Source organism: Haliea salexigens DSM 19537 (assembly GCF_000423125.1).
In the GTDB taxonomy this organism is placed as follows: domain Bacteria; phylum Pseudomonadota; class Gammaproteobacteria; order Pseudomonadales; family Halieaceae; genus Haliea; species Haliea salexigens.
Genome location: NZ_AUHJ01000004.1, coordinates 56,517 through 113,607, shown reverse-complemented (window position 1 = coordinate 113,607; position 57,091 = coordinate 56,517). Strand labels below are relative to the sequence as shown.

Genomic DNA, 57,091 nt, shown 5'->3' with positions numbered 1-57,091 from the left:
CTGCTGGGTATGTACGCCACAGTGCTGCACGCGGTGAGAAACCTCGAATTGTCTGTGATGCTGGTGTTTGCCGTTGGCGCCGCCCTTGGCCTGATGTGCTTTTCGCGTGTATTGCACTGGTTACTGCGCCGCTACCACGCGGCAACCATGGCGCTGTTGACCGGTTTTCTGTTTGGTTCGCTGCTTGTGGTGTGGCCGTGGAAACACCCGCTGGATTGGGTTCTGGGCAGCGACGGGGTGCCCCGGCCAGCGCAGCAGGTACCGGTGTTGCCGTGGAACTTTGCCAACGAGCCCTGGCTGGCTACGTGCCTGTTGCTCATGATTGTCGGCTTCGCCCTGGTGTGGTTGATAGAGAGGCGCTGGGGTGGGCGTTGACAGTTTTCCGGTGCTAAATCTCCCCGTGTCGCGTTTTTTGCGAGGGTCGGCTTTACTTTTGTTGGGCGGTATTTTGCTCCTGACGGGTTGTGGCAGTGGCGGCCGGGCACCTATTGAGGATCGGCATTCCCCCGCTGCGGTCGGCGGCGTCGCCTCGGAGCGTTATGTTGTGCGCCGCGGTGATACGCTCTACGCCATCGCCTTTCGCTTCGGCATGGATTTCCGCAGCGTTGCCGCCGCCAACGGCATTGCCTCCCCCTACACGATATATCCCGGCCAGAACCTGATTATTCGCTCTGGCAGCCAGCAGGTGGCCTACAGTCCACCGCGGTCTGCGCCTGATACCAGCACTACTCGCCCGGCCCCGGTCGCGGCGCCCGCGACGCGCGCGGTTCCTGCCCCTGCGCCTGTCACACCGTCACCTGCAGCTCCGGCAAGCGGCGCGCCGGCTGCGCCGCGCAGCGCCGATCCTGCTCCCCCGTTAGCGGCGGCACGTACGCCGCCGGCAGCGCGACTGGTACCGGTCAGCGCATGGCGTTGGCCCTCGGATGGCCCGGTCACTCGCCGCTACTCGGCAACGGTGCACAAGGGCATCGATATCGGTGGCCGCAAGGGCGACCCGGTGGTGGCGGTAGCCGCCGGGGACGTGGTTTACGCCGGCACTGGGATCGTGGGCTTCGGCGAGTTGTTGATTATCAAACACGACGACGTCTACCTCAGTGCCTATGGCCACAATGACCGTTTGCTGGTCGCCGAGGGAGCGCGTGTAGCTGCAGGGCAGCAGATAGCGGAGAAGGGCAGTACCGGAACGGATGTCGTGAAACTGCACTTCGAGATCCGCAAGGAAGGCAAGCCCATCGATCCGTTGCAGCTCCTGCCGCGCCGCTAAACAGCCAACCCCGGTGTCTTGTAATGAATTGTAAGCATGGGGTAACCTGATCGACCCGCGACAAAACTCTCACCTGGCGGCAGGTGAGACAGAGGTGTGGCATGGAAGTCGAGATAACAAAAACAGGCCAGCGAGCTGTTACCCACTCAGTCCGCGAGGCGGACGAACCGACTTACGCAGTGGATGCGGAAGCGGCAGTCACTGATCCCCGCGAAGCACTGGACGCAGACGACACCGGTGACGATTCCGCTGATGGCGATGACACTGCCGCGTTCGATCGCGCGCGAGCAGCCCGTAGCGGCGAAAAGTCATTGGACGCCACCCAGCTCTACCTGAACGAGATCGGCTTTTCGCCCCTGCTCACTGCCGATGAAGAAAAACACTTTGCGCGCCTGGCGTTAAAGGGCGATGAAGCCGCGCGCTGCCGGATGATCGAGAGCAACCTGCGCCTGGTGGTCAAGATTTCACGCCGCTACATCAATCGCGGGCTCACGCTGCTGGATTTGATTGAAGAAGGTAACCTGGGCCTTATTCGAGCGGTAGAGAAGTTCGACCCCGAACGCGGCTTCCGTTTCTCAACCTACGCGACCTGGTGGATTCGGCAGACGATTGAACGCGGAATCATGAACCAGACACGGACCATTCGGCTGCCTATCCACGTGGTCAAGGAACTCAACGTCTACCTGCGTGCGGCGCGGGAACTCACCCAGAAACTCGACCATGAGCCCACCGCAGAGGAGATCGCGCAGATGCTTGATCGCCCCGCGGGTGACGTCAAGCGCATGTTGGGGCTAAATGAGCGCGTTACCTCCATCGACGTGCCAGTGAGTGCGGACTCGGATCGGGCAGTGCTGGAGACCATCGCGGACTCCAGCGAGAGTGACCCTTCACAGCTGCTGCAGGAGGACGATATCCGTGACAGTATCAGCCAGTGGCTGGACCAGCTATCGGAAAAACAGCGCGAAGTGGTCACGCGACGCTTTGGCCTGCGCGGCCACGAGAGCAGTACGTTGGAGGAAGTGGGGCGGGAAATTGGCTTGACGCGGGAGCGGGTCAGGCAGATTCAGGTGGAAGCCTTGCGTCGACTGCGCCAGATTATGGAAACCCAGGGCCTGAGCAGCGACGCGTTGTTCCGCTGAGTTGTTCCGCTGAGCGCCTAGCGCTCCAGCAGCGCCAGTTTGTTCGGCTTGTTGGCCCATTCCTCGGCGTCCGCAGGGGGGGCTTTCATTTCTGTGATGTTCGGCCAGATCTCCGCCAGTTCAGCATTGAGCTCAAGGAATACCTGTTGGTCTTCGGGCAGCTCATCTTCCGAGTAGATTGCATCTACCGGGCATTCCGGCTCGCACAGGGCGCAGTCAATGCATTCGTCAGGGTGAATGACGAGGAAATTGGGCCCTTCGTAAAAACAATCGACCGGGCACACCTCCACGCAGTCTGTGTGCTTGCACTTGATACACTGTTCGCCAACAACAAAAGTCATGCCAGTAATGCCTCGTTTGCCAGGGGTGCCTCTGCCCGGCGGGCACCCGTTTGGGGCGCAAGTTTACCCGCTGCGCGGGGAGTTTTAAAGGGTTCCGCGCAATTCATAGATCAGCTGTAGCGCCTCGCGCGGGCTCAGTGCATCGGGGTCTACCGCTTCCAGTCGGGTGAGGGCCGGATGGGGTTCTGCATTGGCAAACAGCTCGGCCTGGGCGGGCGCTGGCAGCGGCTCTGGACGTCCGGGGCCCCGTTCCAGCGCCTGTAGTTTCTCGCGCGCCGCGCGTAGTACGCTGTCGGGAATGCCCGCCAATTTTGCCACCTGCAAACCGAAACTGCGATTCGCCGGCCCCTCCTGAATATTGTGCAGGAACACCACGTGGTCTTCGTGTTCGGTGGCGTCCAGATGCACGTTGGCCATGCTCGGGCACTGCTCCGGCAGTGCGGTGAGTTCAAAGTAATGGGTGGCAAACAGCGTAAAGGCCCGCACGCTGCGCGCCAGTTGCACTGCGGCGGCCCAGGCCAGGCTGAGTCCATCGAAGGTGCTGGTGCCGCGGCCCACCTCGTCCATCAGCACGAGACTGCGCTCGGTCGCATTGTGCAGAATGTTTGCCGTTTCGGTCATCTCTACCATGAAGGTCGAGCGCCCGCTGGCGAGGTCGTCCGACGAGCCGATGCGGGTAAAGATACGGTCCATGGGCGACAGTCGCACGCGATTGGCGGGGACAAAACTGCCGACGTGTGCCAGCAGCGCAATCAGCGCGTTCTGGCGCATATAGGTTGATTTGCCCCCCATGTTCGGGCCAGTAATCAGCAGCATCCGTCGATGGTCGTTGAGCAGAGTGTCGTTGGCGATAAAAGGGTCGTCCAGTACCTGCTCCACCACCAGGTGGCGCCCGGCCTCTACCTCGAACACCTGTTCTTCGGTAAATTCGGGCTGGCACAGGCGCAAGCACTCGGCGCGCTCAGCCAGGGTGGCGAGCACATCCAGTTCGGCCACGGCGGCGGCGCTGTCCTGCAGCGCTGCCAGCTGTTCGTTGAGCGTCTCGATCAGCGCTTCATAGAGCGCCTTTTCCCGCGCCAGTGCCCGGCTGCGCGCTGAGAGTGCCTTGTCCTCGAAGGCCTTGAGCTCCGGTGTAATGAAGCGTTCGGCGTTTTTCAGGGTCTGGCGGCGCTGGTAGGTGTCCGGTGCGCGCGCGGACTGGGCACGGCTGATTTCAATAAAATAGCCGTGCACGCGGTTGTAGCCAACCTTCAGGGTGCTGATACCCGTGGCGGTGCGCTCCCGGGCCTCGATTTCCAGCAGATAGTCGCCCGCGTTGCTGCTGATCCGTCGCAGTTCATCCAGCTCTTCATCGTAGCCCGTGGCAATCACACCGCCTTCGCGGATGACCACGGGCGGGTTCTCGCACACGGCTTGCTGCAGCAGTTGGCACAGGTCGGGGTATTCCCCCGCCTGAGTGGAGAGTGTGCCCAGCCGCTCTGCCTTGCACGCGGCCAGCGCTTCGCGCAGCGCTGGCAGAGCCGCCAGGGAACTGCGCAGGCGCGTCAGGTCGCGGGGCCGTGCCGAACGCAGTGCCACCCGACTGAGTATGCGCTCCATATCGCCGATCGGTTTCAGGGCGGCGCGCACCGGCTCATGCTGGTAGTCCGTGCAGAGTGCTGCAACGGCCGCCTGCCGCTGCCCCAACACGGCGGTATCGGTGAGCGGGCGATGCAGCCAGCGGCGCAGCAGCCGGCTGCCCATTGCGGTCACGCACTGGTCCATCACCGAGAACAGTGTGTGGGTATCGCCGCCGGCAAGGTTGCGGTCGATTTCGAGGTTGCGGCGGGTGGCAGCATCCAGAATCACACTCTCGGCGCGGTTTTCGTGCGCGATGCTGCGTATATGCGGCAGGTTGCTGCGCTGGGTATCCTTGACGTATTGCAGCAGGCAGCCGGCCGCGCCCACGGCCAGGCCCAGCCCGTCGCAGCCGAAACCCTGCAGGTCGTGTGTCTGGAACTGCAGGTTCAGGGCGCGGCGCGCGCTGTCCTGCTCGAACTCCCAGGCCGGTTGCGCGCGTGCCCCGCGGCGGGCGCTGAGCAGGGGCAGGCCGATGCTGTCTTGATACAGCACTTCTGCCGGATTGAGTCGCTGCAACTCACTGGCCAATGCTTCATCCCCGTCAACTTCCAGTACGCGGAAGCGCCCGCTGGCCAGATCCAGCCAGGCGAGGCCGAATTGGTTGCGATGTTGGGCCACTGCCAGCAGCAGGTTGTCGCTGCGCTCCTCGAGCAGGGCTTCGTCACTCAACGTGCCCGGCGTCACCACCCGCACCACCTGGCGGTCCACGGGGCCCTTGCTGGTTGCCGGGTCGCCGATTTGCTCGCAGATGGCCACGGATACGCCGCCCTTGACCAGCCGCGCCAGGTAGCCCTCGGCGGCGTGATAGGGCACGCCTGCCATGGGAATCGGCTCACCGCCCGACTTGCCGCGCGCGGTCAGGGTGATATCGAGCAGTTCTGCTGCGCGCTTGGCGTCATCGAAAAACAGCTCGTAGAAATCGCCCATGCGATAGAACACCAGATCTCGCGGATGCTGCGCCTTGATTTTCAGGTACTGCTGCATCATTGGCGTGTGCGCTGGAGCTGTGTCGCTGGTCATCGTGTGCGTGGCGCCTGTTCGTTGAATGGATGGCTTGGAGGCACCCGAATACTGCCCCTTTATTCCTGCTTGGCGTTCAGTGCACTACAGAGCGCGGGCGCTGGCGGGTAGCTCCGTCTTCAGAAAAGAGGTAGTCCAGACGCAGGCATTCTTCCGCCAGCTGCAGCATCGCCTGCATGGTCATGGCCACGAAGTGGTTGAACTGGGTCTCAGTGATGCCGGCGTTGCCGGGGAAGATGGCGGCTGCCACCAGCTGTGGCGTGGCATCGTCCACGATATCCAGAAACAGCTTGAGCAGCGGGTATTCCATGTTCAGACGACCGAGATCTGCCGTGAGTGCCAGCAGCGCCATGGGGCGGATTTCCAGCTCGGTGGTAAACAGCAAGCCGAAGCTCTCCGGAATGAGCCGGCTATCGAGCACCCCTTCCTGTGAGCGGATTTCACTGATGTGCAGGTTGTCGCAGTGTTCGCACAGGTAGTTCTGTACCGCGCCGGCGTTCAGCCAGCGCTCAAGCAGTGCGCGGTCCGGAGTAACAGGAGCGGACATGGGTAATCCAGTGGCTAGTGTGAAGCGCCGATTTTACGTCATGCCCGGACTATCCTCCACCGGCTTCTGTGCTATAACGACGCCATGGGCACCGATATCCACACAGTGCAGTTTGACGCCGACGATTATCGCCGCTTCAGCCAACAGCTGGAAGCGAATCTGCAGCGCCTGGAAGCACGGCTGGCCACGCCCGGTTTCGGTGCCGGGCCGGCATCTTTGGGTGCCGAACTGGAGCTCTATGTCGTGGACCCTTCCGGTCGTCCGGCGCATCTCAATCAGGAGCTGCAGGCGGCCGCGGATGATGAGCAGCTGACGCTGGAGCTCAACCGCTACAACCTGGAGTACAACCTGACGCCGGTTGCCGTTGCGGCCAACCCTTTTCTGAGCCTTGAAGAGGAGATCTGCCGCAAACTTGGCACGTTGCGGGCACTGGCGGCGCAACAGGACGCGCAGGTCGTGCCCATCGGCATCCTGCCTACACTGCGGCGGGAAGACTTCGGGCCGGCCTGTATGACGCCCAAGCGGCGCTTCGCCGCGCTGGTGGCACAGCTTATCGCCCGGCGTGGGCGGCACTTCACGGTCAATATCAACGGCCTGCACCCCTTGCAGCTCGCGATGGACGACATCACCCTGGAGGGGGCCAATACGTCTTTCCAGGTGCATTACCGGGTGGCTCCCGAGCGGTTCGCTGATGTGTTCAATGCGATTCAGGCAGTCACACCGCTGGCCCTCGCGGTGGCGGGCAATTCGCCGACACTGTTCGGGCACAGCCTGTGGCAGGAAACCCGCATCCCGCTGTTCAAGCAATCCATCGACACCCGTCTGCCGGACCGTTACAGCTGGAAAGAGCCCGCGCGGGTGAACTTCGGCCAAGGCTGGGTGCGGCGCGATGCACTGGAACTGTTTGCCGAAGCGGTGCGTCTGTATCAGCCGCTGCTGCCGGTCTGTGCAGAAGAGGTGGATGGCCCGGCGGCGGATGAGTTGCGCGCCCTGCAGCTCCACCAGAGCACGGTGTGGTTGTGGAATCGCCCGGTCTACGATGCAGCCGCCGGCGGTCATCTGCGCATCGAAATGCGTGCCCTGCCGGCGGGGCCGACCGCGGCCGACATGGTCGCCAACGCAGCATTCCTGATTGGCATGGCGGAGGGCCTGCAACCGCGCTTGCAGCACTGGCTACCCGCGCTGCCTTTTCCGATTGCGGAACACAATTTCTACCGCGCCGCGCAGGAGGGGCTGTCTGCACGACTGGTCTGGCCGCGCCCGCAACAGACTGTGTGTGAGGAGCAGCCCGCAGCCGCTCTGGTCGCCGCCATGTTGCCGGTGGCACGACGCGGGCTGGAAGCTATCGGCATTGCCGCGACCGAGTCTGACCGTTACCTCGGTATCATCGAACAGCGCCTGGCCAGCGGGCAGACCGGCGCGCGCTGGCAGTTGTCGCGCCTGGGGCAGGCACAGCCCGGGGCACAACGCCCCGATTTCGACCAGCTGCGTGACATGCTCGAAGCCTACCGCCTGCGCAGCGAAAGCAATACGCCCGTGGCGGAGTGGACACCGTGAGGCGGGTGCGGTTTCTGCGCAATCCACTGGCCACTGAAGTTGGCGCCAGCATCGAGGACTTTCTGCAGTTTCTCGGCGGGCCCGCAAGCATCTTTCTCGATGGCGTCGATACCAGCCGCACCCGGGCCCTGGTGACCCTGTTGCACGGCAATGAACCCTCCGGATTGATGGCGCTGTTCCGCTGGCTCAAATCGGGTCGGCAGCCCGCGGTTAATTGTGTGTGTATTGTTGGTGCGGTGGAGGCAGCCTCGCGCGCGCCGTTATTCACGCAGCGCATGCTGCCCGGTGCGCGCGATCTGAATCGCTGCTTCAAGCCGCCCTTCGACGGTGCCGAAGGCCTGCTGGCAGAGGAAATACTGGAAATACTCCGGGTACATCACCCCGAGGCGGTTGTCGACATGCACAATACCTCCGGCAGTGGCCCCGCCTTTGGTGTGTGCACGCACCTCGATCGCGAGCACGACGCGCTGGTCGCACTGTTTACTGAACGCATGATCGTAACGCGGTTGAATCTCGGTGCCTTGATGGAGATCAGTGAGCACAGTTATCCCACTGTCACCGTCGAAGTGGGCGGACGGCTTGATGATAGCGCGCACGACCTGGCCTGGTCTGGCCTGTGTCGCTACTTTGAGAGTGAACGGGTACTGGCCGGTGACGCACCGGTATGGGATCTGGAGGTGCTCTGCGACCCCGTGCGTCTGCATCTGAATCCCGGCGTGCCACTGGCCTATGGCGAGGCCCCGGACCCTGTGGCGGCGGTGACCCTGCGGCAGGATCTCGAGCACTTCAATTTCGCCAAGGTGGGCCCGGAGGAACACCTGGGCTGGGTGCATGGTGAGTTGCGCAGCCTGTTCTGGGCGCAGGACGCCGGGGGGCGTTGTGTGCTTTCCCGGCTGCTACGGATCGAAGAGGGCCGCCTGTATCCTGCCACGCGCATGACGCTGTTCATGATCACCACCAACGCGACGATTGCGCGCAATGATTGCCTGTTTTACACGGCGCCGGTGTAACGCGCACTGTCGCACCCGCGTACCTGTAGCCTTAACAGACACATCCAGCAACGACGGCCGGATTTGGTGGTTCAGAAGGCTTGCAATTCCTGCGTAATACACTGAGTATATATACAGTACTTGGGTCGAAGCGGTCGGCCCTCATCAACTCCCGCCGTACAGGCACTCAATGACAGGAGCCGTCGATTATGGACGCCAACAAGCAGAAAGCACTGGATGCAGCCCTCAGCCAAATCGAACGCCAGTTCGGCAAGGGCACGGTGATGCGTATGGGCGACAACGAGCGCGTGGCTATCCCCGCTATCTCCACCGGCTCCCTCGGCCTGGATATCGCGCTCGGCATTGGTGGTCTGCCGAAAGGGCGTATTTGTGAAATCTACGGCCCGGAATCCTCGGGTAAAACCACGCTCACCCTGCAGGTGATTGCCGAATCACAGAAAGCGGGTGGCACGGCTGCATTCATCGATGCGGAGCATGCGCTGGATCCCAACTACGCCGAGAAGCTTGGGGTGCGCGTGGACGACCTTATCCTGTCGCAGCCGGATACCGGCGAACAGGCGCTGGAGGTCGCCGAGATGCTGGTGCGGTCCGGAGCCGTCGATGTACTGGTGATCGACTCGGTGGCGGCACTGACGCCCAAGGCGGAGATCGAAGGCGAAATGGGCGATTCCCACGTCGGTTTGCAGGCGCGCCTGCTGAGTCAGGCCATGCGCAAACTCACCGGAGCCATCAAGCACAGCAATTGCCTGGTGATCTTCATCAACCAGATTCGCATGAAAATCGGCGTCATGTTCGGCAACCCGGAAACCACGACTGGCGGCAACGCGCTGAAATTCTATTCGTCGGTGCGCCTGGATATCCGCCGTATCGGCGCAGTGAAGGAGGGTGATGAGGTGGTCGGCAACGAGACCCGCGTCAAGGTGGTGAAGAACAAGGTGTCTCCCCCCTTCAAACAGGCCGAGTTCCAGATCATGTACGGCAAGGGTATTTATCACATGGGCGAGGTAATCGACTGGGGGGTAAAACTCAACCTGGTCGACAAGTCCGGCGCCTGGTATGCCTATAAGGGTGACAAGATCGGCCAGGGTAAAGCCAACGCGGCACGGTTCCTTGAAGAAAACATGGCCATTGCGAACGAAATCGAGGCTGAAATTCGCCGCCAGACCATGGCCGCGGCAACACCGCCGCCCAAGAATGCCGCCGCGGCTGTTGAAGCCGATGAGCCTGACGACGCCTAGTCCCCCCTTCGCCCGGGCTCAACGCGCCCGGGCCTCTTTTCAGGTGTCGGGTTCCACTCACCCCCACTCTCGCGTGCCCGACGCCTCTTTTATTCTGCATCACTTCCTGGGTGGCACACGGTATCATGGCGCCCATGTCTGATCGTTCAAATTCACCGCCAACGGTAAACGAGGTACGTGTCGCCGCGATGGACCTTCTGGCGCGACGTGAGCACGCACGCGGTGAGCTGCAAACCAAGCTACAGCGTCGCTTTGCCGACGCCGAGCTGGTAGCGGGTGTGCTGGATGACCTGGCGGCCGAAAACCTGCAGAGTGACGCACGCTATGCCGAGAGTCTGCTACGGCAGCGCCTGGATCGCGGGTACGGGCCCCTGCGTATTCAACAGGAGATGCGCGAGCGCGGCGTGGACCCCGTGCGAGTCGCCGCTGCGCTGGAAGCGGTTGCGCCCAATTGGCGGGAGGCTGCGGAGCAGGTGTACGCGCGCAAGTTTGACCCTGTACCCGAAAGCCCAGCTGAACCGCTAGACAATCCTGTATCGTGGCAGGCCCGCCGCGCAGAGCAACAGCAGCGGCTCAAGGAAAAAGCCCGGCGCATGCGCTTCATGCAGTATCGCGGGTTCCTGCCGGAGCATTTTCGGCACCTGCTTGAGGACTGATTACCCACATGCGCCCCACGACTGACGCTGAGCCCGGCCAGGTACTCGACTGGTCAATTCTACCGCGGCTCTGGCCGTATCTACGCGACCATCGGCGTCGCATCGCACTGGCGATGCTGTGTTTGCTGTTGGCCAAAGGTGCCATGCTGGTCATCCCCTTCATCATGAAACACATGGTGGATGGACTGAACCTCGAATCCGGGGTGCAGCTTGCCGCGCAGGTTGCCATTGGCCTGGTAGCGGCTTACGGCCTCGCACGTTTCTCCAGCGTTCTCTTTGCGGAATTGCGTGACACGCTGTTCGGGCGGGTCACTGAGCGCGCCATGCGTTCTCTGGGTTTGACGGTGTTTCGCCACGTCCACCAGCTGGACCTCAGTTTTCACCTGGAGCGACGCACTGGCGGGCTCGCTCGGGACATCGAGCGCGGCACCAGCGGTGTCAGTTTTCTGCTGCGCTTTATGGTTTTCAATATTGTACCCACCCTGTTTGAGATTGCCGTCGTGGTCAGTGTGTTCCTGTTCAATTACGGGGCCAGTTATGCTGTGGTGACGTTGGTGTCGGTGATCGCCTATGGCTGGTTTTCCTTTGGCGCAACGGAGTGGCGCACGCGCTTTGTACGCGAGATGAACGAAGCCGACTCAGCATCCAATACCCGAGCGGTCGACAGCTTACTCAATTTCGAAACCGTGAAGTATTTCGGCAACGAACGCTTCGAGGCAGAACGCTACGATGAGGATCTGGCGCGTTGGGAGCAGGCGCGCAGGCGCAACCGGCTGTCTCTGTTCGGGCTCAACGGTGGCCAGGCGCTGATCATCGCACTGGCGCAAACCAGTATCATTGGCCTGGCGGTCCTTCAGGTGCGCGATGGGCAGCTCTCCCTCGGTGATTTCGTGTTAATCAGCCAGTACATGATCCAGCTGTTTTTGCCGCTGGGTTTTCTCGGTTTTGTCTACCGGGAGATGAAAGGCGCCATGGCCAACATCGAGCGTCTGTTCGGCCTGCTGGACGTGCGCCCGGCGCTGGCGGACCGGCCAGGCGCCCCCGAGCTTGTGGTCCGAGGCGGGGGCATCCGCTTTGAGCAGGTGGCATTCCGCTACCAGGCCACACGCAGCATTCTCGACGTCGTCAACTTTGAGGTTCCAGCGGGCAAAAAGGTGGCTGTGGTGGGTGCCAGCGGGGCGGGTAAGTCCACCCTGGTGAAGCTGCTGTTTCGTTTCTACGACCCGAGTGCCGGGCGTATCCTGATCGACGGGCAGGACATCGCCGGGGTAACCCGCGAATCGCTGCGCAAGGCCATAGGCATTGTGCCGCAGGATACTGTGTTGTTTAACGATACCCTGCTTGAGAACCTGCGTTACGGAAAACCCGATGCGAGTGACGCAGAGGTTGCCGAGGCAGTCCGCATGGCCCATCTCGACGCCTTTATTGCGCAGCTGCCCGACGGCTGGGAAACCCGCGTGGGTGAACGAGGACTCAAGCTCTCTGGCGGTGAAAAGCAGCGTGTGTCGATTGCGCGCACCATTCTCAAGCGGCCACCGATTCTGGTGTTCGATGAGGCCACTTCCAGCCTGGACAGTCGCTCAGAGCAGGCGATTCTGACAGCCCTGCGGGAGATAGCCCTGCACCATACCAGCCTGGTGATTGCCCACCGGCTCTCCACGGTAGTGGACGCCGACAGTATTCTGGTGCTGGACCAGGGCAGGATTGTAGAGCAGGGCAGTCACCGTGAGTTGCTCGCCAGCGGCGGACGTTACGCCGCGCTCTGGGCGGCGCAACAGGAACAGCAGGCTGCTCAGTAGGTGTAGCTGGACTGCAACCCCAGAGGCAGGCCCAGCGCCCAGTAGCCCAGCAGAAACAGGGTCCACAGAATAATGAAGGTGATGGAGTAGGGTAGCATCAGCGCGGTGACAGTGCCGATGCCTGCGCTGCGTATGTAGCGTTGGCAATACACCACGACCAGGGGAAAATAGGGCATCAGCGGTGTGATGATGTTGGTGGTCGAGTCCCCTATGCGGTAGGCGGCCTGGGTGAGGTCGGGAGAGGCACCGAGCTTCATCAGCATGGGTACCAGAATGGGCGCCAGCAGCGCCCATTTGGCCGAGGCCGAACCGACGAAAAGGTTGAGAAAACCCGTTAGCAGGACGATCCCGGAAATGGTCAGGGCTCCGGGCAGGCCCAGCGCCTGCAGCCCTTGCGCCCCTTTCACCGCCAGCAGTATGCCCAGGTTCGAGGCACCGAATGCATAGATGAACTGCGCAATGAAGAACATGATGACCAGGTAATAGCCCATGGTCTGCATGGTTTTTGTCATACCCTCGATAACGTCCCGGCTGCTCGTCACCGTGCCGGCGCTGATCCCATAAACGATGGCCGGCAGCAGGAAGAGCAGAAAGATCAACGGCACGATGGAGGCCATGAGCGGCGCACCGTTCTCGGTCAAGTAGCCGCCGGGCCCGCGCCAGGCCGAATCTTCGGGCACTGCACTCAAAAACAGCAGGACCACAGCGGCGAGCATGCTCCACAGGGCGAGTCGCAGCGCGCGGCGCTCCGTCGCACTGAGCGGCTGCATGCCGGTTTCGTCGGCGACGTGAGTGTCGATGGGTGTGTGGTGGAGACGCGGTTCAACAAAGCGGTCTGTCACCAGCCACCCGACCAGCACAATAAGCAGCGAGGATGCGGAGGTGAAAAAGTAGTTGTTCAGCGGGTTGAGTATGACGGCCGGGTCGATGATCTGTGCTGCCGATTGTGAGATACCCTGCAACATCGGGTCGACCGAAGAGGGCACGAAGTTGGCGGAGTATCCTCCGGATACGCCGGCGAATGCCGCCGCAATGCCGGCCAGGGGGTGGCGCCCGGCGGCGTGGAAAATGATACCGCCCAGCGGTATGACCAGCACATAGCCGGCGTCTGCGGCGGTGTGGCTGACGATGCCCACAACAATGACCATGGGCGTCAGCAGCCAGCGCGCGGTGACGCCGAGCATGGCGCGCAAGGTGGAGTTGATGAAGCCGGTGTGTTCCGCGACACCAATGCCCAGCATCGCCACGAGCACAACACTAATAGGGTGAAAGTGGGCAAAGGTGGTGACCATGTCCGAGAGGAACTGGGTCATGGCGGTGGCGGAGAACTGGTTTACCACGCGCAGCGCTTCGCCACTGCGCGGATCAACCAGGTCGTATTCGAAACGGGAAAACAGCAGCGACAGTGCCCAGGTAAGAAACAGCAGGGCAATGAACAGGACCGCAGGATCGGGCAAACGGTTGCCCACGCGCTCGATACCGGCGAGCAGCCGCTGGGTGCGTGTGGCGGGGTGAGCGGGCTGGTTCATGCGCGTGGCGACTCCGGAAAACTGCAGTGTAATTCGCTCGCCAGCTGGACACAAACCACCTGCCCGCCGCCCGGGCGCCCGCGCTCAGTCCAGCGGGTAGGGAGGACGCTGGCCGCTACAGAGGACGTCGGTGACCTGTTCGGTATCCATGTATTCGGTCAGCTTTATGAGCAGGCCCTTGTCGAATTCGAACAGGAAGTGGTAATCATTGCTGTAGGTCTGGCCGGAGGTGTGCTCGCCCTCGCTGCTGGCCTCGACAGCCACCTTTTCACCTTCCGCCACCATGCCGCGAATGGTGAAACGCAGGCCCTGCGGGAATACATCGACAATGCTGGCAATGGCCGCCGTGAGATCGGCGTACTCTGTGGTGCCGGATATCAGGGTGGCGCCCATGGTCTCCACGCTGCCGGTTTTGGCGTAGGCGGCAACGACCGCATCGACATTGCCTGCGCTGAGGTCGTTGAGAAACTGGCGTACACGGGCTTTATTGTCGGTCTCTGTTGTCATGCTCTGCTCTCGTCGGCGCGGCGCCGGTTGGCGCTCATGCACCTATCATAGTACTGACGACAACAGGTGCCAGAGCGCCGGTTCAGCATTTCAAGCCAATGCCTGTGTGCGCCGCAAGGCGGGAGTTTCTGGTTCAACTATTCACGAGATACGCGAGCTTCCCCAACCACGCTCGCGTTTCAGGTGTGGCCAACTCAGCGATTGCGTCCCAGGCGTTCATGGGCGTTTACCCACTCGTTCTGCCGGGTCTCCTTATCGACACGCGTTGCGGCACCCAGCGACAACTCACCCGCCACGACGAGCCCGGCGGCAATTTCCGCCAGCTTGAGGGCCTTGCCCTGGCCGTGGCAATCCATGATCTCCAGGCATTCGCGCTGGGTGGGCAGGTTGGTACCGCCCCCGTAGGTGGCGAGAATCAGGGCCGGGAGGGTAATGGAAAAGAAATAGTCGCCTTCCCGGGTCACCCGCGTATACACGCTGCACTGGTTGGATTCGCCGATGTTGGCGATGTCCTGCCCCGTTGCCAGATACAGCGCGGCGAGGCCGTTGGCCGGGTGCGCGGCATTGTTGGAGGAGTGCGTGAGGAATGAGGCTACGGTGGTGATGCCCCAACCGTAGTGCATGGCTTCGGGTGTGATACGCAGGTGCGCCTGCAATACATCGCGGGGAATCGTGATCTCGGCAGTCACCCGGCGTCCGCGGCCCTTGAGGGAGTTGACCGATGACGTGCGCTTTTCCGTATCGAAGTTGCCAGAGAGCAGGTAATGCCGCATCTGCGGGAAGCGCTCACGGATCCATTCACAGGCGACAAAGGTCGCCTTGCTGGTCATGTTCTGGCCTGCGGCATCCCCGGTTGTGTAGTCAAAACGCGTGAATACCATATTGTGGGCAATGTAGTGCTCGATCTCGTTCAGTTTGCCCACGGAGGTCGTGCTTTCGGCAACCGCCTTGATCTCGGTGAAGTTCTCGTCCAGCCAGAGGTTGAAGTCGCGTGCGTCGCGCGCATCGCGGAACACGAAGCAGGGCGCCCGCTGCATGGCCTCGCCGCAGACGGTGGTTTTGACTCCGCCGCTTTCCCGAATGACTTTCATCCCCCGGTTATAGCTGGCGAGCATGGTGCCCTCGACGGTCGCCATGGGGACGTAAAACTCGCCCTGGGCGTGCTCCCCATCAATCAAAAGCGGACCGGCCAGCCCAATCGGCACCTGTGCTACGCCAAACAGGTTCTCGATGTTGCCGGACATGGCCTCCGGGTCGAAAGAAAACTGGCGTGTGTGATGCAGGCGGGCTGGCGTCTGTTCTTCAATAAAGGCCTGTCGTTCGGCGATGATGTCAGCGCTGTAGTCGTTCTCGGTGGAGCGCGGGATCTTGCTGTTGCTCATGGCGGTGTCCTCGGTAAAGCCGCCAGAGTAGAAAAAAGGGGATGACGGCGCAAGCAACGGCTGCGCCCCTGTTCTGCCCTCTGGCCGATCAGCCCGTGCGGCGTTGCAGGTGTTCGTCGATGACCTGCAGGAAATCCTTGCCGTATTTCTCGCGCTTGCGCTCACCGACACCGCTCAATGCGCCGAAAGCGGCCACGGTGCGCGGCAGTTCGGCACACATTTCCTGCAGGGTGCGGTCGTGGAAAATGATATAGGGCGGAATGCCCTGCGTTTCTGCAAGAGCGCGCCGGCACTCGCGCAATGCTTCCCAGAGCTCGGTGTCAATGTCGTCCGGTAGCCGCTGGCGCGTCTGCTGGCGGGTGGCGGGCCGAGCGAGGTCGCGGCGTAATTCCAGCGTTTCCTCCCCGCGCAGCAGGGGCCGGCAGTGATCTTCCAGGCGCAGCGCACCGAAATGATCCAGGTCAGCGCGCAGGTAGCCACGCGCGACCAGTTGCCTGAACACCGAGCGCCACTGGTGGTTGTCCAGTGCCTTGCCGATGCCGAAGGTGGGCAGCGTGTGGTGGTCGTACTGGAAAATACGGTCGTTCTCGGCGCCGCGCAGCACGTCGATGAGGTGGTTGACGCCAAAGCGCTGGCCGGTGCGGTAGACGGCGCTCAGCGCCATGCGTGCCGCTTCGGTGCCGTCCCAGGTGGGTACCGGTTCCAGGCAGGTATCGCAGTTGCCGCAGGCCTGCGGCAGTGTGTCGCCAAAGTAGCGCAGCAACGCCTGGCGCCGACAGGTGGTGATTTCACACAACCCGAGCATCGCATTCAGGCGCTGCTGCTCGGCGCGTTTGTGTTCCTCGCTGCCCTCGGACTGCCCCATCATCTGGCGTAGTTTCAACACGTCCTGCAGCCCGTATACCATCCACGCATCCGCGGGCAGCCCGTCACGGCCCGCACGGCCCGTCTCCTGGTAGTAAGCTTCTATGGTCTTGGGCAGGTCAAGGTGGGCAACGAAACGCACGTCGGGTTTGTCGATGCCCATGCCAAAGGCGATGGTGGCGACCATGATCACGCCGTCCTCGCGCAGGAAGCGCGCCTGATGGTTGCTGCGCAGGGCCGCCGGCAGGCCTGCGTGGTAGGGCAGTGCCGTGTAACCCGCCTGCTGTAACGCGAGGGCGGTCTCCTCCACCTTGTTGCGGGACAGGCAGTACACAATACCGGCATTCCGCGGGTGCTCAGATTTCAGGAAGCGCAGCAGTTGCTGCTTGGGGCTCTGCTTGAGTGCAATGCGATAGCGGATATTGGGGCGGTCGAAGCCGGCGATGTAATGTTCTGCGCCGGCAAGGTCCAGACGGGCGATGATTTCCTCTCGCGTGCGCGCGTCGGCGGTGGCAGTGAGCGCGATGCGTGGCACCTGTGGAAAGCGCTCGTGCAGCAGGCTGAGCTGCAGGTAATCGGCGCGGAAATCATGACCCCACTGGGACACGCAGTGTGCTTCATCAATGGCGAACAGGGCGACACGGGCCTGCTCCAACAGTCGCAGCATGCGCCCTTGCACCAGGCGTTCAGGGGCGATGTACAGCATGTCCAGCTCGCCGCGCAACAGCGCTGATTCAACCGCGGCGGCCTCCTCCGGAGCCAGTGTGGAGTTGAGGTATGCGGCGCGCACACCCAGTTCACGCAGTGCGTTGACCTGGTCCTGCATGAGCGCGATGAGGGGTGAGATGACGATGCCGCAGCCCTCGCGCACCAGGGAGGGTACCTGGTAACACAGCGACTTGCCGCCGCCCGTGGGCATGAGCACCAGCGCATCGCCTCCGTCCACCACCTGCTGCACAATGCGCTCCTGCAGGGGGCGGAAAGCGGGGTAGCCGAATACGGACTGTAGAACAGAGAGGGAAGCGGTCATAGCGGCGCAGTATACCGCAAGTGAACCCGCAGGCCGGTGATCCGATCAGCCCAACAGGGCCTGCCGCAGTTCCTCACGCAAATCCCGCGGGTCGATGATGCGGTCGAAAGCCATGCTGTCGGCGCCTGCCCAGGCGCCAGTCTGCCGTTCCTGAAGCGCGGCGGCATCTGTGGCGCTGGCCCCGGTCGCCGCCGCGGCACCGAGTGCCGGTACGCCGCCTAGACTGACGCCGGGGAGGGCGAGGCTGACCGTTTGCCGGTCCCAGGGGTTCATGCCCATCACCGAGCTGCCAAAACCGAACGCCTTGCGCAACGTGACCACCACCTTGCGCCCGCGATAGTGCCGCTGGGCGCGGAACATGTTGCCCGCCGCGCGCAGGACGCCTGAGCGCTCTGCCGCCGGGCCGGGCATGACCCCAGGATTGTCCACCAGTGCCACCAGTGGCAGGTGGAAGCGGTGGGCCAGCTCAATAAAGTGGCAGGCTTTCTCCGCTGCCTGCCGGGTGATGGCGCCGGCCTCAACCGCCGGCTGGTTAGCCACTATCAGACAGCGCTGGCCCCCGATGCGGGCGAAGGCCGTGATGAGTGTGCGGCCATAGTCGGCTTGCACCTCCAGCAGGCTGCCGTTGTCCACCACCTCACCCAGAACGTGGCGCATGTCGTAAGGGCGTGACACGTCTGGCGGGATGATGTCCAGCAGTGCCTCGTTGCGGTGTGCAGGCCTGGTATTCGCGTCTGTGTCGGCAGGCGTGTTGTCGCAGACATAGGCGAGAAACCGGCGCGCACTCTCGAAGCACTGGGGCTCGGTGTCACAGCACAGGTGCGCTATGCCGCTCTCCCGGGTGTGTACCTGTGCGGAGCCGAGTTCTGCTGCCGTTGTGTCAATGCCCATGGCGGCCTTGACCAGGGGTGGGCCGGCACTGAACAGGGCGCTGTCGCGGTGCATGATGATGATATCGGCGAACATCGCGGCCAGGGCGCCGTGCCCGGCCGACATGCCGAGCACCAGCGCAACCACCGGTACGCGGCCTTGAATATCGGCCAGCAGCTGCAGGTCGCCGGGCGCGTGTGGGTAGCGCTCAGCCTGGTTGCTGGCACGCTCTCCTGCGCCGTCGAGCAGCAGTAGCAGCGGGCGTCTTGTTTCCAGGGCCAGGCGCACCAGCCGCGCGCGCTTGGCGGCGTTGGGATGCCCAATCGAGCCTCCCTGCACGGTGAAGTCCTCTACCAGCAGCACAACGCTGCGACCGTCCAGGCGCGCTACACCCCCCACCAGCCCGTCGGCCGCGACAGCGGGATGCCCCTGCGGGTGATGGCCGCCGGCGAGCAGGCCGTATTCGCGGAAAGAGTCCTCGTCCACCAGTGCCGCGATGCGTTCGCGTGCCGTGAGTCGACCGCGTGCATGCTGGCGTGCAATGCGCTCGTCGCCGCCCATGGCGGCGGCGGTTGCGCCGCGCTCCTGGAGCGCGGAAAGGAGGGGTGCCCAGTCCTGCCGGTGTGTGCTCATGCCCTGTTACCGTCGTTGTTCGCTGCTCGCGCAAACATACGCAAGCGAGGACGCCCTCGCAATGGCAGGTCGACCGGCCCGGTTCTCAGGGCAGTGCAGGCTTCCGGCTAAGTGTGGCTCGCGGCCGCGGGCGCCGGCAGGTTGAAAGCGCTCCAGTCCGGTTCTGCCATGCAGTCGACGAAACGCTGGAAATTCCACGGCCAGCTGGACGGAATGCCCTGCGCGTCCAGATACCAGCTCACACAGCCTCCGCGGTACCACACGGTTTGCTTGGCCGCTTCCACGCGTTCTTCTTCGAATGTTTCCATGGCATGCATGCTGGGCTCGATGGCATCGCACTCGCCGGCGTCGAGGCGCGCAATCAGGCGCTCGATATAGCCCCACTGGTGTTCGGCGATGTCGATCAACGAGAAGTTGCCCACCGGGCCGTTGGGGCCGTTCAGCATGAACAGGTTGGGGAACCCTGGCATGGTGACAGCGAGGTAGGCCTTGGGCCGCTCCTGCCAGAATTCACTGAGCTGCACGCCATCGCGGCCGGTGATGGACATGGGCCGCATGAAGGCATCGGCGTGGAAGCCGGTGGCGTAGACGATGACATCCAGTTCGTGCAGCTCGCCATCCACGGTGCGTATGCCATTGGCTTCGATCGCCCGGATACCATTGCTCACCAGGCGGGCCTGCGGATGTTGTATGGCCTGGTAATAGTCGGGTGAGAAGATCAGCCGTTTGCACAGAGGCAGATGATCAGGGCGCAGCCGCTCGCGCAGTACCGGGTCGGTGACCGATTGCTCCAGATTGTCACGGCAGGCCTGTGCCATGGCCTGTGAGGCCTCCGATTCAATATCGGTAATGGATTGCGTGTAAGCCTCCACGGCCGCCATGTATTCGTCGACGTTCATGGCCTTGGCCAGCACCTCCGGGTCGCGAAACGCGGCGCGTTCCTCTTCGCTGAAGCGGCCGTTTTCCACCGGCATGATCCACTGTGGCGTGCGCTGATAGTGCTCCAGCAGGGCTGCTTTTCCGGCCAGCGCTGAAACAATCTGCACGCCGGTCGAGCCGTTGCCGATGACGCCGATTCGCTTGCCCTCCAGTCCGACACTGTGATCCCAGCGGGCGCTGTGGAACAGGGCGCCCTGGAAGCTTTCGGCGCCGGGAATCTCCGGGTAGTTGGGCTGATGCAATACACCTGTTGCCGCGATGAGAATGTCGGCGACATCCGTATGGCCGCTGACAAATTGCAGTTGCCAGCGGCCATCGCGGTAGCTGGCATCGTTGCACTCTTCACCGAAACGGGTGAGTTCATTGATGCCGTACTTGCGCGCTGTACGTTCAAAATAGGCCTGGATTTCAGGCCCGGGAGGCAGGTGACGAGTCCAGTCCGGGTTGCGCTCGAAGCTGTAGGTGTAGAAGTGCGAGGGGACGTCACAGGTCAGCCCCGGGTACGTATTCTCGCGCCAGGTGCCGCCGACCCTGTCGGCTTTTTCATACAGGGTAATGTTCTGGTAGCCCAGGTCCTGCAGGCGAATGCCGGCGAGTATGCCGGCCATGCCAGCGCCGAGAATGACAATGCGAGGTTGTTGCTCAGGCATGAAACTGTATCCGTTAACGAAGTGTGAGCGGCAGCTTACGCCATCCCGCGCCTACACCGGGGGGCTTAAATGTCATAAAATAGTACATAAGTGACATGTGCCGCGCGTTGACTCATAACAAAAGGTAACCATGGGCTGCTCGGATTCAGAGTCGTTGCCTCACATTTGAGGTAACCGTGACGTACTGGAAAATGTGTCTAAGTTTCTTCTCAATCCGCTGTTTCAGTGTAAAGGGATTCAGGCCCTGATGAATCCTCTCCAGCGAGTCTTTGGTTTGCGGGTCGATGTGTTCTGATGCCATGACGCGCTGATAGGGCGTGAGTGGTGTGGAATAGCTTTTCACATACTTTGAGTTTACGCGCTGTTTGCTGAGAAGCTTCATGCTGGGGCAGAAGTGGTTTTGATAGAACGACCACTCCTTGGCATAGAGGTCATTCATCAGGGCCACCAGCAGCGGATCGCCCAAGCGATCGTAGCCAAAGAGCTGGCGCACGTGAGACCAGTTTTTTTGCTCAACATGCGCATTATCGTTTTTCCGGTAGGGCCGGGACCGAGTGAAGGAGCGCACGGTGGGATGGTCGGTGAAGTAGTCCATCAGGTGGTAGTTCAGGAATTCAGATCCGTTGTCACAGTCGAATCCGCGCAGCGGGAACGGCAGGTGTGACTCGATGTGCTGGATCTGCTCGATCACACCATGGGCACCCTTGTTCCAGGTGGCGCGAATCTCGGTCCACGTCGTGAGGATATCGGTCATGGTAAGGGACCAGATGAAATCGCCGGCCAGGCTGTTGCCGCAGTGAGCGACGGTGTCGGCCTCCATGAAACCCGGTTTAGACACGTCCCAGAAATGCGTGCGAATCGGGATTTGGTTCTTCAGGAGAGAACCGGGTTTGGTGCCACTGAGACCGCGATGACCTTGCGCGGTTCTGGCAGGCTTGAGGAGGCGGTCGATGGTGGCGGGGCTGATGGTCTGGAGCTGCTGTCGTGTTTCATCCGTCAGCGGCTTGTAGCGGCTCTCATAGAACGGTAGCCACAGTGGGATGGCGGCTTTGAGCTTCTTGGAGCACATCTGGTCGGTAGCGAACCAGATCCGCTTGAGGGCGGTGAGCAGTTCGGGGCTGTCATAGCGCGGCTTGCGCCCTGCTCGCTTTGGCGGGTTGCGACGCGTTGGCTCTGTGAGCAGACGAATAGCGTATTTGCGGTTGTAGCCGCAGACCTCACAGAACTCGTTCAGGATGATGGTCTTGCCTGTTTTGGAGGCACGACGATAACGAGAGCGGATGGCCTTGAGGTAGGCCTGGCGCTCATTCTTGCCCATAGTGCAGCCCTCAAACGTTGGGTTACCTGCAATATGAGTCAACGACCTCTGTACACGAGGCCTCTTGGTTACATTATTTGTGAGTCAATGCGGCCGCCACTCGCGGCAAGGAGCTTTTATATGGCTCGCGCCCGACGCAAATCTCGCCCGCTTGAATCGCTCGCCAGAACCCACCCCGGGCAGCGCGGCCTGGCCAGCGATGCCTTTGCGCCATTGGTCGATCTGCTCGCGGCGGAATTGAAACACAGTGGGGATGTTGCGGACCTGCGTCGCCCTCCAAGAAGCCTCGCGCAATTCACCGCCTGGTACCTCTCGACCATTCAGCGACTGGAGGCCCGCTTGAGCGAAGCCCAGCGCCACAGGCCGATGGCGCGCAGCGAGGTGGAGTTGCAGTGTCGTCTGGCGCTCTCTGCTGGAACGCTGGAGGAGGCGGTGCAGCTCTGCGCACAATTTGCCGCCCTGTTGTCCCCCCGCGCCGGGCGCATTGGCCTGGAAGTCGATAGTGAGCGGGCCACCTTCCGGCTGGATTCGCTGCGCCCGCGGGTAACCAGTGCCAGTAGCCTGGTCGACATCACCGGGTTGTTTGCCTACTTTCAATTGCTACAGTGGCTGGCGGGGCGCAACCTGCCGCTACAGCGGGTGCGAATAGGGCCGGTGCGACGTGAAGATGTGTTGCCTTTCCTGCGCCTGTTCCAGGCCCCGGTGCTGGCAGGCGGGGAGGGATACGCCCTGGACTTCCCGCTTGAGGCCCTGGCTTTGCCGGTAGTGCGCACGCCCGCAGAGTTTCCGGCATTTTTCACCAACTTTCCCTGCGATGTATTTGGTCCACGCGGGCGTGCCCTGGCCGAGCAGGTGAGCGCATTGCTCGCGGCGGCTTTGCGGCAAGGGGCTGCGCTGCCGAGTCAGGCGCAGCTTGCCGGGGGCCTGGGCCTCAGCTTGTCTACATTCAGGCAGCGCCTGCATGCGGCGGGTACCGGCTACCGTGCGTTGCGAGAGGAGGCCCTGCGGGGTGCAGCGCATCGTGCGCTGCTGCAAGCGGATGCGTCGGTGGGGGACATCAGCCAGCAGCTGGGTTTCGCTGACGCGGCCACCTTCAGGCGCGCGTTTCGGCGTTGGGAAGGTGTCACGCCGGGTGCCTGGCGCACGCAACGTATCGCCGGCGGCACTGCGGCAGGCAGCGCTGGTGGGCATTCAGCCGGTCAATAAACCGTTGACCGTTTGTTCCGGTGGTGTATACTCGGTTTTGCTTGAACGTTTTACACCTATTTATGTATACCATTTCGAAGTCCGCAGTTAGTACCTCGTCCCTGTTTTCATAAGTAATTGCACTACCTCAAGCCTTACCGCCCTTTCGAGGGTTAATCTCTACCTGAAATACAGGAACGCAACATGGCTACTGGCACCGTAAAATGGTTTAACGAAACTAAAGGCTTTGGCTTCATCGAGCAGGAATCAGGCCCGGACGTCTTCGCGCACTTCAGCGCCATCTCCGGCTCTGGCTTCAAGACTCTGATTGAAGGTCAAAAAGTCGAGTTCAACATCACGCAGGGTCAAAAAGGCCCGCAGGCAGAAAACATCGTCGTCGTTTAAACACGACGCTGTTCTGCAAAACCCGCGCCGGCAACGTCGCGGGTTTTTTTGTCTTTGAATTCGACACGTACGGTTCAATATCTACGCACGCGGCGTTTGCCCGCCACACCGCTAGGCCCTATGGTAAAGCCCGAGTGAAATTGGGGAATACCGCGTGCGACAGATTACATCGGGCAATGTTGTAGCAACGCTGCTGGCAGTGCTGCTGTTGGGGGTAAGTAGCCAGTCGCCTGCCAGCGAGCTGGAGGCGCGTGAGCGCTGCGATCACTTCACCTCCACCAAGCGGCCGTTTTTCGGTGACCTGCATGTGCACACCCGCTACTCACTTGACGCCAGCACACAGGGTACGCAAACCACGCCGGCGCAGGCCTATCAATTTGCCCAAGGTGGACGCATCGGCGTGCAGCCCTGGAGTGTCGACGGCAAGGCGCAGCGCTCCCTGCAGCTCGCCCGCCCGCTGGACTTTGCCATGGTGTCAGATCACGCCGAACTGATTGGCGAAGTCGAAATGTGCAACAACCCTGAGGTGACTGGACACAACAGCTGGCAGTGTCGCTTCTACCGTGCCTGGCCGCGCGGTGCCTTCTACCTGTTCAACTACATGGCAGCGATGCGGGCTTCGCACCTTGGACTCTGTGGAGACGATGGCGAGCTCTGCGACGCGGCGGCGCTGGCGCCCTGGCAGGAAATGCGTGATGCGGCGGAAGCGCACTATGACCGCAGTAGCGCCTGCGCATTCACGACCTTTATCGGCTATGAGTGGACCGGTGTGGCTCCCGCAACCGGTGGCAATCTGCACCGCAACGTGGTGTTTCGCAACGCACAGGTTCCCGAGCTCCCCGCGAGCTACATCGATACCCCGGGCGAGACCCTGCTTTGGGATGCGCTTGAGAACGATTGCAACGACAGCGACAGCGGTTGTGAAGCCCTGGTCATTCCACACAACTCGAACCTGAGTGCAGGGCAGATGTTTCCCCTGCAACGCGCCGATGGCAGCCCCCTGGATGCGGATTATGCCGCGCAGCGCCAGCGCATGGAGCCGCTGGTGGAAATCATGCAGCACAAGGGGGCGTCGGAGTGTTTTTATGCCCCCGGCACCACCCGGGATGAACTGTGCGCTTTCGAGCAGCTGTCACGGGACAATATTGCCCGCTTTGATACGCCGCCACAGCCTGGCACCGGCTTTCTCCGTGATACCTGGCTGCAGGGGATTTCGCAGCAGGCGCAAACGGGTATCAACCCCTTTCGCTTTGGTGTGATCGCCAGTACCGACACTCACCTTGGGGCCCCCGGCGCCGTCGCTGAAGCGGACTTTCTCGGGCACGGGGGGGACGGCGTGCCCGCGCTGAAAGCTGTGCCCCCCGGGCTGCCAGACAAACTGGAGTACAACCCGGGTGGGCTGGCGGTAGTCTGGGCTGAGCAGAATACGCGGGATGCGCTGTTTATGGCCATGCAGCGCCGCGAAGTCTACGGTACCAGCGGGCCGCGCATCGTCAGCCGCCTGTTCGCGGGCTTCGACCTGGAGCCCGCCCTGTGTGCAGCGCCTGATATGGCGGCGCAGGGCTACGCGCGCGCCGTGCCGATGGGCTCCGATCTCGGCCCCGCACCGGTTGGCGCGGCGATGACGTTGTTGCTGGCAGCCCAGCAGGACGCCGGCGCCGGCACCGAACCCGGTTTGCCGCTGCAGAAAATCCAGGTGGTGAAAGGGTGGTTGGACGCCGACGGCGAGCGCCATGAGCGCGTGTACGACGCAGTGGGTGACGCAGAGCCCCGCGGTACCGTGGATACCGCCAGCTGTGCCACTGGAGGCAGCGGGCATGCGCGCCTGTGTGCGGTGTGGAGTGATCCTGATTTCGACCCCTCGGAACGGGCTTTTTACTACAGCCGGGTTGTCGAGAATCCCAGCTGTCGCTGGAGTCAGCGCCTTTGCGTGGCCGGTGGCGTGGATTGCAGCCGGCCGGAAACCATTGGCGAGGGATTCGAGGGCTGCTGTGCCGCCGAGCATCGCCCGGTCGTACAGGAGCGCGCCTGGAGTTCTCCCGTCTGGTACCAGCCGACGACACCCTGAGTGCGCAGGAAGCACCCGATGGACCTGTTCCCTCGCAGACGTAGCACGTATGCTTGTGCGCCAAGTTGGCTGCGGTGGCTGGATACGCCCTGATGATTGACCAGATTCTGATATCCCTGTTGTTTCTCGGGTTGCTGGGCGGCCTGATTTTTTCCGGTTGGGCGGCATCGAAGATTTTTGTCGGCGCCATGCTTGCCGCTTATTTCCTCGGCCTGGTCGAGACATCGCAGATGTTGGAGAAGGCAACCAATACGGGCCTCGTGACCTTGATGCTGCTGTTGCTGGTGTCCATCGGCCTGGAAAAACTGTCCTGGTTGAATCGCCTGTCGGGCAAGCTGATCTCGCCCAGTTATGTGCTGAGCCTGTTGCGGCTGGGCGGGGTGACCGCACTGTTCTCGGCGTTCGTGAACAACACGGCGGTGGTGGCCACGCTCACCACCACGGTGCGCGCCAACCGACACCACCCTGCGTCCCGGTTACTCATTCCGCTGTCCTACGCAGCCATTCTGGGCGGCACGCTGACCCTGATCGGCACCTCTACCAACCTGATCGTGAGCAGCTTTCTGGAGGATGCCACCGGTTCAGGGCTGGCGTTTTTTGACTTTTTGCCCGTCGGCCTCGCCGCGGCCAGCGCCGGGCTGCTGGCGCTGCTGTTTTCGGCACGCCTGCTGCCCTCCAGCAGCAGCGACCCGGTACCGGTCGCCGAGTACGTGATTGAGGCCGAAGTGTCGGCGCAGTCCAGCCTGGTGGGCAAGACGCTTGCAGAAAATGGTTTGCGCGAGCTGGACGCGCTGTTTTTGGTAGAAATCGTGCGCGCGGAGCATCTGATTTCACCGGTTGCGCCAACTGAGTTCATCGAGGCCGGCGACAAGCTGATCTTCTCCGGAGACATTACTCAACTCAACGCCCTGGATAGTTTTGATGGGCTGCACCTGTTTGCGGTGGACGAGGGGCTGCTGCGGGAAAACATGGTGGAGGTGATTGTCATGCCCAATGCCGCCATCGAAGGCAAGACCATCAAGGAATCCGGCTTCCGTTCACTGTTCGACGCCGCCGTGGTGGGTATGCGCCGGGGTGGCAAGCGCCTGTCGGGCAAGCTGGGCAATATCACCATTGCAGCCGGTGACAACCTTATGCTCGCGACCGGCCCGGACTTCAACGAGCGCAAGAACCTCGACAAGAATTTCGTGGTTGTGGACGAAGCGGTTGGCGCCTCGAAGATCACGGCGTTGCAGAATGTATTCGTGACGCTGCTGCTGGCAGGCGTGGTGGTGTTGTCCGCGCTGGAGCTGTTGCCCCTGATCAAGGGCCTGGCGCTGCTGCTGGTGTGTATGCTGGGCCTGGGTTTGGTGCGGGGTTCGGAGCTGCGCCGGCGTTTTCCATTCGAAATCTGGTTGATTATCACCTCGGCGCTGACGCTGTCGCAGGCGCTGACCAACTCTGGCCTGGTCGCGCTGCTCGCAGACGGGTTGCAGGGGCAGCTGACGGTGCTGGGCCCCTGGGTCGCTATGGCCTGCATTTACCTCGGTGCACTGTTGCTGACCGAGGTGATGACCAACAACGCCGCGGCAGCCCTGAGCTTTCCCATTGCCTTTGGCATCGCCGAAAGCCTGGGCGTTAATCCGCTGCCTTTTGTGATGGCCGTGGCCTACGGCGCCAGCGCCAGCTTCCTGACCCCCTATGGTTACACCACCAACCTGATGGTGCAGAACCTCGGAGGCTATACGCTGCGCGATTACTGTCGCAGCGGCTTGCCGGTGTCGCTGGCCTATTCGGCCACGGTGCTGTGGTTGCTGCCGAAGGTCTTTCCCTTCTAGCGACCCCCCACCGTTGGGCGCCAGCTGTCGGTGGTGTAGAACTGCGAATACCACTTGCGGAACTTGGCGAAGGGGCCATCGTTATCGCATAGCAGAGGTTTTTCGAAGTACTGTTTCTGGCGCCAGATGATGCGGTCTTCCTCCATCTGTTTGCAGATATCCTTGACGATAGCATCGGACACGCCGCCGGTTTGCTCCTTGCCGTCCACCTTTTTCTGGATAAACGCGTAGAACGCGCGGCTGTTTTCCTGGTCGACGGGGGTGAGGTTGGCCATCAGCACGGTGTCGCAGATGCCACTGAAACGCACCGTCGCCTGACCGGGGCCATTGTTACTGTTTTCGATGATGCCGGTGATCTCCCCGCGTGGCGTGGCCATCTTGCTCACCAGCTTGCCCGCACGGCGCACCCCTTCAAAGGTCATGAACTCGGGCGTTGGAATATTCTGGGTGCCGTGCACATACAAGAAGTGCGCGGAATCCACGGCGTTCTCGCCGATTTCCTGCATATGCGTCTCAATATCCCAGGTATGGATCTTGAAACTGCCCCAGGCATCGTTACCGGCGGCAGCTTCCTCGATCAGCTCTGGCTCGAAGGAGGGAGCTTCGCCTTCGGGGTGGTACCAGACATAGATGACCTGATTCAGCTCGCGCACCGGCCACGGCTGGATAACCTGTTCGCCGCGCGCAATCTTGGGTGGGAGATTCGTGGCATAGGGGACATCGGTACACTGTCCCTCACCGTTGTAGGCCCAGCCGTGGAAAGGGCAGACGATGGAGTCACCGCGCACCTCGGAGCCGCCGCCGGCCTGGCCGCGAATGCCGTAACCAAGATGGGCGCCCATATGCGGGCAGTAGGCATCGAGCACTTTTGCTTCACCGCTTTCGGTGCGGAACAGTACCAGATCGGTGTCGAAGTAGCGCAGCGGCATGGACGCGGCAGCGGCCAGCTCGTGGGAATAGGCGACCTGGAACCAGCCCAGGGGCATTGGCATGGGGATACGTTGGCTCATAAAAAGTCTCCGTGAGAGCAGGATTGGCGAGTCGAGGCCACTCTACGGCAGGCGCGCGGCGATTGGTATGACTTGCAAATTCTGGCTGAAACGTTACTGGAGTAAATAATTATACCCGGTCCGCTATTCGTCCCGGGTGTGTGTTTAGGCCTGAATTCGCGCCACGGCCAAGGTTGACCGTTGGGCCTCGCGCTGCCTAAGCTGGCCGACGTTTTTAATTGCTGGGGTACGCACATGAGATTGCAAGGCAAGGTCGCCATTATCACCGGAGCAGGTCAGGGCATCGGGGCAGCAACGGCGCTGCGATTTGCCGAGGAAGGCGCCGCGGTGGTTCTCGCAGCGCGCAGTCAGGACAAGCTTGCCGCGGTGGCCGCGACCATCGAGGCCGCAGGCGGCAGGGCACTGGTCTGCCCGACCGATATCGCCAACGAAGAAGCGGTGCGGGCGCTCGTGGCCAGCACAGTCGAGGCATTTGGTCGCCTCGATGTCGTGGTGAACAACGCTGTGTTGATGGTGCCGGGAATGCTCGCCAACCACGACACCAAAGCCTGGCGCCAGAATTTCCTTGTCTCCCTCGACGGTGCCATGTTCCTGATGCGCGAGGCCTACGCGCAGCTCAAGGCCAATCGGGGTGCGGTAGTCAATGTCTCTTCGGTCTGTGGTCTGCGCGGCTCACCCGGTACGGCGGGCTACAGTGCAGCCAAGGCCGCGATGATCGGACTCTCACGTAACGCAGCGATGGAATGGGGTAAAAAGGGCATCCGTGTGAACACGGTCATCCCCGGTGCATTTCTTACACCAGCCACCGAGGCGGTGATCCCTGACGATGCCTCCCGCGATGCAACGGCCAAATCAATTCCCATAGGTCGCATTGGCGATCCGCGCGAGTGTGCCAATGCCATTCTGTTCCTGGCCAGTGATGAGGCGTCCTATATCACCGGTACAGAGCTGGTGGTTGATGGTGGCCGGGTTGCCGAATTGAACGCCGGCACGGCGAGCTGGGAGTAGGCGCATGAGCGAGGAATCCCTGCTGCAGCGCATTGACCGCCTGGAGTCGCTCGACGCCATCCGCCAGCTGGTTGCCCAGTACGCCCTCTCGTTGGACATGCGCGACCTCGATGCGCACGTCAACCTGTTTGCACCGGACATTCGTGTGAGTCGTGACAAAGTGGGGCGAGCTCACCTCAAGCGTTGGCTGGACGATACCCTGCGGCTCCAATTCACCGGTACTTCGCACCAGACGGGTAACCACATCATCGAGTTCGATGACGCGGACCACGCCCGGGGCGTGGTGTATTCCAAGAACGAGCATGAAACCGGCCCGGAATGGGTCATCATGCAAATGCTGTACTGGGATAACTATGAACGTATCGACGGGCGGTGGGTGTTTCGACGCCGGCTGCCCTGCTACTGGTATGCCACGGACCTCAACAAGCCACCGCTCGGCGATATGAAAATGCGCTGGCCAGGTCGCGAGCCCTACCACGGGGCTTACCACGACCTGTGGCCGTCATGGGCAGAGTTCTGGGCCAACGCACCCACCACAGACGAGCCGGAGGTGGCCCTGCCGGCGCCGCTGGATGAGTTTCTGACCACAATGCGTCGCGGGGCTGCAGAGCCACGCATTCGCGTACGCTAGGAGTGACCGTGAATCTGCTGACCCCTCTTGAACTGGGTGCGTTGCACCTGCGCAATCGTATCGTCATGGCGCCCATGACACGCAGCCGTTCGGATGCCGCTGCCATGCCCAACGCGCTGATGGCGGAATACTATCGGCAACGTGCCGGCGCGGGCCTGATCATATCGGAAGGTATTGCGCCCAGCGCCAATGGCCTGGGCTACTGCCGCACGCCCGGCATTTTTACCGACGCGCAGGTGGCAGGCTGGCGTGACGTCACCGAGGCCGTGCATGCGGAGGGCGGCTGCATCGTTGCCCAGATCATGCACGTGGGGCGTGTAGCCAGCCACTACAACAAGCCTGCCGGGAGTGAAACCGTGGCACCGTCTGCAATTGCGGCCAAGGCGCAGATGTATACAGACGCCGCCGGCATGCAGGACATGGAGCAACCTCGCGCACTTGAGCTGGCGGAAATTCCCGCGGTCATCGATGAGTACCGCGAGGCAACGCGCAGGGCGCTGGAGGCAGGCTTTGACGGCGTGGAGCTGCATTGCACCAGTGGCTACCTGCCGGCCCAGTTCCTCTCGACCGGCAGCAACCAACGCACGGATGCCTACGGCGGCAGCGTGGAGAATCGGGCGCGTTTCGCGCTGGAGGCGCTGCAGGCCATGGCGGAGGTCGCCGGGGCCGATCGGGTGGGTATGCGCATCTGCCCGGGAAACCCCTTCAACGACCTGGCCGATGACAACCCCGAGGAAACCTTCGACTACTTGCTGGGGCAGGCCGCCACCCTGGGGCTGGCCTACCTGCACGTCATTCGCATGCCCAAGGGGCCGGTGGACAACCTGGCTCTGGCCGCCCGGCATTTCGGCGGCCGGTTGATTGGCAATGAGAGCTTTTCACTGGATGAGGCCGATGCCGCCGTCTCCGCCGGTGAGCTGCAAGCCGTATCATTCGGACGACCCTACATCGCCAATCCGGATCTGGTAGCCCGCCATGAGCGGAAGCTGCCGCTGGCGAAGTTTGACATCAATACACTGTATACGCCGGGGCCTGAGGGTTATACAAGTTATCCGCCTGCCGAGTAGGCAGGCGTGCATGCCGGTGAGGCCGCTCTGGCCGTGTCACCGGCACGCTGTTTGCCACCGTGCTATTTGATCGCTCCACCGCCATCCACCGAAAGCAGCTGGCCGGTGATGAACGAGGCGCGATCGCTGCACAGGAAGGCGACCGCCTCGGCAATCTCCTCCGGCTCGCCGAGACGGTTCAAGACTGAATTCTTCTTCAGCTGCTCCGCCATTTTCGGCTGCTCCTCGAAGTACTTTTCCACGCCTGGTGTGCGAATCACGCCGGGTGAAACCGCATTGATGCGGATACCCTGGCCGCCGTACTCGGCGGCAGAGCTCTTGGTCAGAATGTTCACGCCGCTTTTTGCTGCGGCATAGGCGGTGTTGAAAGCCTGGCCCTTGAGCGACGCATTCGAGGAAATGTTGACGATGGCACCACCGCCGTTGGCCAGCATTGCGGGAATCTCGTATTTCATGCACAGCCAGGTATTGGTCAGGCACATCTCGAGTGTCTGGTCGAAAACCTCACGGGTGAATTCATGAATCGGGCCGGAGCCCCGGCTGAGTGCGGCGCTGTTGCAGGCAATGTCGAGCCGGCCCCAGGCCTCCACCGCGGCTGCCACCATCGCTTGCACCGACGTCTCGTCACTCACATCGCCGTGTACAAAGCGCGCGTCGCCGCCGGATTCGCCAATCAGTTTCACGGTATTGTTACCGGACTCCGCGTTGAAGTCGGCCACCACTACCTTGGCACCTTCACGCGCGAAGCACAGGGCTATCGCCTGACCGATGCCCTGGCCGGCCCCGGTTACGATGCCAATCTTACCGTCAAGTATTCCCATGGTCTCTCTCCTGTAATGTGCAGACAGTGATGGCCATATGATACTCCGAGCATGCGTGGTCCTTGGCGCCGGGTGATAAACATCCACGACGGGGTACAAATTGGCAGTATGCCTCTGGCTAAGGGCAGTTTGCGGGCTTGCCGAGCCGCGCCGGCTCTGTCACTCGCAGCCCGGCGCCGGTATGCTTGAGGCTCAAACAGTTGTGGAGAACGCCGATGAGTTTGCAAGGAAAAATAGCGCTGGTAACCGGTGCCGGCCAGGGCGTGGGGCAGGGTATCGCCTTTGCGCTGGCTGCCCAGGGCGCGCGTGTTGCGGTAACCGGCCGTACCCTTTCCAAGCTGGAGACCACCGCGGAAGAAATCCGCTCGCGGGGCGGCGAGGCTCTGCCGCTGGTCTGTGAGGTGAAATCGCCGGAGTCGATTGCGGCCTGCATTGACGCCGTGGTGGATGCCTGGGGCGGAGTGAATATTCTGGTGAACAATGCCCAGGAGGTACCGCTCGGGCGCCTGCACGACCTCACGGACGACGCCCTGATGGCGGGCTGGGAATCCGGCCCCATGGCGACCTTTCGTCTGATGAAGCTCTGCTATCCCTACCTGAAGGGCGATGGTGTGATTATCAATCTCGGCAGCTCCGCGGCCAAGCGCTGGGATATGGCAGGTTACGGTGCCTATGCCGCCGCCAAGGAGGGCATTCGTGCCTTAACGCGTGCGGCGGCTTGTGAGTGGGGACCAGACAACATACGCTGTAACGCCATTCTGCCGCACGCCATGTCACCGGGCATGGAGTGGTGGATCAACAACAATCCGGAGGAGGCGCATGAATTCCTGTCGCAGATTCCTCAGCGTCGCGTGGGCGATTGCGAGCAGGATATTGGCCGGTTTGTTGCCCTGCTGTGCACCGATGGCGCCAACTACGTCAATGGGCAGAGTATCGCGCTGGACGGTGGGCAGGCATTTCTTGGCTGATCGGCCCGCAGGGTGAGCCTGGACCAGCAGGTTGAAGCCCTTGTGCGGCCGGTGGCGGATACGCTGTCGCATGTGGTGTTCTACCCGGTAGAACTGTTCGGTCACGGGTTCCCGTTGATCGTGCTGTGGCTGGCCAGCGCCGCCGTATTCTTCACCCTGTATCTCGGCTTTGTGAATGTGCGCGGTTTCACCCTCGGCCTGCGCCATGTGCGCGGGCGGTTTCACAATCCGCGCGCACGCGGCGAGATATCCCATTTCCAGGCCGTGGCAACCGCTGTTTCCGGTACCGTGGGTATCGGCAATATCGGCGGCGTCGCGGTGGCGATCACCATCGGTGGCCCCGGCGCAGCCCTGTGGCTGATGGTGGCGGGTTTCCTGTCCATGTCCACCAAGCTGGTGGAGTGCACCCTCGGGGTGAAGTACCGGCGCAACAATCCGGATGGCTCCGTATCCGGCGGCCCCATGTTCTACCTGGAACGCTACTTCGCCGACCGCGGGGCTCCGCAGTGGGGGCGCCTCCTCGGCGGGTTCTACGCCACGGCGCTGGTGATTGGCTGCTTTGGTATCGGCAACATGTTCCAGTCTAACCAGGCGTACGTGCAGTTTCTGGTGATCAGCGGTGGCGAAGCCAGTTTTTTTGCTGAGCGCGGATGGCTGTTTGGCTTGTTGATTGCCGCGGCGGTGGCGCTGGTTATTATCGGCGGGATTCGCAGCATTGCCCTGGTGGCGTCGCGTATCGTGCCGCTCATGGCGGTGCTTTACGTGGTGTCTGCACTGGTCATCATCGCCTTGAGTGCCGCGCAGATTCCCGCCGCGATCCAGTTGATAGTCAGTAGTGCGTTTTCCATGAGCAGCGTCACCGGCGGCATGGTGGGTGCCATTGTGGTCGGCTTCCAGCGTGCGCTGTTTTCCAATGAGGCCGGCATCGGTTCGGCGTCCATCGCCCACTCTGCGGTACAAACCAATGAGCCGGCTTCCGAGGGACTGGTGGGCCTGCTGGAGCCATTCCTGGACACCGTGGTGATATGTACCCTCAGCTCGCTGGTGATTGTGACGGTGGCCTACCCAAATGGCTTGCACGAGCAGGGGTATGAGGGCATCGCGCTGACGTCGGCATCCTTTGCCCACCATATCAGCTGGGCGCCATACCCACTTGCCTTTGCCGCGCTGCTGTTCGCGTTTTCCACCACCATTGCCTGGGCCTACTACGGGCTCAAGGCGTGGACGTATCTGGTGGGTGAGGCGCAGTGGCGGCAGACGCTGTTCAAAGCGGTGTTTTGTGGTTTTGTGGTGCTTGGCTGCATGATTGAGCTGTCGGCTGTGCTCGACTTTGCCGACGCCATGATATTCCTCATTGCAGTACCCAATATTATCGGGCTCTACCTCTATGCACCTGAGGTGAAACGCGACGTGGCAGACTACATGCGCCGCGTTCGCTCTGGCGCCGTGCGTACCACCGAGCAGTACCCACCGCTTCAGTAGGGCAGGTCGCCGTCCACGGTAATACGCTCCATGCGGCGATGCGCGGGAAAGTAATCGTTGACCGGTTTGTGTTGTGTGCTGCGGTTGTCCCAGATGGCAATGCTGTGGGGGCGCCAGTGGAAGCGGCAGGTGAACTCGTCCGTCACCACGTGTCGGAACAGGAAATCCAGCAGTGCGCGGCTCTCGTTGGGCTTCAATCCCTCGATATGGGTAGTGAACAGGCTGTTGACGAAAATCACCTTCTTTCCGGTTTCCGGGTGCGTGCGGATGACCGGGTGACGTACCGGGGGGTTGGCGTCAACGGCGTCGGCCAGGCGCTCACGGCCACCGGGCTCTGCCAGGCTCTCCTTGAAGCCCCAGCTGAAGTCGTGCACCGCCACCAGACCTGCCAACAACTGCTGCATGGGTGTAGACAGTGCATTGTAGGCTGCAGTCATGCTGGCCCACAGTGTGTCGCCACCACGCGCCGGGATAATCACCGACTTCAGGACGGTGGCCTGCGGCGGGTGTTGCCGAAACGTCATGTCCGAGTGCCAGGCTTCGATCCTGGTTGGCTTCTCCGGCGTGCTTTCCAGAATGGTGATCTCGGGAAAGCCCTCGATTGTGGCGTAGGCCGGGTGTGTCTGTAGCGGGCCAAAACATGAGGCTAGCGCGTGCTGCCGGCCAGGGTTGATATTCTGGTCGCGGAAGAAAATCACCTCGTGTTCATTGAGCAGCCTGCGCAACTCTGTCACCTGCTCTGGGACCAGATCCTGCGCCAGATCAATGCCCGAAATTTCGGCGCCCAGGGCCCCGGCAAGTGGTGTGACGTCGAACATGCGGTGTGGCCTCCGGCCAGTCAGTCAGTGGCGGGATTCTAGCATTGCTGCAGTGCTTTACGCAGGGTCCTGTGCCCACGCGGGCAGGCTGATCCGCATAGCCAAACCGGGGCGGGTGTTGCGCGCGTCGATAGTACCGCCATGCATCATCAAGGCCTGCCGGGCGATCGACAGGCCCAGACCGTGTCCCCCGGTCTGGCGGGCACGCGCTGTATCCACGCGATAGAACGGTTCGAATAGTCTCGCCAGGTCCTCCTCGGGCACACCGGGGCCCTGGTCGGCGATCACCACTTCATAGCGGGTCGCGGTTTTTCGCAGCTGGACGTCAATAACCGTTTGCGCGGGGCTGTAGCTGCAGGCATTGCGCAAGACGTTGTCGAAGGCCTTGCGCAGTTGGGTGCCGTTACCGACTACCAGGGCTTCTTCTACAGCGCTGTGAAACTTCACCCGGTTGATGTCGCCCACTTCGAAGCGCGCATCCGCACACAGCTCGTCGAGCAGCGCGACGAGATCAATGTGTTGCTCCAGGTCACTGCGTTCTGCCTGGCTCTCCAGCAGTTCGGCGACGAGGCTCTCCAGGCGCTGCGCTTCGCGTGTAATACGCGGCAGCTGGGCTGTGGCATTGGCCGGGTTCTGCTCCGCCAGACCCAGTGCAACCTGCAGGCGCGCCAGCGGTGAACGAAGTTCATGTGACACATCCGATAACAGTTGCTTCTGCGCACTGATGCGCTCTTCGAGTAGCCGAGCCATATGGTTGAAATCACGCGCCAGATCGTCGGTTTCATCGCCGCCCGCTTCACGTACCGAGATGCGGGCCTGCAGGTCGCCCGCGGCCAGCTTGCGTGCCGCGCCACGCACGGCAGCAAGACGCCTTGTAAGCAGGCGTGATACGACGTAGCAGAGCAGCCCCGACACCAGCGTGGCGAGCCCGGCCCGCAACCAGAAGTTGTCGCCCAGCAGGTTGACCAGTGGTATACGCGGAGCGCGCAGAATCAATACCGACCGCAGCGGACCTGAGTCCGCACGGTACAGCTGATGGCCCAGCAGTTGCTGCGTGCCGCGTCGCTGGAACACACGGCGTCGGTCGCGATCCAGCTGGGCTGCAACGCGCGCCGCTGCAGGTGGCACCGTGCGTTGTAAAAGGTCATCGCCGGCCGCGTCCAGAAGATAGACCTCGACATCGTGCCTGTTCTGCGAACTTCGAATGATGCGGGGCAGTTCATCCAACGGTGCATTCTGTAATTCATAGAGCAGGCGGACGAAAACCCGCGGTGGCCCAGCCGGTCGGTCGGGGTGACGCGAATCGCTGGTCAGCGAGCCGACGTTTGGCATGAGTGTGTCGAGGTAGTTCCCTGCGAAAATTGCGCTGCCCAGGACAACGATAGTGACCAGCCAGAAGCCGAGGAAAATACGCAGGAAGAGGGGCATGGAGCGGGTCATCGTATGCCATTTCCCTGCACCAGATACTGATAGCCCGCGCCACGCACACTGGTGATGAGGTTGCCGGCACCGCCGCAGGCAAGCAGCTTCTTGCGAATTTTACTGATATGAACGTCAACACTGCGATCATAGGCCGACAGGGGGCGTCCCAGGGCCTGCTGGCTCAGTTGATCCTTGCTGACCACACTGCCGGCATGCTGCAGCAGGATGCGCAGGATATTGAACTCGGCGCTGGTCAACTGCAGGTCCAGGCTGTTCCAGGTGGCCGTGCGCTCGGCGGCGTTGATGGCAAGCAGACCGACGATGGTGTCGCCGCGCGCAGATGAACCCTGGTTGCCCGCACGCCGCAGAATAGCCCGCAGCCGCGCGGCAAGCTCGCGCGGATTGCAGGGCTTGGCAAGATAGTCATCGGCCCCGAGTTCGAGCCCGACGATCCGGTCCGTATCCTCGCCGCGCGCAGTCAACATCAGTACGGGTGTGCTGACGTTGGCGCTGCGCAGGCGGCGCAACAGTTCAAGCCCCTGCATGCCCGGCAGCATCACGTCGAGTATGATGGCCTCATACGTTGTGCTCTGGGCAACCTGCAATGCTTCGGCGCCGTCGTGGCAGCTGTCGACCGCAAAGCCATCGGACGACAGGAACTCGCGCAGCAACTGACACAGTTCCCGGTCGTCATCAATCAGCAGTATGCGTGGGTCCATCAGGGCGGTGCTACTCGCGTTGAATACGGGCACAGTGTGCCGTGAGGCGTTGCGAAACACCACGGCCGCAGCATGATAACAACCATTCTTTACGCTTCTTTACGCTCTCTACGCACTGCTTAACCGCCCGCCGACCTATTATGATCCTGCGTTTCATTCACAGGAGAGAGTCATGAAAACACGCACTAACCGTTTTATTCGTCGCGGCACTGCCGTCATTGCACTGGCCGCGGCCATCGCTGCCGCCCCCGGTTTCGCCGCGCCGGAACGGGGCGACCCCGAACGCATGCTGGAGCGCATGACCCGGCATCTCGAGCTTTCCGAGTCGCAACAGTCCGCGATTGGTGAGCTGCTGCAGGAAACCGCAGCTGAGGGCGCAGACGACAGGGCGCGGATGAAGGAAATCCGCGAGGCACTGCGCGCGCAGGGCGAGAACTTTGATGCCGCTGCCAGCGAGTCACTGACGCGCGAATTGGGGGAAGTGACCGCGCGCAGCGCCTACCGCCGGACAGAAACTCGCGCAGCTGTGCGAGATTTACTGAACGAGGAGCAGCGCGCTGAACTGGATGCAGCGGAGAGCGCGCGCGGTGAGAAGGGCGGGAAGCATGGCTCCCCCGGTGATCGCCCGCGCCAGTAGCCTGGAGGCCGTTACAGCGTCTCCACCACCAGCTCGAGCTCGGCCAGCGCCGAGCCGAGCATTGCCTGTTGCTTCTGGTTGCTGACCACAGCGGTGCTCGCGCGCTCGGGTGTTAGATAGGTCGCAGTCACACGCCGCAGGTCTTCAAGTGTCACCGCGAGAATGCCGTGTCTGAATGCCTCCCGCTGTGCGTGACTGCGGCCGAAGAGTGTGTTGTAGAAGTGTTGTCGCGCTTCACCCGCCGGCGAGGCCGGCTTGTCCAGGCTGCTGATTACGCCAAGAATGGCTTCTTCCAGCGCGCGTGGGTCGTGTTGGGTTTCCAATAACCAGCGCACTGACTCATCGAAATCCTGCAGCGTATCGAGGAGTCTCGGGTCGCGGTAGGAATAGAAGCGAAACGCGGCAATACCCGAATCCTGGCCGGCGCCACCACCGTACGCGCCGCCTTGTTCGCGAATCGCGCGGTGCAGATAGCCGTTGCGGAGGAAACCGCCGAGTACAGTCAGAGCAGGTGCATCGGGGTGGCCGATTGCGACCGTGGGGTAGGCGCGGGCGCAAAAGTTGACCTGGGTGTTGGCAACCCAGAATTCACGCCGTGTTTCACTCACTGCAGCGGCGCTGAGAACAGGCTGTCCGGCGCTGCCGCCGGGCACATCACGCCAGTGCTGCAAGGCCTCGCTGCACACCGCCGAGATGGCGTGTTCGTCGGCAATGGCGAGCAATTGGCGGGGCATGGCATTAACGGCAGAGTGGATGCCCTGCAAGCCGTTGCGCAAGGCTTCGAGTGCCGCGGGTTGCTGCAGGCGATCGTCCAGCGCTTTCAGTTGCCGAATGCCCTCGAGTCCGCCCAACCGGTGGTTGATTTGCGCCAGGCCACTCATGCCGGCGCAGGCAGCGGCCATCGCAAGAGCGTGACCGCTGCCGGTGACCGACTGTTCGCGCCGCGCCCGGGACTGGCTGATCAGTTCTTTGAGACGGGCATCTTCATCGAAACGCACCTGCTCCAGGGTGTCACGCATCAGTGTGATCTGGGCGCCGCTATTGCGTGCCAGAGCCCGCGATGACAGCGAAAAGAATCCTTGCAGCTGTTGTGCGTCATCCACTGCGCTGCGCAGCGATGTGCTGGCGCTGATGCTGCCTACGCTCGCGGCCTGGCGGTGCTGTACCTCCAGGTAGCTTTCGTCGCCGAGTCCCACCTCGGTCAGCATTCGCGCGTACAGGGGCAGCAACGAAATAGCCTCGCTATCAAGGGCGGGCAGCGGAGCCACGAGGTGCTGGTAGACCAGCCCGTTCGTACCCTGGGTATAACTGGTGAGGCGCAGCGGGCCCTGAGTGTGCTCAGTGCACTCGAGTTCCGGCAGTCGCTCCGGCACGTCAGCCAGCGTCACACACGGCAGCACACCCGGGTCATCGCTGCGTTTCTGGCGCTTCTCCAATTGCTCTGCGAGGTCGATAACCGCCTGCTTCTGGGCCTCATCCATGTTCGCCTTGAGTGCTGCCAGCCGCTCGGCCTCGGCTTCCAGCCTGCGTTGCGAGAGGTGCGTATCCGGCGTCATGACCAGTGTGACGCGGTGGGGGTTATCGAGTAGCAGGCGTCGCGCCAGTTGGCGAATGTAGCCAGGGTCGTCGATTTTTGCGCGTAAAGTGTCCAGTACCGGGTCGAGATCCAGCACGGCCACCGGGTCGGCATAGTGGGTGGCGGGTCCAAGCGCCTGCAGAATCAACTGCAGGCCATAGGGGTAGCCACCGCCTGTGACTTCACGTTGATGCAACTCGAGCTGGTGGAGCACGGCCTCCAGTTGCGCCTGCGGTACACCGTCCCGTGCCACGCGCTCGATCACCTCGAGCACCAGCGCTTCCACGGCATCCCGCGACGACGCCTCGCTGCCTTCGATGCCGCAGCTGAACACCATTTCGCGCTGCGAATCTTCTAGCCCGCAGAGAGGCGAGGGCGCCTGTCCCAGGTCGGTTGTCTCCAGCGCGTGCATGAGAGGAGAGGCACTGTTGTCCAGCAGTACGCTGGAGAGCAGTTGTGCTTCCAGTTGCTGTTGCAGGTCCGTGCTTTCTCCGAGCAGCCAGCCGATGACGATGTGCGTTTTACCACTTGTATCGCCGGAGTCATCCAGCGCGTAGCTTTCTGCCACTCGCTTCGGCTCGCGCAGGCGCTGCTCGCGGGGCACGGCGATGTGCTCTTCAAGACGCTGGAAACGTTGCAGGGCACGGGCTTCGAATACCGCCTGGTGCTCGTGTGCGGGAATGTCGCCAAACGTCATGAAAATGGCGTTGCTGGGGTGGTAATGGCTCTGGTAGAAGTCTTTCAGTTGTGCATAACTGAGGTCCGGAATGTGTTCCGGATCGCCGCCGCTGTTGTAATGGTAAGTCACGGAAGGAAACAGGTGTGCGCACAGGGTTTGCCAGAGCGTGCTGGAAACCGAGCTCATGGCGCCTTTCATTTCATTGAATACAACTCCTTTGAATACCAGGTCGCTGTCCGGGTTGCCGGGCTCCGCGAAATCTACCCGGTGGCCCTCCTGAGCGAAGTCCAGCGGGTCGAGGCGGGAGAAAAACACCGCGTCCAGGTACACGTCGAGCAGGTTGTCGAAGTCCTTGCGGTTCTGGCTGGCGAAGGGGTAGGCGGTCCAGTCGCTACTGGTAAACGCGTTCATGAACGTATTGAGGGAACGGCGCAGCATCATGAAGAACGGGTCGCGCACAGGGTAGCGCTCGCTACCGCACAGGGCGGTATGCTCCAGAATATGCGCCACGCCGGTAGAGTCCGTCGGCACCGTGCGCAACGCTACCAGAAACACGTTCTCACTGTTTTTCGAGGCCAGGTGGTAGTGCATCGCCCCCGTGGCGGTGTGTTCGTATTGCTCGACCCGCAGCTGCAGCGACTCGATCTCGTGGCTGCGCAAAAGCTGGAATGCGGCGTGGCTCTGTGCCCCGCCGGGAATCATCTGGTTCATACCTGTCCTGTCGTAAACAAAGTGTAGGCGCCATTCTAGCGCGAAACAGGCCCGGCTGCGGTGGCGGGACGCACTTCGATACGGTACATCCAGGGCCAGTTCTTGCCGGTTACCCAAATGCCACCGTCCTCGGGGTTCACGGCAATGCCGTTGAGCACGTCAGTAGACGGCTCGCGCTCCGGTAATGGCAGCAGGCCCTGAAGGTCGATACTGCCGGTGACTTCACCGGTTGCCGGATCGATGATCACGATGCGGTCTTCCTGCCAGACGTTCGCCCAGACGGCGCCGTCGATCCACTCCAGCTCATTCAGCCGCGCCACCGGCATGCCGTCTTCGAGCACAGCGACAGTGCGCTGTCGCTGTGCGGTGTCAGGATCAAGAAAATACAGACGGTGGCTGCCGTCACTGTAGATCAGCTGGCTGCCATTGTGGGTCAGGCCCCAGCCCTGGCCCGGTATCGACAGCGCGACGAGCGGTTGCAGGTCGGCTCGGCGGTAGACGAGTAGCCTGCGTGCCCTCCAGGTCAGCTGGTAGATGTGTTCTCCCAACACAGTAATACCCTCGCCAAACAGGCGTGGGTGCAGACGCTGCTCGGCCAGCAGTTCGCCATCGGTGAAACGGTACTGCAGCAACCGTGACTGCCCGTAGCCGCCGGTCCCCACAAACAGCATGCCGTCAATAATCTGCAGGCCCTGGACGAAATGGCTGCGCGACTGGGGCTTCTTTTCCAGAATCTTGAAGGTGTAGCGTTCGGTAGCGGATGCGGTGAGCGCGACAAGCGCGAGCAGCGCGCTGCAGATCAGGTGACAAGCTTTCAAATCCGGTTTCTCCCCAGGTCGCGTAGTAGAAAGCGCGCCGGCGCCAGGGCGCGCAGTATTTCCGGTTCGACGGGCAGCGACTCGCCACACAGCTGGCTTGCCAGCAGTTCCGCCGCCAGTGGTGTGGAGGTGAGTCCACGGGAGCCGTGCCCGGTATTGAGGTAGAGGCCTTCAATATAGGCACCCTCCGCCTCGATAGCGCGGCGCGCGTTGTCACGCAACGCCGCGAAGCGCTGCAGAAACATCGCCCGGTCGGGCGCGGGCCCCACCAACGGCAGATAGTCCGGACTGGCGCAGCGCCATTGGGTGCGCCCGGGCAGAGCGCTATCCTCCAGCGTCGCCAGTGGCTTGGCAAGTGTCGGCAATGCGGCGCGCAACTGCGCGAGGTTGTAGGCTTGGTCTGCGGCGCGCAGGTCAGGGTCGGTGTCACCGGGCCCGAAGGTGGCGCCGATACAGTGCTCTCCACCTCGGGCAGGGGCAATGTAACCCCGGTGACAGAGTGCCGCGCGCAAAGGCGCCAGCTCAGGCAGTGCGGGCAGTTGCGTGGTTTGGCCGCGTATCGCACGCAGTGGCAGCCAGTCCAGCCCGTCGAGCGTGCTGCAGGCTGTGCCCGCGGCGACCACCACGGCGGGAGCTGCCGCCACGAGTTCGCCGGCTGCATTCAGCGCCTGCCAGTTTTGGCCGTTACGCTGCAACCGCAGCGCTCCGCAGTGCTCTCTCAGCACGATGCCGGGCTGTTGCAGCAGGGCGCGGCATACGGCGGGTGGTGACAACCAGCCTGACCGCGGATACCAGTAGCCGGCGCTGGTCTGCTGAATACCGATGAGTTGCGACGCTCGTTCGGCGTCCGCGACCTGGGCAAGCTCTGGTACTGCATGCAGCAGGGGCCGCATCCGCTCCAGCTCGGCGATGTTGGTGACCTGGTGAAAGCTGCCGCACAGCGCCCCGTCCTCACCCTCGTGCAGTGCGCCGCTGGCAAACGCGGCGGCGTATTGGCGTACCGCGAAGTCGAAACTGCAGAGGGCGAAGTCAGTCAGGGCCGAATGACGGTGTGAAAGCCGGGTGTACATGACCCCCTGGGCGTTGCCCGATGCCGCCTGGGCCGGCTTTCCGCGTTCCAGCACGGTGACCTCGAGGCCGCGCCGCACCAACGCTGCCGCGGTGTGGCAACCGGCCAGGCCCGCCCCCAGCACCAGCACCTGGCCAGGTGGTGTGCGGCTGTGCCAGGGCAGGTCCCAGCGCGGCGCCCCGGCGGTAGCTTTGTGCTGGCTCTGGCGCGCCTGCGCGCTGCGCGGCTTTTTCCCTGTGGTGGTCGAGTGCTGCCCGTGGCGCACAGCAAGCCCCATCGCCACGCTACCTGCAAGGGGGCTACCTGCCGGCGCGGGCATGGCGAAGGTGGCACCTGGGCGGCTGAGCGCCGCGATCTGTGGCCACAGGCTTTCGAGCCCTGAGTGTTCGCTGCTGTCGGGATCATCGGCACAAAGGTGCCAATCGTCCACGAGTGCCGTGTTGCCCTGGCCGAGATCCGCGAGCACCTCATCCACCGCGCCCCACCACAGGTCCAGCGTGACTGCACCTGAGTCAAAAATTGCCCGGTGTACACCGGGTAGGGGCTGTGGGTAGTGCCTGCGCAGTGTATCGCCGAGTTCCGCCAGGTGGGGCCAGGCTGCGAGGCTCGCGGCCAGATCGCTGCCTGCGACTGGCAGCCGGTCAATGGCAATGTAGTGCAAGCGCTGTGCGCCAGCCGCCGGGTGCTCGCGTGTCCGCCAGCGCTGCCAGGTGAGGAGAAAGTCGAGCCCGCTGCCAAAACCGGTGGCGGCTATCGTGAAGACGCGCGCGCTGTGTTCTTGCCAGCGTTTCTCGAGGTGCGTCCCGGAGAGCGCCCTGTGCTCCTGCTGCGCGGCTGAACTGCGCTTGCTAACCGATTCGCTGGCAGTGCCGGTGCCAGGCGGAACAACAAAGTCCCCGCTGGGAACGTGGCGCGCTGGCAGCGATGCCCAGGGTTGATTGTCACGCCGCATGCCGGTACCCGGTGGCGGCTTGCGGCCTGGCAGTTTGATCGCGATGTGGCAGGTGGGTGTTGCTCATGGCCCGTTCTCTGATGCTGTTGCGCGGCGCCGCAAGCGTAGCAGACAAACAGTCCCCTCGGGGTGCCGTCAGCAGGCCTCGCAGGCCAACAACCAGTCGCGCTCTCAAGGGCCGGCGGCTGGCGTTTGTGACGGTCACGCAGTAGACTTGCGCGCTTGCTTGAGAGGGTAGCTCATGGCTCAGAATCCGAACAAATCCATCCCCCGCGACCAGTTCCTGACCATCGCGGTCAATCTGTTGTATAAGGCATTCCTGGAGAATCGCCGCACGGAAGCGAAGAACGTGTTCCGCGACATGGCCACAGGCCGCACAGTGCACCTGACGAACGTGGTCATGGAGGACAAGTCGCAGGTGCGGTTCGATGTGGCACTGGACCACAGTGAATACCGCGGCAAGCTCAATTTTGGCGCCTTTCGCGCCAGCCTGGCGATGCTCGTCGCGCAGTTGAGCGACGCACTGCGAGCGGGCAAGGACATCAAGGTGTTCTCCGAGCAGAACAACCCGGACAACGTGGTGTTCGGCCTCAGCGCTGCGACGGAGGACGAGGGCGAAGTCAACGTCATGGTGCTGGGCGCAGACTCCAATACGGCGCGGGGTTCTATCGAGTTGCGCTTGCAATACCTCGACCCGGCGCAATTCGCTGCGGAGGCGCAAGCGACACCCGCCGGCGGCTGAGTTCATCCCGCAGGGATAGCGTCGCGCTCTACGGTGACGGTTTCCCGCTCTGCCGGGGCAATGACTTCGGCGCTGCCCGTCACCACCTTGCGCCCGGCCTGATTCACCACGGTGCAGTCCAGCGTTACGCGTTGACGTCTCGGTTCCAGCGCACTCACCGTGAGTGTCACGGTAAGCGTGTCACCCACGCGTACGGGCTGCCGGAAGCTGAGCGACTGGCCCAGATAGACCGTCCCGGGCCCCGGTAGTTGCATGGCCAGTGTCGCGGAGATCAGTCCCCCGCTGAACATGCCGTGGGCGATGCAGCCACCAAACGGTGTGCTGGCGGCGTACTCGGGGTCTGTATGCAGGGGGTTGTAATCGCCGGAGGCGTCGGCAAAGCGCTGCAGGTCGCCCAGCGTCACCGTGTGGGAGCGCTCCACCTGTTGTCCGATGCTCAGTTCGTCGAAGGTGTGGTTTTGTATGCGCGGCATGTCGGCGTCCTGCAGGATTGTTGAGCGCCCCATGATACCGTAGTGTAGCCGCCCCCTACACAGTCACGTCCAGCGTGCAGGAGATAACGATGTCGGAAGCGGTGGAGCGTGTCATACCGCCCATTTCCTACCCTCCGGAGTTGCCGGTGGTGCAGGCCCGCGACGATATCGCGCAGGCCATTGCCGACCATCAGGTGGTCATTGTTGCCGGCGAGACCGGCTCTGGAAAAACCACGCAGATCCCCAAGATCTGCCTCGATCTGGGGCGCGGGCGCCTGGCCCGTATCGGGCACACGCAGCCCCGGCGTCTCGCCGCGCGCTCCGTTGCCCAGCGCATATCCGACGAACTGGCGGTGCCGCTCGGGGACACGGTGGGCTACCAGGTGCGATTTACCGATCAGGTTTCGGAGTCCTCCGCGATCAAGCTGATGACCGATGGCATTCTGCTTGCGGAAGTGCGCCACGACCGTCTGCTTCGCCAGTACGACACACTGATTATCGACGAGGCGCATGAACGCAGCCTCAACATCGATTTCCTGCTCGGCTATCTCAAGCAGTTGCTGCCGCGTCGGCCGGACCTCAAGTTGATCATCACCTCGGCGACGATCGACGTGGCCACGTTCGCCCGGCATTTCGGTGATGCGCCGGTGATTGAGGTGTCGGGCCGCGGGTATCCGGTGGAAACCGTGTATCTGGACCCCGCCGAGGACCGTGACCTCGGCCTTCAGGAACAGGTGACCGGCCTGGTTGCGGATATCGAGCACGGACGGTTTGGTGAGCGCGGGGACGTGCTGGTGTTCCTTCCGGGTGAGCGTGAAATTCGCGAGCTTGCCCGGGCCCTGCGTGAACTGGAGCGAATCGAGGTGCTGCCGCTTTACGCACGGCTGTCCAATGCGGAGCAGAGCCGGGTGTTCGACCTCTCGCGACGGCGCCTGATGCGCGTGGTGCTGGCGACCAATGTGGCGGAAACCTCGCTCACGGTCCCCGGTATTCGCTACGTCATCGACCCGGGTGATGCGCGCATCAGCCGCTACAGCTTCCGCACCAAGGTGCAGCGCCTGCCCATCGAACCGGTTTCCCAAGCCAGCGCGAACCAGCGTCAGGGGCGTTGCGGACGGGTTGCTGCCGGTGTCTGCATCCGTCTCTACAGTGAGGCTGACTTTCTCTCCCGGCCTGAATTCACCGACCCGGAGATCCTGCGCACCAACCTGGCCGCCGTCATTCTGCAAATGCTGCAGTTGGGCCTGGGCGAGGTGCAGCATTTCCCGTTCATCAACCCACCGGACCCGCGCATGGTGCGCGATGGCTACAAGCTGTTGCAGGAGCTCGGGGCTGTTAGTCCTCGTGGCAAACTGACAGCGCTCGGCCGGCAGATGGCGAAACTGCCCATCGATCCGCGCCTGGCGCGGATGGTCCTTGCCGGCCAGGACAGGGCCTGCCTGGAGGAAGTTCTGGTGATTGCCGCAGCGCTGGCGATTCAGGACCCTCGTGAGCGCCCGGCGGACAAGCAGGCACAGTCAGACCAGATGCATGCCCGGTTCCGCCACGAGCGCTCCGACTTCATGGCCTGGCTGAGTTTGTGGCGTTACTACGAGGAGCAGCGGCAGGCGTTGAGCCAGAGTCAGCTGCGCAAGCTCTGCCAGCGCGAGTTTCTGTCCTTTTTGCGCATGCGTGAATGGCGCGACATGCACGCCCAGTTGCGCATGGCCTGCCGCCAGCTTGGGTTGCGCGCAGCCGGTGAGTTGCCGGCGTCGGGGGAGGAGCCCTTCGAGTCGGTGCACCGGGCGCTGTTGGCGGGGTTGCTGTCGAATATCGCCCAGCACCAGGAAAACCGCGACTACCTGGGCAGTCGCAACCGTAAGCTGCAGATATTTCCCGGGTCCAACCTGGGGCGACAGCGTCCCAAGTGGATTGTTGCTGCGGAAGTTGTGGAAACGTCGCGTGTGTTTGCGCGCACGGTCGCGGCCATAGACCCCGCCTGGGTGCTGGAGGCAAACCCGGACCTGCTCAAGCGCCATTACTACGAGCCCCGCTGGGAGGCGCGCCAGGGACGCGTCATGGCCTGGGAACGCGTGACGCTCTACGGCTTGACCGTAGCGGACAAGCGCGCCGTGCACTACGGGCCAATCAAACCGGTCGAGGCGCGCGAATTGCTGATTCGCGAGGGACTGATTGCCGGGCGCTTTCCCCGTCACCCCGCATTCCTGAAACACAACCTGCGGGTTGTGCGGGACGTGGAGGGTCTGGAGGCCAAGGCGCGGCGGCGCGACCTGCTGGCAGACGAGCAGGTGTTGTACGCATTCTACGACGAGCGGCTGCCCGCAGATACCACCACAGCGGAGCGCCTGAGGGCGTGGCTGGGTGGGGAAGAGGGTGCCGACAGGGCCCTGCGTATCACCCGTGAGCAGTTGCTGGCCCGCGACCCCGGCGCAGAACTGGGCGAGCAATTTCCCGACCGGCTGCTGTGGGGTGATCTGGAGCTGCGTCTGAGCTACCGCTTCGAACCCGGTCAGGAGGCAGACGGTGTTTCGGTCACTCTGCCCGTGGGCCTGCTCAACCGCGTGCCCCGGTTTCGCTTCGAGTGGCTGGTCCCCGGCCTCCTGCGCGACAAATGCATCGCGCTGGTGAAAGGCCTGCCCAAAGAAAAGCGCAAACAACTGGTGCCGGTGCCCGACCGGGTCGATCAGGCGCTCGCGGAGCTGCGGCCCGATGATGAGGCGCTGACCGCCGCGCTGGCGCGGGTGCTGGGTAAACAATCGGGGCTGAAATTGCGCATGGAAGACTTTGCGCCACAGGCGCTGGACCCGTTCTACAGTATGAATGTGCGCGTTGTGGATGCCGATGGCCGCATGATCAAGCAGGGACGGGATCTCGCCGCGCTGATCGCGGAATTGCGCGACGATACGCGTGAGACCATTGTTGCTGCACCCTCCGGCAGCCCGGCCTGCGAAGGCCTGACCGACTGGCCGGAAAATGCCTTGCCAGAACAATGGCGGTTTCGTCAGGCCGGCACCGAGATCGTTACCTGGCCCGCGCTGGTGGACAAGGGTGAAACCGTGGCGGTGGCGTTGTGCGACTACCCCGGGCAGGCGCAAGCGGAGCATCGCAAGGGGGTGTTGCGGCTGTTGCGCCTGCACCATCGGCAGCAGGTGAAGTTTCTGCGCAAGCAATTGCTGCAGGGGAACGAGGCCAGCTTGTTGCTGGCGGCTGCGGGCCAGCCACGCGAGGCGCTGGTGGAAGACATGATCGATGCCGCCTGGGCACAGGTGGCGCAGCTGGACGAGAGCCTGCCACGCGATAGCGAGTCTTTCTCGGCACGCGCCAGGCGCAGCGGGCAGGTGGTGGGTACAGCCAATCACCTCGAGGCGACGGTATTGAATGCGCTGCGTCCGTTGGCCGAGGCCCGTACCGTGCTCGCGCGCTGCAAGGAGCCTGAGCTCGGCGCCGCACTCGCCGATATCGAGGCGCAACTGGCCGCCCTGTGGCAGCCAGGGTTCCAGCGCGATACGCCAGCGGAGTGGTTGGGGCAGTATCCGCGCTACATGAAGGCCCTGAAGCAGCGTGCAGACAACCTCAAGGGGCAGCTCGCTCGTGACAACGGACATCGGGAGCGTCTGCAGCAGCTCGGTCAGCCCCTGTGGGAGGCCCTGGAGCGCTTTCCCGGTCTGCTCGCGCTCTGCCCGGCTGCGGCGACTTACCGCTGGATGCTGGAAGAATTCCGCGTCTCCCTGTTTGCCCAGCAGCTGGGTACGCGCACGCCAGTATCGGAAAAACGCCTGCAGCAGCAATGGGGGCAGGTGCGTGACTGGCTGGCGCAGCATCCCGACAGCGCAACGCCCACTGCTTTGTGAATTATTACCAAATGGATGAGCGCCGGGGCGAAACTTCACTGACAATATCGAGTCACATCAAGCAGGCAGGCCATTTTGCTGCCTGCACGTGTGTGCAATGACCTGACAACATTAAAAGGACAACAACCATGACAGATTCAAGAAAACCCCTGGCGCTGGCACTTGGTGCGGCGTTCCTCGTGGGCTCAGTCGTTCCAGCGGCGTCAGCCTCCGTAAACCCGTTTGCGGCGCAGGAACTCAGCTCCGGCTACAACCTGGCTAATTTCAACTCGCACGGTGATGGTGACCACGAAGGCAAGTGCGGCGAAGGCAAATGCGGTGAGAAGGATGCCGAAGGTAAATGTGGCGAGGGCAAGTGCGGCGAGAAGGATGCCGAAGGCAAGTGTGGTGAAGGCAAGTGTGGTGAAAAAGACGGCGGGAAAGACGCCGAGGGTAAATGCGGCGAAGGGAAGTGCGGCGGCTGATGCCCGAGCGCTCTGACGGGCTCGCCGGTGCGGGCCTGGGTTTGCGGCGGGCCCTTCTGGGCCCGCTGCTTTCTGCGGAGAATCCGCAGGTCGATTTTCTGGAGGTTGCTCCGGAGAACTGGATTGGCGTGGGCGGGCGACTGGGGCGCCAGTTCCGCGAGCTGGCAGCGCGTCAGCCAATGGTTTTACACGGACTCTCCCTGGACATTGGGGGTCCAGACGCGCTGGACACAAACCTGGTCAAAGCAGTGCGGGCCCTCATGCAGGACATCGGTGCCAGCCTGTATACAGAACATTTAACCTATTGCGCCGCTGACGGACATCTCTACGATCTGCTGCCGATACCCTTCACCGAGGAAGCTGTGACGCACGTCGTCGAGCGCGTACAGCGCGTGCAGGATATTATCGGTGAACCGATTGCGCTGGAGAACGCGTCATACTATGCCCAGCCTCATGCCGATATGTCCGAGGCAGAGTTCATCACCAGCGTGGTCCGGCGTGCCGGCTGCGACCTGCTCCTCGACGTAAACAATATTTACGTCAACAGCATCAATCACAGCTATTCACCCTGCGAATTCCTGCAGGCCCTGCCTCTAGACCGGGTGCGCTACATTCATGTGGCGGGCCACTATGATGAAGCCCCCGACCTGAAAGTAGATACGCACGGGACTTCCGTGATTGCGCCGGTCTGGTCACTGCTCGCCGAGGCCTACAGCCTGCTCGGACCGCTGCCAACGCTGCTGGAACGCGATTTCAACCTCCCGCCACTGTCGGAATTGTTTCTGGAAGTAGAGCAGATACGCGAGCTCCAGCACACGGCGCGAGCGGTCGTGCCTGGGCGAGCGCATGGCTGAATTGCGCGCCCAGCAGTTGGCCATGGCGCGCTACCTGCGCGACCCCGCAACGCAACAGCCGCCCGCGGGGGTCGAGCGCCGCCGTCTGCAGGTGTATGAAACACTGATCTACAATAATATCGAGGGCTTTATCAGCGGCGGTTTTCCTGTGTTGCGGCGCCTCTATGCTGACGCAGCCTGGCATCGGCTGGTGCGCGCGTTCATTGACGGTCATCGCTGCCACACGCCCTATTTCCTTGAAATCAGTCAGGAGTTCGTACGTTTTCTGCTTGAGCGTTCGTGCCCACACCCGGACGACCCGCCTTTCATCGCCGAGCTCGCGCACTACGAATGGGTGGAGCTGGCGCTCACGGTGGCGGAAGACGATATACCTCCGGAAGCGGGTGGCGATCCCATGAGTTCACCGTTGACGCTCTCGCCACTCGCGTGGCCGCTCGCCTATGCCTACCCTGTGCACCAGATCGGTGTGGACTTCCGGCCCACAGAACCGGGTGACCCCGTGTATCTTGTGGTCTATCGCGACCGCGGGGATGCGGTGCAATTCATGGCCTTGAACGCCGCCACGGCGCGGCTGCTGGAACTGGTCAGGGAGCGCGGGCCCGAGCCAGGCGCCGCGCTGCTGCAGGCGCTGGCGGCGGAACTGTCATTGCCGGAGGACACGGTCAGCGGCTTCGGCGCGGCCCAGCTGGCGGACTTCGTGGCCCGCGGCATTCTTGTCACGCACTGACGGGTACTTTTCCCCGTTGCTCAGCCCTCTCCACAGGCGTAATATTCCGCGGCTAAACCTGACCGCGACCGACCGATGAAATTCTTGCATCCGATAGTGCTATTGCTCTGCCTGTTTGGCCTCGCACCCGCGATGGCCGCAGAGCCTGTGGATACCGACCCCCTGGAGGCAATTAACCGGCCGATTTTCATCTTTAATGAGCGCATGGACCAGTATCTGCTGAAGCCGGCAGCGCGCGGCTACCACGCCGTAACGCCGGATCCGCTGGAGACGGGGGTCGACAATTTCTTCCGCAACCTGCGCGATGTCAACACGACGCTGAACTCCATCCTGCAGGGACGTCTGCAGGGCGCGGCACAGGCCGGTGGGCGCTTCCTGTTGAACTCGACCATCGGCATGCTCGGACTGTTCGACGTCGCCACCCGCATGGGTATAGAGCCCCTGAGAACCGACTTCGGACAGACCCTCGCAGTGTGGGGTGTACCGGAGGGGCCTTACCTGATGGTGCCGCTTTTCGGGCCGCGGACCATGCGCAGTGGTGTCGGCACGGTGTTTGATGCCTACACCTCGGTTGAAGTGGCGATTGACGACGTGCGGCTGCGCAATTCATTGATCGGCCTGGAGCTGGTCAGCTCCCGGGTGGAACTGTTGAAAGCGGAGGACCTGATCTCGGGCGATCGCTACATTTTCATACGTGATGCCTACCTCCAGCAGCGCCGCGCGCTGGTGAGTGATGGCGAGGTAGAGGACAGCTTTTCCGACTTCAGTGACGAAGACTGGCCGGACGAACTCTAGCGCCGCATGACGCTCGCTGTGGTTTGCACCAAAACTGTGAAATCCTGCCCAAACCCGGTGCAAATTGGTTGCTCCCCCCAAATCAAGGGCGTACTGTCCTTCAGCACACGCTCCGCAAGTGCCGCATGATGAAATCCAAAGGTTATGTGCTGCTCATCGATGACGATGCCGCCCGAGCCACCGCGCTGGCGCAAACAGTTATCGGTGAGGGGTATCGGGTTGAAGTGTTCACCGATGTACTCAAGGCCTACCATTTCCTCGCCGACAATCAGGACCTCGATGTCATCTTGTGCGAGCTGGATCTGGAAGCCGTTTCCTGGCAGGAGGCGCGCCGCTCCCTGCGTGAGCTCGATCTGCAGATCCCCGCCATCATGTTCAGCGACCGCGCCGAGGTGGGCAGGATGATGACCGCGCTGCGCCTGGGGGCCAGCGACTTTTTCGTGCGGCCCATCGAGGATGAGGAAGCGCTGTTCAAGTCTATCGAACGCTGTGTCCGACAACGGCAGATGCGTCGCGAGTTGCGAGAGTCTCGTCAGCGCCTCGAACAGGCCAACATGGAATTGCGTGGCACCGTCAAAATGCTCGAGCAGGATCAGCAGGCGGGGCGGCAGGTGCAGTTGCGTATGTTGCCGGTCAGCCCGATGGTAATGGAGCCCTACGTTTTCAGCCACACGGTAATTCCGTCGTTGTACCTGAGTGGAGACTTCACCGATTATTTTACGGTGGGGCAGCACCACGTTGCGTTTTTCATGGCGGACGTTTCCGGTCATGGCAGCTCGTCGGCCTTTACCACGGTGCTGCTCAAGAACCTGTTTGCACGCAAGCGCTCCGACTTCCTGCGCCGTGACGATGACACCCTGCTGAGCCCTGTCGCCATGTTGAAGCGGGCCAATCAGGAGTTGCTTGATCTGGGCGTGGGCAAATTTGCCACGATGGTGGTGGGGCTGCTGGATACCCAGGCTAACACCTTGCGCTACAGTGTTGCCGGTCACCTGCCGCAACCTGTGCTGGTCTCAGAAGAAGGGGCCCGCTATTTGCGTGGCGAGGGCTCGGCGGTCGGGATCATGGAGGATGTGGCCTACGAGGAGCACCTGATTGATCTGCCGCAACGGTTTATGCTGGCGCTCTTCTCCGACGGTATTCTGGAAATACTGCCGCCCACGAACCTGATCGAGAAGGAGAAATATTTTCTCAAGGTGTTCGAAGAGTCTGCGGAGGCGCCTGAGGATATCGTCACCAGGCTGGGGCTGGACCGTGTGGAAACCGCACCGGATGATATAGCTGCCCTGTTTATCAGCAAGCGGAGTTGAGATGGAAGAGGGCCGGATACTTGCAGCGAGCCAGGACGGCGCCTATGTGGTGCGCCTGACGGGTGATGTGCGGCTCACTTTGTGCACAACCATTGATGATTATGTACAACGGATGCTGGATAACCCCGATTTTGCCAGTGTCTGGGTGGACCTGTGCGATGCCGAGGGCATTGACAGTACCACCCTGGGTTTGCTGGCAAAGCTGGCGCTGGAAGTCCGCACGCGCTACGGCTTCACTCCGGCAATTTACTCCAGTAACCCCAGCATCACCCGCCTGATCAAGAGCATGGGTTTCCAGCGATTGTATGATTTACACGAAGATGCCTGCGCCAACCCCGAGTGCATTGATTGCATACCCCTGGTGAAGGGCAGTGAGGCTTCTGTGCGCGACAAGGTGATTGAGGCGCATCGGGTGTTGATGGGGCTCTCGGAGGAAAACCGCGCGCGCTTCAAGGACCTGATGGTCGTACTTGAGCGCAGCTGAACCGGGTCAGCTTTTTCGCGCGTCCAGCTTGCAGCGAATGTAGTCCTGGTGCGGCACATACGTCAGTTCCGCGACCTGGCGAATCAGGTGTTCCTCGTATTTATCCAGATCGCCGTCGGCGTAGGCCACCTGCCACATGCTGGCAATCAGGGTGAGCTTTTCCTCAGGCCCATAGTGGTCGTTAATCACACGGGTGAATTCGTACAGTGAGGTGGCCTCGTCGACGCGTTCGCTCGCTGCTGTGATCAGCGCCCTCACTTCCTGACTGGGCAGCGACAGGGCATTGCAGAGCAGCTGTTCCAGTGCCGCCTCCTCGCTGGCATCCTGGGTGAAATCGGCACGCGCTGTTTCAATCAGCAGTGCAGCTGCTGCTACCTGCAGCCGGTGCTCCAGCTGCTCCGGGGTCTCCGCTTCGGGGAGTATAAACAGGGATTTCAGTGCCTTGATCATGCCGCGCTGATTACCTCCTCAAGCCGCCTCTGGTCCGCGATAAAGTTGCGAATGCCTTCGGCAAGTTTCTCCGTTGCCATGGCATCCTCGTTCAACGCGAGGCGGAAGCTGCCCTCATCAAGGGTGGATTGCGGGTCGTCTGCACGGCTGTCCTGTGCACTGAGCCGGCGCGGCAGTTCGCCGCTATCCGTTGCCAGCGTTTCCAGCAGTGCCGGGCTTATTGTCAGCCGGTCGCAGCCCGCGAGTGCTTCGATCTCGCCCGCGTTGCGGAAGCTGGCGCCCATGACCACGGTGTTGTAGCCGTGCGCTTTGTAGTAGTGATATATCCGGCGTACGGACTGTACGCCGGGGTCCTCATCGGCGTGCGCTATCGTGATGTCGGTGTTGGCCAGATGCCAGTCGAGAATACGCCCCACGAAGGGTGAAATCAGGTAGACCCCGGCGTCCGCGCAGGCGCTGGCCTGGGCAAAGCCGAACAGCAGGGTCAGGTTGCAGTTGATGCCCTCGCGCTCCAGCTCCCGGGCGGCGTTAATGCCCTCCCATGTGGCAGCGATCTTGATCAGCACGCGTTCGCGCACGATACCGGCGTCTTCGTACATCCTGATCAGCTTGCGCGCGCGCGCCATGGTGGCGCGGGTGTCAAACGAGAGCCGTGCATCGACTTCCGTTGAGATACGCCCGGGAACGATGCCCAGGATTTCGCGCCCGATGTCGACTGCAAAGCGGTCACAGCAGTTGGCCATTTGCTCAGCGCTGCTGCCCCCGGCCCGGGTGGCCCAGTCGAGAGCGCCAGAGAGCTGGCTGCGGTAGTGCGGCAGAGCCGCGGCTTTCAGCAACAGCGAGGGATTAGTGGTGGCGTCCTGGGGGTGGAAGCGGCGAATCGCCTCAATATCACCGGTATCGGCGACCACATCAGTCATCGACTTCAGTTGGTCGAGTTTACTGCTCATGTCGGGAGGTCCTTGTGAAACGTGCGGCACAAACGCAACCGCCGGGTAACAGACTGCTGGGACAAGTGTGCAGGATAATCCCGTGGTGTGCTACCCGCAGGCTGTCTCAGCAGTGCAGGTTGGGTCAGGTTCGTGCTGTCTGACCTTGTTCAGGGCATCTTCCAGTACCGTCACACCTGCACCCTTGCGGTGTGCGTTCTCGCTCAGGTGGCGCCGGAATTGACGCGCGCCCGGCACGCCCTGATAAAGCCCGAGGAGGTGTCGCGTGATGTGATTGAGGGCTGTGCCGCGCTGCAGCTCCTGTTCCACGTAGGGCAGCATGTGCACGATAGCATCATGCTTGTCGGCCAGCGGGTTGGCCGCGCCGAACAGGGCACTGTCTGCGTTGGCGAGTAGCCATGGATCGTGGTACGCCGCGCGCCCGAGCATGACGCCATCTACATGCTGCAGGTGCTCGGCGCTGGCTTCCAGGCTGGTAATGCCACCATTGATGACGATGGTCAGTTCCGGCAGGTCGCGTTTCAGCTGGTATACCCAGGGGTAATTGAGCGGTGGGATTTCCCGGTTTTCTTTCGGCGAAAGCCCCTGCAGCCAGGCTTTGCGGGCGTGCACGATAAAAACCCTGCAGCCGGCGCTGGCGCTGGGGCCGATGAAATCCAGCAGTTGCTGGTAGCTCTCCATGTCGTCAATGCCGATGCGGTGCTTCAGGGTAATCGGTAGATCGCAGGCTTCTCGCATAGCGGCAATACAATGCGCCACACGTTCGGGCTGCGCCATCAGTGCTGCGCCAAAAGCGCCCGACTGCACGCGGTCTGACGGACAACCGCAATTCAGGTTCACCTCGTCATAACCCCAGTCAGCAGCCCAGGCCGCGCAGCGCGCAAGGTCAGCAGGCTCGCTGCCACCCAGCTGCAGGGCCACCGGCGACTCCACAGGGCTGAAGCCGAGGAAGCGCTGCCGGTCGCCGTGTATCAGCGCACCGGTGGTGACCATTTCCGTGTACAGGCGTGCCTGTTTGCTCAGCAGGCGCCAGAAGTACCGGCAGTGGCGGTCACTCCAGTCCATCATGGGCGCTATGCAAAAACGGTGGGCGTTCACGGTCATGAAGTGCGGTGTGTTTGGGCGGTGCAGCTATTGTACCGGAGATACATCCTGAATTCGCTATACTGGGGAAAAGCTGGCCGCAGGAGGTGTTCGTGCATTACATTTTCGAAGTCACCCTGAGCCCGGGCTACAGTGCGGAAGCGTACGCCGAGGCATGGATTCGTGCGAGCGAAATCATCCAGCGGGCGCCGGGCGCCCAGGGGACCCGTTTGCACCGCAAAATTGGCGACCCCACGCGGTTGCTGGCCATCGCGACCTGGGAAAGCAAGTCCGCGCGGGATGCCATGGAGTCGCGGTTGCCGCAGCAGGTGATGGATATCATCGCCGAGCAGACACCCCATGTAGAGATCAACCTGCTGGGTGAGTTCGAGGCCCCGGAATGGGAAGTCGTGCCGCAGGGCTGAGGCGTTAGCTGGCGGCGGCGGTGAGCGTGCGGTTTATAGCGCGTCGCGTTGCGCTGTCCTGCAACGTGGCTTCCAGTCGGGGAATTTCTGCGGCCTCGAGATAAGCGGGCATGTAGTGCAGGTCGACCGCGCGTTCATCTCCCAGCGAGAATCCGGCCACGTCTTTCAGGCCTTGAAACAGGGCCGCATCGCCCAGTCTACAAGCGGTATAGACAACCGCTGCAGTGGCAAGCTCAGGCCCCTGCAGAGGGTGCTCAGCAGGCGGCACTGCCAGTGGCAGCAAGGACTGCTCCAGGGCGGCCTCGATATTGGCTGGCAGGCCCCAGCGCCGTGCGAGCAGCGCCGCGAACATGGCGGCATTGGCACCCAGTGCGGCCTGTTGTTCCTGCACGCGCTCCAACAGCAGGCAGCCCGGTGCGTAAAGCGGGGCGAGCTCCGGTTGCAGGGACAACAGGTTGATATCCCCCAGGTTGGCCAGCAGGGCCTGCGTGGAGGCGACGGAGGGGTTTTCGAGGTTGAGGTTACGGGCCAACAGGAATGCCGTTGCGCTGGCAACCTGGCTGGATTTCCACAGCCGGCGCATTGCCGCTTCCTGCTCCGACCCGGGCGCGCTTGCCGGCAGTGTGCGTGCCAGGGCGGATTGCGCAATCAGGCCCTTGACGTAACTCACTCCAAGATAGGCAATGGCATGGTGTACGCTCGCGATG

50 protein-coding genes (2 of these 50 only partly in view) are annotated in these 57,091 nt (G+C 62.3%); 27 read left to right on the top strand and 23 right to left on the bottom strand.

The window, feature by feature from the left end:
- The 3 genes from G533_RS0106155 to rpoS all read left to right on the top strand — a co-directional run.
- Window positions 1–375, top strand: partial view of a DUF368 domain-containing protein gene (locus G533_RS0106155; protein ID WP_027949207.1) — the 3' portion only. Its footprint begins 528 nt before the window's first position; the window shows 375 of its 903 coding nt (coding positions 529–903); the start codon falls outside the window, past its left edge; the stop codon is at window positions 373–375.
- A 73-nt stretch (window positions 376–448) separates the two neighbouring features.
- On the top strand, window positions 449–1,264 hold the full coding sequence (locus G533_RS0106150; protein WP_240472385.1) for a peptidoglycan DD-metalloendopeptidase family protein: 816 nt from the start codon (window positions 449–451) through the stop codon (window positions 1,262–1,264).
- 101 nt (window positions 1,265–1,365) lie between these two features.
- Window positions 1,366–2,403, top strand: coding sequence for an RNA polymerase sigma factor RpoS (gene rpoS, locus G533_RS0106145; RefSeq protein WP_051230031.1), 1,038 nt, complete (start codon window positions 1,366–1,368; stop codon window positions 2,401–2,403).
- Between the two features lie 17 nt (window positions 2,404–2,420).
- Here rpoS and fdxA read toward each other — a convergent pair whose 3' ends face one another.
- The 3 genes from fdxA to G533_RS20775 all read right to left on the bottom strand — a co-directional run bounded on the left by fdxA (window position 2,421) and on the right by G533_RS20775 (window position 5,931).
- A complete protein-coding gene (gene fdxA / locus G533_RS0106140; protein WP_027949204.1) occupies window positions 2,421–2,744 on the bottom strand; it encodes a ferredoxin FdxA in 324 nt (107 codons plus the stop codon).
- An 84-nt stretch (window positions 2,745–2,828) separates the two neighbouring features.
- The gene (gene mutS / locus G533_RS0106135) at window positions 2,829–5,384 is read right to left on the bottom strand and encodes a DNA mismatch repair protein MutS (RefSeq protein ID WP_027949203.1); all 2,556 of its coding nucleotides are present in this window, start codon (window positions 5,382–5,384) and stop codon (window positions 2,829–2,831) included.
- Between the two features lie 76 nt (window positions 5,385–5,460).
- Window positions 5,461–5,931, bottom strand: a complete 471-nt coding sequence (locus G533_RS20775) for a YbjN domain-containing protein (RefSeq protein WP_051230030.1) — start codon at window positions 5,929–5,931, stop codon at window positions 5,461–5,463.
- 84 nt (window positions 5,932–6,015) lie between these two features.
- On the opposite strand from G533_RS20775, the gene G533_RS0106125 reads away from it, so the two are divergent.
- From G533_RS0106125 to G533_RS0106105, 5 genes are all read left to right on the top strand, one after another.
- A complete protein-coding gene (locus G533_RS0106125; protein ID WP_027949202.1) occupies window positions 6,016–7,488 on the top strand; it encodes a glutamate-cysteine ligase family protein in 1,473 nt (490 codons plus the stop codon).
- Window positions 7,485–8,498 (top strand): M14 family metallopeptidase, encoded by a 1,014-nt coding sequence (locus G533_RS0106120; RefSeq protein ID WP_027949201.1) that lies wholly within the window; start codon window positions 7,485–7,487, stop codon window positions 8,496–8,498. The genes G533_RS0106125 and G533_RS0106120 overlap by 4 nt, the downstream gene beginning before the upstream one ends.
- Window positions 8,499–8,686: 188 nt before the next feature.
- The gene (recA, locus tag G533_RS0106115; protein ID WP_027949200.1) at window positions 8,687–9,736 is read left to right on the top strand and encodes a recombinase RecA; all 1,050 of its coding nucleotides are present in this window, start codon (window positions 8,687–8,689) and stop codon (window positions 9,734–9,736) included.
- A gap of 134 nt (window positions 9,737–9,870) precedes the next feature.
- Entirely contained in the window at window positions 9,871–10,392 is a 522-nt protein-coding gene (locus G533_RS20770; RefSeq protein WP_205622563.1) for a regulatory protein RecX, read from the top strand.
- Between the two features lie 8 nt (window positions 10,393–10,400).
- On the top strand, window positions 10,401–12,191 hold the full coding sequence (locus G533_RS0106105; protein ID WP_027949199.1) for an ABCB family ABC transporter ATP-binding protein/permease: 1,791 nt from the start codon (window positions 10,401–10,403) through the stop codon (window positions 12,189–12,191).
- Here the strand turns inward: G533_RS0106105 and G533_RS0106100 are convergent.
- From G533_RS0106100 to G533_RS0106070, 7 genes are all read right to left on the bottom strand, one after another.
- Complete coding sequence (locus G533_RS0106100) at window positions 12,185–13,720, bottom strand: AbgT family transporter (RefSeq protein WP_027949198.1); 1,536 nt, start codon at window positions 13,718–13,720, stop codon at window positions 12,185–12,187. The two genes, G533_RS0106105 and G533_RS0106100, sit on opposite strands and share 7 nt — an antisense overlap.
- Before the next feature lie 84 nt (window positions 13,721–13,804).
- Window positions 13,805–14,227 (bottom strand): nuclear transport factor 2 family protein, encoded by a 423-nt coding sequence (locus G533_RS0106095; RefSeq protein ID WP_027949197.1) that lies wholly within the window; start codon window positions 14,225–14,227, stop codon window positions 13,805–13,807.
- A gap of 194 nt (window positions 14,228–14,421) precedes the next feature.
- Window positions 14,422–15,609 (bottom strand): hydroxymethylglutaryl-CoA reductase, encoded by a 1,188-nt coding sequence (locus G533_RS0106090; RefSeq protein WP_027949196.1) that lies wholly within the window; start codon window positions 15,607–15,609, stop codon window positions 14,422–14,424.
- Window positions 15,610–15,697: 88 nt separating this feature from the next.
- Window positions 15,698–17,503 (bottom strand): DNA helicase RecQ, encoded by a 1,806-nt coding sequence (gene recQ, locus G533_RS0106085; RefSeq protein WP_027949195.1) that lies wholly within the window; start codon window positions 17,501–17,503, stop codon window positions 15,698–15,700.
- A 45-nt stretch (window positions 17,504–17,548) separates the two neighbouring features.
- Window positions 17,549–19,006: an acyl-CoA carboxylase subunit beta gene (locus G533_RS0106080; protein ID WP_027949194.1), complete on the bottom strand. Its 1,458-nt coding sequence runs from the start codon at window positions 19,004–19,006 to the stop codon at window positions 17,549–17,551.
- A gap of 107 nt (window positions 19,007–19,113) precedes the next feature.
- Window positions 19,114–20,595, bottom strand: a complete 1,482-nt coding sequence (locus G533_RS0106075; protein ID WP_027949193.1) for a flavin-containing monooxygenase — start codon at window positions 20,593–20,595, stop codon at window positions 19,114–19,116.
- Between the two features lie 145 nt (window positions 20,596–20,740).
- Window positions 20,741–21,913 carry a transposase gene (locus G533_RS0106070; protein ID WP_027949192.1) on the bottom strand — a complete coding sequence of 391 codons (1,173 nt, stop codon included), beginning with the start codon at window positions 21,911–21,913 and terminating at the stop codon, window positions 20,741–20,743.
- A gap of 120 nt (window positions 21,914–22,033) precedes the next feature.
- On the opposite strand from G533_RS0106070, the gene G533_RS20765 reads away from it, so the two are divergent.
- From G533_RS20765 to G533_RS0106050, 4 genes are all read left to right on the top strand, one after another.
- Window positions 22,034–23,119, top strand: a complete 1,086-nt coding sequence (locus G533_RS20765; RefSeq protein ID WP_051230028.1) for a helix-turn-helix transcriptional regulator — start codon at window positions 22,034–22,036, stop codon at window positions 23,117–23,119.
- A 183-nt stretch (window positions 23,120–23,302) separates the two neighbouring features.
- Window positions 23,303–23,503 carry a cold-shock protein gene (locus G533_RS0106060; protein WP_027949191.1) on the top strand — a complete coding sequence of 67 codons (201 nt, stop codon included), beginning with the start codon at window positions 23,303–23,305 and terminating at the stop codon, window positions 23,501–23,503.
- Window positions 23,504–23,657: 154 nt separating this feature from the next.
- Entirely contained in the window at window positions 23,658–25,571 is a 1,914-nt protein-coding gene (locus G533_RS0106055) for a DUF3604 domain-containing protein (protein ID WP_051230027.1), read from the top strand.
- A gap of 92 nt (window positions 25,572–25,663) precedes the next feature.
- The gene (locus G533_RS0106050) at window positions 25,664–27,388 is read left to right on the top strand and encodes an SLC13 family permease (RefSeq protein WP_035526764.1); all 1,725 of its coding nucleotides are present in this window, start codon (window positions 25,664–25,666) and stop codon (window positions 27,386–27,388) included.
- Here the strand turns inward: G533_RS0106050 and G533_RS20760 are convergent.
- Window positions 27,385–28,398 (bottom strand): aromatic ring-hydroxylating oxygenase subunit alpha, encoded by a 1,014-nt coding sequence (locus G533_RS20760; RefSeq protein WP_051230026.1) that lies wholly within the window; start codon window positions 28,396–28,398, stop codon window positions 27,385–27,387. The two genes, G533_RS0106050 and G533_RS20760, sit on opposite strands and share 4 nt — an antisense overlap.
- A 234-nt stretch (window positions 28,399–28,632) precedes the next feature.
- Here G533_RS20760 and G533_RS0106040 point away from each other — a divergent pair, with 234 nt between their 5' ends.
- From G533_RS0106040 to G533_RS0106030, 3 genes are read left to right on the top strand one after another with little or no spacing between them, the layout of a single operon-like run.
- On the top strand, window positions 28,633–29,406 hold the full coding sequence (locus G533_RS0106040; protein ID WP_035526758.1) for an SDR family NAD(P)-dependent oxidoreductase: 774 nt from the start codon (window positions 28,633–28,635) through the stop codon (window positions 29,404–29,406).
- Between the two features lie 4 nt (window positions 29,407–29,410).
- The gene (locus tag G533_RS0106035) at window positions 29,411–30,037 is read left to right on the top strand and encodes a nuclear transport factor 2 family protein (protein WP_027949187.1); all 627 of its coding nucleotides are present in this window, start codon (window positions 29,411–29,413) and stop codon (window positions 30,035–30,037) included.
- Between the two features lie 8 nt (window positions 30,038–30,045).
- A complete protein-coding gene (locus G533_RS0106030; protein ID WP_205622562.1) occupies window positions 30,046–31,104 on the top strand; it encodes an alkene reductase in 1,059 nt (352 codons plus the stop codon).
- A gap of 62 nt (window positions 31,105–31,166) precedes the next feature.
- Here G533_RS0106030 and G533_RS0106025 read toward each other — a convergent pair whose 3' ends face one another.
- Window positions 31,167–31,925 (bottom strand): SDR family NAD(P)-dependent oxidoreductase, encoded by a 759-nt coding sequence (locus G533_RS0106025; RefSeq protein ID WP_027949185.1) that lies wholly within the window; start codon window positions 31,923–31,925, stop codon window positions 31,167–31,169.
- A gap of 215 nt (window positions 31,926–32,140) precedes the next feature.
- Here G533_RS0106025 and G533_RS0106020 point away from each other — a divergent pair, with 215 nt between their 5' ends.
- On the top strand, window positions 32,141–32,893 hold the full coding sequence (locus G533_RS0106020) for an SDR family NAD(P)-dependent oxidoreductase (RefSeq protein WP_027949184.1): 753 nt from the start codon (window positions 32,141–32,143) through the stop codon (window positions 32,891–32,893).
- Window positions 32,894–32,905: 12 nt separating this feature from the next.
- Entirely contained in the window at window positions 32,906–34,375 is a 1,470-nt protein-coding gene (locus G533_RS0106015; RefSeq protein ID WP_027949183.1) for an alanine/glycine:cation symporter family protein, read from the top strand.
- On the opposite strand, the gene tauD is transcribed toward G533_RS0106015, so the two are convergent.
- The 3 genes from tauD to G533_RS0106000 are packed head-to-tail and all read right to left on the bottom strand — an operon-like array spanning window position 34,369 to window position 37,334.
- The gene (gene tauD / locus G533_RS0106010) at window positions 34,369–35,193 is read right to left on the bottom strand and encodes a taurine dioxygenase (RefSeq protein ID WP_027949182.1); all 825 of its coding nucleotides are present in this window, start codon (window positions 35,191–35,193) and stop codon (window positions 34,369–34,371) included. The two genes, G533_RS0106015 and tauD, sit on opposite strands and share 7 nt — an antisense overlap.
- Before the next feature lie 57 nt (window positions 35,194–35,250).
- The gene (locus tag G533_RS23360) at window positions 35,251–36,633 is read right to left on the bottom strand and encodes a sensor histidine kinase (protein ID WP_051230025.1); all 1,383 of its coding nucleotides are present in this window, start codon (window positions 36,631–36,633) and stop codon (window positions 35,251–35,253) included.
- Entirely contained in the window at window positions 36,630–37,334 is a 705-nt protein-coding gene (locus G533_RS0106000) for a response regulator transcription factor (protein WP_027949181.1), read from the bottom strand. The genes G533_RS23360 and G533_RS0106000 overlap by 4 nt, the downstream gene beginning before the upstream one ends.
- A gap of 172 nt (window positions 37,335–37,506) precedes the next feature.
- Here G533_RS0106000 and G533_RS0105995 point away from each other — a divergent pair, with 172 nt between their 5' ends.
- On the top strand, window positions 37,507–37,971 hold the full coding sequence (locus G533_RS0105995) for a Spy/CpxP family protein refolding chaperone (RefSeq protein ID WP_027949180.1): 465 nt from the start codon (window positions 37,507–37,509) through the stop codon (window positions 37,969–37,971).
- Between the two features lie 11 nt (window positions 37,972–37,982).
- On the opposite strand, the gene G533_RS20750 is transcribed toward G533_RS0105995, so the two are convergent.
- Genes G533_RS20750 through mnmC1 form a run of 3 tightly spaced genes read right to left on the bottom strand, consistent with a single transcriptional unit; the run spans window position 37,983 to window position 43,776 of the window.
- Window positions 37,983–40,937, bottom strand: a complete 2,955-nt coding sequence (locus G533_RS20750; RefSeq protein ID WP_035526755.1) for an insulinase family protein — start codon at window positions 40,935–40,937, stop codon at window positions 37,983–37,985.
- 35 nt (window positions 40,938–40,972) lie between these two features.
- Window positions 40,973–41,755 (bottom strand): glutaminyl-peptide cyclotransferase, encoded by a 783-nt coding sequence (locus tag G533_RS0105985; RefSeq protein ID WP_027949179.1) that lies wholly within the window; start codon window positions 41,753–41,755, stop codon window positions 40,973–40,975.
- Window positions 41,752–43,776 (bottom strand): FAD-dependent 5-carboxymethylaminomethyl-2-thiouridine(34) oxidoreductase MnmC1, encoded by a 2,025-nt coding sequence (gene mnmC1 / locus G533_RS20745; protein WP_051230024.1) that lies wholly within the window; start codon window positions 43,774–43,776, stop codon window positions 41,752–41,754. Before mnmC1 ends, G533_RS0105985 begins: the two co-directional genes overlap by 4 nt.
- Before the next feature lie 241 nt (window positions 43,777–44,017).
- Here mnmC1 and G533_RS0105975 point away from each other — a divergent pair, with 241 nt between their 5' ends.
- Entirely contained in the window at window positions 44,018–44,518 is a 501-nt protein-coding gene (locus G533_RS0105975) for a hypothetical protein (protein ID WP_027949178.1), read from the top strand.
- A 2-nt stretch (window positions 44,519–44,520) separates the two neighbouring features.
- Here G533_RS0105975 and G533_RS0105970 read toward each other — a convergent pair whose 3' ends face one another.
- A complete protein-coding gene (locus G533_RS0105970) occupies window positions 44,521–44,991 on the bottom strand; it encodes a MaoC/PaaZ C-terminal domain-containing protein (protein WP_027949177.1) in 471 nt (156 codons plus the stop codon).
- Window positions 44,992–45,080: 89 nt separating this feature from the next.
- On the opposite strand from G533_RS0105970, the gene hrpA reads away from it, so the two are divergent.
- The 7 genes from hrpA (at window position 45,081) to G533_RS0105935 (ending at window position 53,476) form a co-directional block, all read left to right on the top strand.
- Window positions 45,081–48,842, top strand: a complete 3,762-nt coding sequence (gene hrpA, locus G533_RS0105965) for an ATP-dependent RNA helicase HrpA (protein ID WP_027949176.1) — start codon at window positions 45,081–45,083, stop codon at window positions 48,840–48,842.
- A 128-nt stretch (window positions 48,843–48,970) separates the two neighbouring features.
- Window positions 48,971–49,306, top strand: a complete 336-nt coding sequence (locus tag G533_RS0105960) for an HvfA family oxazolone/thioamide-modified RiPP metallophore (RefSeq protein ID WP_027949175.1) — start codon at window positions 48,971–48,973, stop codon at window positions 49,304–49,306.
- Window positions 49,306–50,160, top strand: coding sequence for an HvfB family MNIO-type RiPP peptide maturase (locus tag G533_RS0105955; RefSeq protein ID WP_035526863.1), 855 nt, complete (start codon window positions 49,306–49,308; stop codon window positions 50,158–50,160). The genes G533_RS0105960 and G533_RS0105955 overlap by 1 nt, the downstream gene beginning before the upstream one ends.
- Window positions 50,153–50,887, top strand: coding sequence for an HvfC family RiPP maturation protein (locus tag G533_RS0105950; RefSeq protein WP_035526751.1), 735 nt, complete (start codon window positions 50,153–50,155; stop codon window positions 50,885–50,887). Before G533_RS0105955 ends, G533_RS0105950 begins: the two co-directional genes overlap by 8 nt.
- 75 nt (window positions 50,888–50,962) lie before the next feature.
- Window positions 50,963–51,682: an MlaA family lipoprotein gene (locus G533_RS0105945; protein WP_027949172.1), complete on the top strand. Its 720-nt coding sequence runs from the start codon at window positions 50,963–50,965 to the stop codon at window positions 51,680–51,682.
- A 125-nt stretch (window positions 51,683–51,807) separates the two neighbouring features.
- Entirely contained in the window at window positions 51,808–52,992 is a 1,185-nt protein-coding gene (locus G533_RS0105940) for a PP2C family protein-serine/threonine phosphatase (protein ID WP_240472384.1), read from the top strand.
- 1 nt (window position 52,993) lies between these two features.
- Window positions 52,994–53,476: an STAS domain-containing protein gene (locus G533_RS0105935; protein ID WP_027949170.1), complete on the top strand. Its 483-nt coding sequence runs from the start codon at window positions 52,994–52,996 to the stop codon at window positions 53,474–53,476.
- A gap of 6 nt (window positions 53,477–53,482) precedes the next feature.
- Here G533_RS0105935 and G533_RS0105930 read toward each other — a convergent pair whose 3' ends face one another.
- From G533_RS0105930 to dusA, 3 genes are all read right to left on the bottom strand, one after another.
- Entirely contained in the window at window positions 53,483–53,926 is a 444-nt protein-coding gene (locus G533_RS0105930) for a tellurite resistance TerB family protein (protein ID WP_027949169.1), read from the bottom strand.
- Window positions 53,923–54,876, bottom strand: a complete 954-nt coding sequence (gene tal, locus G533_RS0105925) for a transaldolase (RefSeq protein WP_027949168.1) — start codon at window positions 54,874–54,876, stop codon at window positions 53,923–53,925. The genes G533_RS0105930 and tal overlap by 4 nt, the downstream gene beginning before the upstream one ends.
- A gap of 90 nt (window positions 54,877–54,966) precedes the next feature.
- Window positions 54,967–55,980 (bottom strand): tRNA dihydrouridine(20/20a) synthase DusA, encoded by a 1,014-nt coding sequence (gene dusA, locus G533_RS20740; RefSeq protein ID WP_084638831.1) that lies wholly within the window; start codon window positions 55,978–55,980, stop codon window positions 54,967–54,969.
- A 92-nt stretch (window positions 55,981–56,072) separates the two neighbouring features.
- On the opposite strand from dusA, the gene G533_RS0105915 reads away from it, so the two are divergent.
- The gene (locus G533_RS0105915; RefSeq protein ID WP_027949167.1) at window positions 56,073–56,384 is read left to right on the top strand and encodes an antibiotic biosynthesis monooxygenase family protein; all 312 of its coding nucleotides are present in this window, start codon (window positions 56,073–56,075) and stop codon (window positions 56,382–56,384) included.
- 4 nt (window positions 56,385–56,388) lie between these two features.
- Here G533_RS0105915 and G533_RS20735 read toward each other — a convergent pair whose 3' ends face one another.
- Window positions 56,389–57,091: the 3' portion of an HDOD domain-containing protein gene (locus G533_RS20735; protein ID WP_084638830.1), read on the bottom strand. 452 nt of this gene lie beyond the right edge of the window; 703 of the gene's 1,155 nt are visible here — the last part of the coding sequence; the start codon falls outside the window, past its right edge; its stop codon occupies window positions 56,389–56,391.

What these genes read in the sequence shown, in the direction of transcription:
- mutS (WP_027949203.1), bottom strand. Translation starts at nt 5,384, where the DNA reads ATGACCAGCGACACAGCTCCAGCGCACACGCCAATGATGCAGCAGTAC.
- G533_RS0106035 (WP_027949187.1), top strand. Translation starts at nt 29,411, where the DNA reads ATGAGCGAGGAATCCCTGCTGCAGCGCATTGACCGCCTGGAGTCGCTC.
- G533_RS0105975 (WP_027949178.1), top strand. Translation starts at nt 44,018, where the DNA reads ATGGCTCAGAATCCGAACAAATCCATCCCCCGCGACCAGTTCCTGACC.
- G533_RS20760 (WP_051230026.1), bottom strand. Translation starts at nt 28,398, where the DNA reads ATGAGCCAACGTATCCCCATGCCAATGCCCCTGGGCTGGTTCCAGGTC.
- G533_RS0106080 (WP_027949194.1), bottom strand. Translation starts at nt 19,006, where the DNA reads ATGAGCACACACCGGCAGGACTGGGCACCCCTCCTTTCCGCGCTCCAG.
- G533_RS0105995 (WP_027949180.1), top strand. Translation starts at nt 37,507, where the DNA reads ATGAAAACACGCACTAACCGTTTTATTCGTCGCGGCACTGCCGTCATT.
- hrpA (WP_027949176.1), top strand. Translation starts at nt 45,081, where the DNA reads ATGTCGGAAGCGGTGGAGCGTGTCATACCGCCCATTTCCTACCCTCCG.
- G533_RS0106090 (WP_027949196.1), bottom strand. Translation starts at nt 15,609, where the DNA reads ATGAGCAACAGCAAGATCCCGCGCTCCACCGAGAACGACTACAGCGCT.
- G533_RS0105935 (WP_027949170.1), top strand. Translation starts at nt 52,994, where the DNA reads ATGGAAGAGGGCCGGATACTTGCAGCGAGCCAGGACGGCGCCTATGTG.
- G533_RS23360 (WP_051230025.1), bottom strand. Translation starts at nt 36,633, where the DNA reads ATGACCCGCTCCATGCCCCTCTTCCTGCGTATTTTCCTCGGCTTCTGG.
- fdxA (WP_027949204.1), bottom strand. Translation starts at nt 2,744, where the DNA reads ATGACTTTTGTTGTTGGCGAACAGTGTATCAAGTGCAAGCACACAGAC.
- G533_RS0105955 (WP_035526863.1), top strand. Translation starts at nt 49,306, where the DNA reads ATGCCCGAGCGCTCTGACGGGCTCGCCGGTGCGGGCCTGGGTTTGCGG.
- G533_RS0105945 (WP_027949172.1), top strand. Translation starts at nt 50,963, where the DNA reads ATGAAATTCTTGCATCCGATAGTGCTATTGCTCTGCCTGTTTGGCCTC.
- G533_RS0106075 (WP_027949193.1), bottom strand. Translation starts at nt 20,595, where the DNA reads ATGCCTGAGCAACAACCTCGCATTGTCATTCTCGGCGCTGGCATGGCC.
- G533_RS0105960 (WP_027949175.1), top strand. Translation starts at nt 48,971, where the DNA reads ATGACAGATTCAAGAAAACCCCTGGCGCTGGCACTTGGTGCGGCGTTC.
- G533_RS0105970 (WP_027949177.1), bottom strand. Translation starts at nt 44,991, where the DNA reads ATGCCGCGCATACAAAACCACACCTTCGACGAACTGAGCATCGGACAA.
- G533_RS0106060 (WP_027949191.1), top strand. Translation starts at nt 23,303, where the DNA reads ATGGCTACTGGCACCGTAAAATGGTTTAACGAAACTAAAGGCTTTGGC.
- G533_RS0106025 (WP_027949185.1), bottom strand. Translation starts at nt 31,925, where the DNA reads ATGGGAATACTTGACGGTAAGATTGGCATCGTAACCGGGGCCGGCCAG.
- recA (WP_027949200.1), top strand. Translation starts at nt 8,687, where the DNA reads ATGGACGCCAACAAGCAGAAAGCACTGGATGCAGCCCTCAGCCAAATC.
- dusA (WP_084638831.1), bottom strand. Translation starts at nt 55,980, where the DNA reads ATGACCGTGAACGCCCACCGTTTTTGCATAGCGCCCATGATGGACTGG.
- G533_RS0106040 (WP_035526758.1), top strand. Translation starts at nt 28,633, where the DNA reads ATGAGATTGCAAGGCAAGGTCGCCATTATCACCGGAGCAGGTCAGGGC.
- G533_RS0106125 (WP_027949202.1), top strand. Translation starts at nt 6,016, where the DNA reads ATGGGCACCGATATCCACACAGTGCAGTTTGACGCCGACGATTATCGC.
- rpoS (WP_051230031.1), top strand. Translation starts at nt 1,366, where the DNA reads ATGGAAGTCGAGATAACAAAAACAGGCCAGCGAGCTGTTACCCACTCA.
- G533_RS20770 (WP_205622563.1), top strand. Translation starts at nt 9,871, where the DNA reads ATGTCTGATCGTTCAAATTCACCGCCAACGGTAAACGAGGTACGTGTC.
- G533_RS0106000 (WP_027949181.1), bottom strand. Translation starts at nt 37,334, where the DNA reads ATGGACCCACGCATACTGCTGATTGATGACGACCGGGAACTGTGTCAG.
- G533_RS0106095 (WP_027949197.1), bottom strand. Translation starts at nt 14,227, where the DNA reads ATGACAACAGAGACCGACAATAAAGCCCGTGTACGCCAGTTTCTCAAC.
- G533_RS0105940 (WP_240472384.1), top strand. Translation starts at nt 51,808, where the DNA reads ATGATGAAATCCAAAGGTTATGTGCTGCTCATCGATGACGATGCCGCC.
- tauD (WP_027949182.1), bottom strand. Translation starts at nt 35,193, where the DNA reads ATGTTCGACGTCACACCACTTGCCGGGGCCCTGGGCGCCGAAATTTCG.
- G533_RS0106050 (WP_035526764.1), top strand. Translation starts at nt 25,664, where the DNA reads ATGATTGACCAGATTCTGATATCCCTGTTGTTTCTCGGGTTGCTGGGC.
- G533_RS20750 (WP_035526755.1), bottom strand. Translation starts at nt 40,937, where the DNA reads ATGAACCAGATGATTCCCGGCGGGGCACAGAGCCACGCCGCATTCCAG.
- mnmC1 (WP_051230024.1), bottom strand. Translation starts at nt 43,776, where the DNA reads ATGCGGCGTGACAATCAACCCTGGGCATCGCTGCCAGCGCGCCACGTT.
- G533_RS0105930 (WP_027949169.1), bottom strand. Translation starts at nt 53,926, where the DNA reads ATGATCAAGGCACTGAAATCCCTGTTTATACTCCCCGAAGCGGAGACC.
- G533_RS20775 (WP_051230030.1), bottom strand. Translation starts at nt 5,931, where the DNA reads ATGTCCGCTCCTGTTACTCCGGACCGCGCACTGCTTGAGCGCTGGCTG.
- recQ (WP_027949195.1), bottom strand. Translation starts at nt 17,503, where the DNA reads ATGACCGCTTCCCTCTCTGTTCTACAGTCCGTATTCGGCTACCCCGCT.
- G533_RS0106070 (WP_027949192.1), bottom strand. Translation starts at nt 21,913, where the DNA reads ATGGGCAAGAATGAGCGCCAGGCCTACCTCAAGGCCATCCGCTCTCGT.
- G533_RS20765 (WP_051230028.1), top strand. Translation starts at nt 22,034, where the DNA reads ATGGCTCGCGCCCGACGCAAATCTCGCCCGCTTGAATCGCTCGCCAGA.
- G533_RS0106100 (WP_027949198.1), bottom strand. Translation starts at nt 13,720, where the DNA reads ATGAACCAGCCCGCTCACCCCGCCACACGCACCCAGCGGCTGCTCGCC.
- G533_RS0106020 (WP_027949184.1), top strand. Translation starts at nt 32,141, where the DNA reads ATGAGTTTGCAAGGAAAAATAGCGCTGGTAACCGGTGCCGGCCAGGGC.
- G533_RS0105950 (WP_035526751.1), top strand. Translation starts at nt 50,153, where the DNA reads ATGGCTGAATTGCGCGCCCAGCAGTTGGCCATGGCGCGCTACCTGCGC.
- G533_RS0106105 (WP_027949199.1), top strand. Translation starts at nt 10,401, where the DNA reads ATGCGCCCCACGACTGACGCTGAGCCCGGCCAGGTACTCGACTGGTCA.
- tal (WP_027949168.1), bottom strand. Translation starts at nt 54,876, where the DNA reads ATGAGCAGTAAACTCGACCAACTGAAGTCGATGACTGATGTGGTCGCC.